This window comes from Pedobacter sp. 22163 (assembly GCF_052045595.1).
GTDB lineage: Bacteria > Bacteroidota > Bacteroidia > Sphingobacteriales > Sphingobacteriaceae > Pedobacter.
The window spans coordinates 517,876-575,546 of record NZ_JBQEPM010000003.1; the positions used below are offsets into that span (position 1 = coordinate 517,876).

General features: G+C 39.3%; 45 protein-coding genes, 1 tRNA gene and 1 riboswitch (1 of these 47 running past the window's edge). Of the genes, 27 read left to right on the forward strand and 19 right to left on the reverse strand.

What is annotated here, in order from left to right:
• Positions 1–109: 109 nt before the first annotated feature.
• Complete coding sequence (locus ACTJKN_RS10515; protein WP_440824756.1) at positions 110–1,009, reverse strand: AraC family transcriptional regulator; 900 nt, start codon at positions 1,007–1,009, stop codon at positions 110–112.
• Between the two features lie 453 nt (positions 1,010–1,462).
• Here ACTJKN_RS10515 and ACTJKN_RS10520 point away from each other — a divergent pair, with 453 nt between their 5' ends.
• The 10 genes from ACTJKN_RS10520 to ACTJKN_RS10565 all read left to right on the forward strand — a co-directional run bounded on the left by ACTJKN_RS10520 (position 1,463) and on the right by ACTJKN_RS10565 (position 21,806).
• Positions 1,463–4,699, forward strand: coding sequence for a SusC/RagA family TonB-linked outer membrane protein (locus tag ACTJKN_RS10520; RefSeq protein WP_440824758.1), 3,237 nt, complete (start codon positions 1,463–1,465; stop codon positions 4,697–4,699).
• The gene (locus ACTJKN_RS10525) at positions 4,699–6,654 is read left to right on the forward strand and encodes a RagB/SusD family nutrient uptake outer membrane protein (RefSeq protein ID WP_440824761.1); all 1,956 of its coding nucleotides are present in this window, start codon (positions 4,699–4,701) and stop codon (positions 6,652–6,654) included. The genes ACTJKN_RS10520 and ACTJKN_RS10525 overlap by 1 nt, the downstream gene beginning before the upstream one ends.
• Positions 6,655–6,693: 39 nt before the next feature.
• On the forward strand, positions 6,694–7,920 hold the full coding sequence (locus ACTJKN_RS10530) for a DUF4959 domain-containing protein (RefSeq protein ID WP_440824763.1): 1,227 nt from the start codon (positions 6,694–6,696) through the stop codon (positions 7,918–7,920).
• A 28-nt stretch (positions 7,921–7,948) separates the two neighbouring features.
• A complete protein-coding gene (locus tag ACTJKN_RS10535; protein WP_440824765.1) occupies positions 7,949–9,160 on the forward strand; it encodes a DUF4998 domain-containing protein in 1,212 nt (403 codons plus the stop codon).
• An 81-nt stretch (positions 9,161–9,241) separates the two neighbouring features.
• Entirely contained in the window at positions 9,242–11,572 is a 2,331-nt protein-coding gene (locus ACTJKN_RS10540) for a glycoside hydrolase family 95 protein (RefSeq protein WP_440824768.1), read from the forward strand.
• A gap of 39 nt (positions 11,573–11,611) precedes the next feature.
• Complete coding sequence (locus ACTJKN_RS10545) at positions 11,612–12,631, forward strand: aldose epimerase family protein (protein ID WP_440824770.1); 1,020 nt, start codon at positions 11,612–11,614, stop codon at positions 12,629–12,631.
• Positions 12,628–14,553, forward strand: coding sequence for a glycoside hydrolase family 97 protein (locus ACTJKN_RS10550; protein ID WP_440824772.1), 1,926 nt, complete (start codon positions 12,628–12,630; stop codon positions 14,551–14,553). Before ACTJKN_RS10545 ends, ACTJKN_RS10550 begins: the two co-directional genes overlap by 4 nt.
• Positions 14,554–14,585: 32 nt before the next feature.
• Positions 14,586–16,763, forward strand: coding sequence for an alpha-galactosidase (locus tag ACTJKN_RS10555; protein ID WP_440824774.1), 2,178 nt, complete (start codon positions 14,586–14,588; stop codon positions 16,761–16,763).
• A 321-nt stretch (positions 16,764–17,084) separates the two neighbouring features.
• A complete protein-coding gene (locus ACTJKN_RS10560) occupies positions 17,085–18,434 on the forward strand; it encodes a sugar porter family MFS transporter (protein WP_440824776.1) in 1,350 nt (449 codons plus the stop codon).
• A 72-nt stretch (positions 18,435–18,506) separates the two neighbouring features.
• The gene (locus tag ACTJKN_RS10565) at positions 18,507–21,806 is read left to right on the forward strand and encodes a DUF5107 domain-containing protein (protein ID WP_440824778.1); all 3,300 of its coding nucleotides are present in this window, start codon (positions 18,507–18,509) and stop codon (positions 21,804–21,806) included.
• 441 nt (positions 21,807–22,247) lie between these two features.
• Here ACTJKN_RS10565 and ACTJKN_RS10570 read toward each other — a convergent pair whose 3' ends face one another.
• Positions 22,248–22,583 (reverse strand): winged helix-turn-helix transcriptional regulator, encoded by a 336-nt coding sequence (locus ACTJKN_RS10570; RefSeq protein ID WP_440824780.1) that lies wholly within the window; start codon positions 22,581–22,583, stop codon positions 22,248–22,250.
• 179 nt (positions 22,584–22,762) lie between these two features.
• On the opposite strand from ACTJKN_RS10570, the gene ACTJKN_RS10575 reads away from it, so the two are divergent.
• Positions 22,763–23,719, forward strand: coding sequence for an alpha/beta hydrolase (locus ACTJKN_RS10575; RefSeq protein WP_440824781.1), 957 nt, complete (start codon positions 22,763–22,765; stop codon positions 23,717–23,719).
• Positions 23,720–24,162: 443 nt separating this feature from the next.
• Here ACTJKN_RS10575 and ACTJKN_RS10580 read toward each other — a convergent pair.
• The 5 genes from ACTJKN_RS10580 to ACTJKN_RS10600 all read right to left on the reverse strand — a co-directional run bounded on the left by ACTJKN_RS10580 (position 24,163) and on the right by ACTJKN_RS10600 (position 27,596).
• A tRNA-Ser gene (locus ACTJKN_RS10580) sits at positions 24,163–24,250 on the reverse strand.
• Positions 24,251–24,345: 95 nt separating this feature from the next.
• Entirely contained in the window at positions 24,346–25,335 is a 990-nt protein-coding gene (locus ACTJKN_RS10585) for a YihY/virulence factor BrkB family protein (RefSeq protein ID WP_029280505.1), read from the reverse strand.
• 8 nt (positions 25,336–25,343) lie between these two features.
• Complete coding sequence (locus ACTJKN_RS10590; protein WP_316847357.1) at positions 25,344–25,751, reverse strand: acyl-CoA thioesterase; 408 nt, start codon at positions 25,749–25,751, stop codon at positions 25,344–25,346.
• A complete protein-coding gene (mltG, locus tag ACTJKN_RS10595) occupies positions 25,751–26,806 on the reverse strand; it encodes an endolytic transglycosylase MltG (protein ID WP_440824784.1) in 1,056 nt (351 codons plus the stop codon). Before mltG ends, ACTJKN_RS10590 begins: the two co-directional genes overlap by 1 nt.
• Before the next feature lie 19 nt (positions 26,807–26,825).
• Complete coding sequence (locus ACTJKN_RS10600; protein WP_440824786.1) at positions 26,826–27,596, reverse strand: PASTA domain-containing protein; 771 nt, start codon at positions 27,594–27,596, stop codon at positions 26,826–26,828.
• Positions 27,597–27,783: 187 nt separating this feature from the next.
• Here ACTJKN_RS10600 and ACTJKN_RS10605 point away from each other — a divergent pair, with 187 nt between their 5' ends.
• The 3 genes from ACTJKN_RS10605 (at position 27,784) to ACTJKN_RS10615 (ending at position 30,116) form a co-directional block, all read left to right on the forward strand.
• Complete coding sequence (locus ACTJKN_RS10605) at positions 27,784–28,770, forward strand: D-alanine--D-alanine ligase (RefSeq protein ID WP_440824788.1); 987 nt, start codon at positions 27,784–27,786, stop codon at positions 28,768–28,770.
• A 214-nt stretch (positions 28,771–28,984) separates the two neighbouring features.
• A complete protein-coding gene (locus ACTJKN_RS10610) occupies positions 28,985–29,569 on the forward strand; it encodes a Crp/Fnr family transcriptional regulator (RefSeq protein ID WP_440824790.1) in 585 nt (194 codons plus the stop codon).
• Positions 29,570–29,723: 154 nt separating this feature from the next.
• On the forward strand, positions 29,724–30,116 hold the full coding sequence (locus ACTJKN_RS10615) for a DUF983 domain-containing protein (RefSeq protein ID WP_440824792.1): 393 nt from the start codon (positions 29,724–29,726) through the stop codon (positions 30,114–30,116).
• A gap of 574 nt (positions 30,117–30,690) precedes the next feature.
• Here ACTJKN_RS10615 and ACTJKN_RS10620 read toward each other — a convergent pair.
• The 6 genes from ACTJKN_RS10620 to ACTJKN_RS10645 form a co-directional block, all read right to left on the reverse strand.
• On the reverse strand, positions 30,691–31,218 hold the full coding sequence (locus ACTJKN_RS10620) for a hypothetical protein (RefSeq protein WP_440824794.1): 528 nt from the start codon (positions 31,216–31,218) through the stop codon (positions 30,691–30,693).
• 853 nt (positions 31,219–32,071) lie between these two features.
• Complete coding sequence (locus ACTJKN_RS10625; RefSeq protein WP_440824796.1) at positions 32,072–32,830, reverse strand: copper homeostasis protein CutC; 759 nt, start codon at positions 32,828–32,830, stop codon at positions 32,072–32,074.
• A 24-nt stretch (positions 32,831–32,854) separates the two neighbouring features.
• The gene (locus ACTJKN_RS10630; RefSeq protein WP_440824797.1) at positions 32,855–33,733 is read right to left on the reverse strand and encodes a YegJ family protein; all 879 of its coding nucleotides are present in this window, start codon (positions 33,731–33,733) and stop codon (positions 32,855–32,857) included.
• Between the two features lie 43 nt (positions 33,734–33,776).
• Entirely contained in the window at positions 33,777–34,811 is a 1,035-nt protein-coding gene (locus tag ACTJKN_RS10635) for a N(4)-(beta-N-acetylglucosaminyl)-L-asparaginase (RefSeq protein ID WP_440824799.1), read from the reverse strand.
• 132 nt (positions 34,812–34,943) lie between these two features.
• Positions 34,944–35,747, reverse strand: a complete 804-nt coding sequence (locus ACTJKN_RS10640; RefSeq protein WP_215127354.1) for an amidohydrolase — start codon at positions 35,745–35,747, stop codon at positions 34,944–34,946.
• A gap of 20 nt (positions 35,748–35,767) precedes the next feature.
• Positions 35,768–36,913 (reverse strand): methionine aminotransferase, encoded by a 1,146-nt coding sequence (locus ACTJKN_RS10645; protein ID WP_440824801.1) that lies wholly within the window; start codon positions 36,911–36,913, stop codon positions 35,768–35,770.
• A 282-nt stretch (positions 36,914–37,195) separates the two neighbouring features.
• Between ACTJKN_RS10645 and ACTJKN_RS10650 the strand changes: the two genes are divergently transcribed.
• Together ACTJKN_RS10650 and ACTJKN_RS10655 are read left to right on the forward strand one after the other, a co-directional pair.
• Positions 37,196–38,728 (forward strand): DUF2271 domain-containing protein, encoded by a 1,533-nt coding sequence (locus tag ACTJKN_RS10650; RefSeq protein WP_440824803.1) that lies wholly within the window; start codon positions 37,196–37,198, stop codon positions 38,726–38,728.
• Positions 38,694–39,383 (forward strand): PepSY-associated TM helix domain-containing protein, encoded by a 690-nt coding sequence (locus tag ACTJKN_RS10655; RefSeq protein ID WP_440824805.1) that lies wholly within the window; start codon positions 38,694–38,696, stop codon positions 39,381–39,383. Before ACTJKN_RS10650 ends, ACTJKN_RS10655 begins: the two co-directional genes overlap by 35 nt.
• Positions 39,384–39,453: 70 nt before the next feature.
• Here the strand turns inward: ACTJKN_RS10655 and ACTJKN_RS10660 are convergent, their stop codons facing one another.
• Positions 39,454–40,680: a multidrug effflux MFS transporter gene (locus tag ACTJKN_RS10660; RefSeq protein ID WP_440824808.1), complete on the reverse strand. Its 1,227-nt coding sequence runs from the start codon at positions 40,678–40,680 to the stop codon at positions 39,454–39,456.
• Between the two features lie 201 nt (positions 40,681–40,881).
• On the opposite strand from ACTJKN_RS10660, the gene ACTJKN_RS10665 reads away from it, so the two are divergent.
• The 4 genes from ACTJKN_RS10665 to ACTJKN_RS10680 all read left to right on the forward strand — a co-directional run bounded on the left by ACTJKN_RS10665 (position 40,882) and on the right by ACTJKN_RS10680 (position 43,402).
• Positions 40,882–41,652: a queuosine precursor transporter gene (locus ACTJKN_RS10665; protein ID WP_440824810.1), complete on the forward strand. Its 771-nt coding sequence runs from the start codon at positions 40,882–40,884 to the stop codon at positions 41,650–41,652.
• Between the two features lie 39 nt (positions 41,653–41,691).
• Entirely contained in the window at positions 41,692–42,141 is a 450-nt protein-coding gene (locus tag ACTJKN_RS10670) for a hypothetical protein (RefSeq protein ID WP_440824812.1), read from the forward strand.
• 113 nt (positions 42,142–42,254) lie between these two features.
• Positions 42,255–43,055: a type II toxin-antitoxin system antitoxin SocA domain-containing protein gene (locus ACTJKN_RS10675; RefSeq protein WP_440824814.1), complete on the forward strand. Its 801-nt coding sequence runs from the start codon at positions 42,255–42,257 to the stop codon at positions 43,053–43,055.
• Between the two features lie 2 nt (positions 43,056–43,057).
• Positions 43,058–43,402 carry a hypothetical protein gene (locus ACTJKN_RS10680; protein WP_440824816.1) on the forward strand — a complete coding sequence of 115 codons (345 nt, stop codon included), beginning with the start codon at positions 43,058–43,060 and terminating at the stop codon, positions 43,400–43,402.
• Positions 43,403–43,477: 75 nt separating this feature from the next.
• Here the strand turns inward: ACTJKN_RS10680 and ACTJKN_RS10685 are convergent, their stop codons facing one another.
• The 3 genes from ACTJKN_RS10685 to ACTJKN_RS10695 all read right to left on the reverse strand — a co-directional run bounded on the left by ACTJKN_RS10685 (position 43,478) and on the right by ACTJKN_RS10695 (position 47,334).
• Positions 43,478–44,722 carry a homoserine dehydrogenase gene (locus ACTJKN_RS10685; RefSeq protein WP_440824818.1) on the reverse strand — a complete coding sequence of 415 codons (1,245 nt, stop codon included), beginning with the start codon at positions 44,720–44,722 and terminating at the stop codon, positions 43,478–43,480.
• Positions 44,723–44,861: 139 nt separating this feature from the next.
• Positions 44,862–45,959 carry a homoserine O-acetyltransferase family protein gene (locus ACTJKN_RS10690; RefSeq protein ID WP_440824820.1) on the reverse strand — a complete coding sequence of 366 codons (1,098 nt, stop codon included), beginning with the start codon at positions 45,957–45,959 and terminating at the stop codon, positions 44,862–44,864.
• A gap of 43 nt (positions 45,960–46,002) precedes the next feature.
• The gene (locus ACTJKN_RS10695) at positions 46,003–47,334 is read right to left on the reverse strand and encodes an O-acetylhomoserine aminocarboxypropyltransferase/cysteine synthase family protein (RefSeq protein ID WP_440824822.1); all 1,332 of its coding nucleotides are present in this window, start codon (positions 47,332–47,334) and stop codon (positions 46,003–46,005) included.
• Between the two features lie 262 nt (positions 47,335–47,596).
• A riboswitch (SAM riboswitch) is annotated at positions 47,597–47,707 on the reverse strand.
• Positions 47,708–47,918: 211 nt separating this feature from the next.
• On the opposite strand from ACTJKN_RS10695, the gene ACTJKN_RS10700 reads away from it, so the two are divergent.
• Positions 47,919–48,932, forward strand: coding sequence for a hypothetical protein (locus ACTJKN_RS10700; RefSeq protein WP_440824824.1), 1,014 nt, complete (start codon positions 47,919–47,921; stop codon positions 48,930–48,932).
• A gap of 125 nt (positions 48,933–49,057) precedes the next feature.
• Here the strand turns inward: ACTJKN_RS10700 and ACTJKN_RS10705 are convergent, their stop codons facing one another.
• Complete coding sequence (locus tag ACTJKN_RS10705) at positions 49,058–50,173, reverse strand: trans-sulfuration enzyme family protein (protein WP_440824826.1); 1,116 nt, start codon at positions 50,171–50,173, stop codon at positions 49,058–49,060.
• Positions 50,174–50,295: 122 nt separating this feature from the next.
• Between ACTJKN_RS10705 and ACTJKN_RS10710 the strand changes: the two genes are divergently transcribed.
• From ACTJKN_RS10710 to ACTJKN_RS10725, 4 genes are all read left to right on the forward strand, one after another.
• Positions 50,296–50,790 carry a hypothetical protein gene (locus ACTJKN_RS10710; protein WP_055907819.1) on the forward strand — a complete coding sequence of 165 codons (495 nt, stop codon included), beginning with the start codon at positions 50,296–50,298 and terminating at the stop codon, positions 50,788–50,790.
• Between the two features lie 425 nt (positions 50,791–51,215).
• Entirely contained in the window at positions 51,216–52,409 is a 1,194-nt protein-coding gene (mqnE, locus tag ACTJKN_RS10715; protein WP_440824828.1) for an aminofutalosine synthase MqnE, read from the forward strand.
• 98 nt (positions 52,410–52,507) lie between these two features.
• Entirely contained in the window at positions 52,508–53,131 is a 624-nt protein-coding gene (locus tag ACTJKN_RS10720; RefSeq protein ID WP_440824830.1) for a histidine phosphatase family protein, read from the forward strand.
• Between the two features lie 45 nt (positions 53,132–53,176).
• Positions 53,177–53,917: a menaquinone biosynthetic enzyme MqnA/MqnD family protein gene (locus ACTJKN_RS10725; protein ID WP_440824831.1), complete on the forward strand. Its 741-nt coding sequence runs from the start codon at positions 53,177–53,179 to the stop codon at positions 53,915–53,917.
• A 226-nt stretch (positions 53,918–54,143) separates the two neighbouring features.
• On the opposite strand, the gene ACTJKN_RS10730 is transcribed toward ACTJKN_RS10725, so the two are convergent.
• The gene (locus ACTJKN_RS10730; RefSeq protein ID WP_057935301.1) at positions 54,144–54,458 is read right to left on the reverse strand and encodes an HPF/RaiA family ribosome-associated protein; all 315 of its coding nucleotides are present in this window, start codon (positions 54,456–54,458) and stop codon (positions 54,144–54,146) included.
• A 454-nt stretch (positions 54,459–54,912) separates the two neighbouring features.
• On the opposite strand from ACTJKN_RS10730, the gene mutS reads away from it, so the two are divergent.
• Both mutS and ACTJKN_RS10740 read left to right on the forward strand, forming a co-directional pair.
• Complete coding sequence (mutS, locus tag ACTJKN_RS10735; RefSeq protein ID WP_440824833.1) at positions 54,913–57,492, forward strand: DNA mismatch repair protein MutS; 2,580 nt, start codon at positions 54,913–54,915, stop codon at positions 57,490–57,492.
• Positions 57,493–57,543: 51 nt separating this feature from the next.
• On the forward strand, positions 57,544–57,671 hold the start of the coding sequence (locus tag ACTJKN_RS10740; RefSeq protein ID WP_440824835.1) for a C40 family peptidase. Its footprint extends 421 nt past the window's final position; the window shows 128 of its 549 coding nt (coding positions 1–128); its start codon is at positions 57,544–57,546; its stop codon lies off the right edge, out of view.

Below are 57,671 nucleotides of genomic sequence, written 5' to 3' on the forward strand. Positions count from 1 at the left end.
ATTGGTCAGAACGACTTGTTCTAAAAATTTTTTTGATGTTGACTAAATAAGAGCGCAGTTTTGAAATTCTTTATCAGGTGCAATTTGCTAGGGTTTCGCTATCTTTTGATTACCTTTTGTGTAACTTTTTATACTGGGATGGTGAAGTACCAGTAATCTGCTTGAACAGACGTGAGAAGTAATACTGATCTGAAAACCCCAGTTCTGCACAGATTTCCTTAATATTCATATCGCTAAAATACAGGTATTGACAGGATTCCTGTATTTTAAGCTGATTGAAATAATTGATGGGGGAGCTACCTGTTTTTTGCCTGAAAGAGCGCAGGTAGTGAGATGCTGATAAGTTTTGCTGAAGGGCCAGATCTTCAACAGAAAACTTTTTCCTCAGGTTTTTCTTCATGTACATTATAGATTTACTGATAGAATCTATGTTGTATACATCTGGGTCAAGGTCTTTGTAATAAATAAAAGAAGAAATAAAATTCAATAGTTTAATGTTGATGATCTCCATGTCTTTATCATCAACACTACGCTCCAAAAGGGCATAAATCAAGTTAAACTGTTTAATCCTGGTTTCTACAAATGGGATCTCCTGAATCTGTGTAAGGTTGCCGTTTGCAAAGCGGTCAAAGATATTTTCAGCAATCTCACCGCTAAAATGAGCCCAAAAGATACTCCATGGATTACTTTCGTGACTTTGATACTGGTGGCTGATATTTCTGGGGATTATATAATAGGAATTTGGACTCAGCAATAGTTTCTTGCCCAGAATATTGATGTAGCCAAAGCCTTCGGTGCAATATAGAAAGATATAGTCTTTGCTACCTGATTTGCGCTCGATATGGTGGTTGGTTGCACGGGGATAATGGCCGATCGCTGTCAGATAAAAGGTTTTCGCAACTTTGTTGTTGAGGATTTTCTTCCTGATGTTCGGGGGGATGACTATACGTTTTTGTCCGATGAATCCCTCTTTGATTTTTTTCCTGGGCTCAATGATTTTTTGCTCCATAATGATGGTTGAGAAATTATAAAGTAATGAATACAGTTCCTTTCAACCATGGCCCCGCATATATTACTTTAATAGTGCAAAATAAGAGTTTTCAGTTCAATAATTAGAATAGAAGCAATAAAAAAAGATAAATATTTATCGGCTTTGCAGATTCTTTCCAGATGATCGTATAATCCATCATTTATTTGTATTTATCCATTTGTAATAGGATTTTCCTACCCTAAGTTTACAGTTGCAAATATAAATTAGATTATGACCGTTCTATTTAAGATCCTTATTCCGTTGCGATCCGTTTTGTGGTAAGCTTCTTTGAAATATCAAGCAGATCAGACAGATGGATACAACTGAAAATAAAAACCAAACAATTTTTAACTACTAACCAAATAATTTATGAAGTCATTTTTTACTAATTCAGACATTAGGTGGCTCTGCCGAAAACATGTTTTTTTAAATATGTTAAAGTGCATCCCGTTTTTGTTCTTTGTTTTTATTGGTATCCAGGTAACTGCGCAAACCAAAACAACTGTTACCGGAACTGTTAGAGATACCACAGGTGTAGCCTTGCCAGGTGTAACCATAACAGTTGAAAATACGAAAACAGGTACCCAGACCGATAACAACGGTAAATTTGTGATCGATGTGGCCAAAGGAGGCGCACTTCGTGTAGCCCTGGTAGGTTATACCGCAAAACGGATTGTGGTAACCGAAAGCACCGTTTATAATGTAGTGTTAAAAGAGTCGGTGGTCATGATGGCCGATGAGGTGGTGATTACCGCAATGGGCCAAAAGCAACGTAAAGAAGCTGTTGTAGGTTCGGTAACCACCATAAAACCTGCTGATTTAAAAATACCTGCCAGTAACCTTACCGCGGCACTTGCCGGGCAGGCAGCTGGTATTATTGCCTATCAACGCAGTGGGCAACCCGGGCAGGATAACGCCTCTTTCTTTATCCGTGGGGTAACTACATTCGGTTATAAACAGGATCCTTTAATCCTGATCGATAACGTTGAGCTAACACCTAATGATCTTGCGCGTTTACAGACTGATGATATTGCCAGTTTTTCGATCTTAAAAGATGCGAGTGCTACAGCACTTTATGGAGCGCGGGGCGCCAACGGGGTAATTTTGGTCAGTACAAAAGAAGGTCGGGAAGGTAAGGCCAAAATTAATTTCCGTACAGAGTATTCCTTATCGCAATCTACCCAGACCTTAAATCTGGTTGATCCGATCCAGTATATGGAACTTTTTAACGAAGCGTCCTTAACACGTAATCCATCTTTGCCGCTGCCTTTTAACCAGACTAAGATAAACAATACCCGTGCTACAATAAACGGTAGCCCTGGTAGTAATCCTTATGTATATCCCGCGGTGAACTGGATTGATATGTTATTTAAGGACAGGGCCAGCACCCAGCGTAACAATTTAAGTATCAGCGGCGGTGGCGGTGTAGCCAAATATTACATTTCGGGTTCATATAATATTGATAACGGGATATTAAAAACGGATATCCGCAACAACAATGAGAACAATGTCAATTTTAAGAACTATCAGTTGCGTTCCAATATCAATATCAACCTGAGTAAAACAACCGAACTGATTGTAAGGCTTTCGGGTACTTTTAGCGATTATAACGGTCCGATTACTTTAGACGGTTCATTTGCTTCAGATTTATATGCCATCGCTTCTCATGCCAGCCCGGTGTTGTTTCCTGCATATTATCCGGCCGATGCAGCAAATGCAGGTGCAAACCATATTTTATTTGGAAACGTAGGTGGTCCTGACGGAACAAAAAACAACAGTATCCTTTATCCCAACGGAAACCCTTACGCACAGCTTTTAAAAGGGCATAAAAGCTCTTCAGAATCGCGTATGTCGGCACAGCTGGAACTTAACCAGGATTTTAAATTCATTACCGAAGGACTTAAGTTAAGGACGGTATTCAATACCAACAGGTATTCTTATTTCGATTCGCAGTTAGCCTACTCGCCTTATTTTTATAGCGCCGATAGTTATGATAAAGTAGCCAATACTTATGCGCTGACCTGGCTCAATCCAAAAAACAATGTAGCCAATAATGTTCCAACAGAATATCTGGTATATAACAGGAGCGAGCCTAACGCCAACTCTTTTTTCTATTTTCAGGGTGCTATAGATTATAACCGGAAATTCGGAAACCATACCGTAAGCTCAACCATCATTGGTACCGCACAGCAGACCCTGTATTCGAGTGCGAAAGACCCACGGACCAATACCACCACATTGCCCTATTCGCTGCCTTTCCGCAACATGGGGGTGGCAGGCAGGGCAACCTATTCGTTTAAAGACCGGTATTTTGTGGAATTCAACTTCGGCTTTAACGGATCGGAACGTTTTTCTGCAGAACACCGCTATGGCTTTTTCCCAACCATTGGCGGTGCATGGGTGCCCTCAAACGAAGCTTTCTGGCCTAAGAACGATATTGTTAACCGCTTAAAAATACGCTTCAGTCACGGTTTGGTCGGTAATGATGCCATCGGCTCGCAACGCTTTTTCTACCTTTCGGACGTAAACCTGAATGGAGGAAATTTTGCACAGTTCGGTATCAACAACGGAAACCAGCTTAACGGGGTTTTCATCAGGAGTTATGCGAATTCCAATATTACCTGGGAAACATCAAGGCAGACCAACCTGGCAGGTGAAATTACTTTGTTGAAAAACTTCAATATCGTGGCTGAGTTTTATAAAAACCACCGTTACGATATTTTGCGCAAACGTAATATCCCGGCTACCGAAGGTTTCGAAACCGATGTGCTTACCAATCTTGGTGAGGTAGATTCCAAGGGGATAGACTTATCGCTCGATTACAAGAAGACATTTGACAATGGCCTCTGGAGTTCAATCCGCGGGAACTTTACTTATTCAACCAACAAATACGGTTATATAGAAGAACCCAACTATCCTGAAACCTGGAGGCATTTTATCGGTCAACCGATAAGCAGGGGTTATGGCTACATTGCCGAACGGTTATTTGTTGATGATGCAGAGGTAAAAAATTCGCCTACCCAACAGTTCAATACGAGTGATGCTTATGGTAACGTGATTACCGGTGCTATACCGAGGGGAGGCGATATCAAATACCGCGATTTAAACAGCGATGGCAGGATAGATGATCTCGATATGGCCTTTATGGGCTATCCGAGCACGCCGGAAATTGTATATGGCTTTGGTTTCTCAACAGGTTATAAGGGATTTGACCTGTCCGCATTCTTCCAGGGGCAGGACAGGGTCTCGTTCTTTATCGATCCCAGAAAAACAAGTCCTTTTCTTGAACGCAATGTAGCTTATGTAGAAGGTAGGGCCCAGGTGTTACAGGCTTTTGCAGATAGCCACTGGTCAGAAGAAAATCAGGATCTGTTTGCTGCCTATCCGCGTTTGGGCACCAGCTCGGCAGTTGTCGCAAACAACCTGCAGGCAAGCTCATGGTGGTTGAGGGATGGAAGTTTTATCAGGTTAAAATCGGTAGAAATCGGTTATACCCTTCCGAAAAGTATCTTGAAAACCCTGAGGCTTTCCAATTGCCGCCTTTACCTGAACGGTCTCAACCTGGTTACCTGGAGTAAATTTAAAATGTGGGATCCTGAACTGGGTGGCAATGGATTCGCTTATCCGATCCAGAAAGTATTCAATTTCGGTATAAACGTGAATTTGTAATGAAAACAGAAAAAATAAAAGATATGAAATTCTATTATAAACTAATCTGTCTGCTTGTGCTTTGTATCGCAGGCACATCATGTAAAAAATACCTGGATGTTGTTCCCAATAATGTGGGCACGCTTGATTATGCTTTTTCGAACAGGAATGAAGCTGAAAATTATCTTTTCGGTTGCTACAATACCTTTCAGAACTTAAACCGGGAGGTGGTCAACAATGTAGGGTTTGTTACTTCTTCCGAAATTATATACCCGAATCTTGATGATAACCCTTTCAATAAAATTACGGGTCCAGGTTTTAAACTGATTAGAGGTGGCGTACAGAATGTATCAAATCCGGCAATCGATTATTGGACGGGTGGTAACGGTGGACAGCCCATTTACATTGCACTAAGAAGGTGTAACATTATGCTCGAGAACATTAACAAGCCTTTCGACCTGAAAGATGATGAAAAGAAAAGATGGATTGCAGAAATTAAATTCTTAAAGGCTTATTACCATTATTACCTCATCAGGCTATATGGGCCGATTGTATTGATCAAAGAAAACCGTCCTATTGATGGATCCATCGAAGATACAAAAGTCAAACGCTCAACCGTTGATGAATCTTTTGCTTATGTAGATCAATTGCTCAACGAGGCCATTCCTGATCTGCCATCTGTTGTTGTAAATCCACTTTTAGAGTACGGTCGTACTACTAAATCGATGGGAATGGCTTTAAAAGCAGAGGCACTAACCACTGCTGCAAGCCCCTTGTTTAACGGTAACCCCGATTTTGCAAGCTTTAAGAATAAAGATGGTAAAAATCTTTTTTCTACTGCCGTTGATCCCCAAAAATGGAGCATTGCCGCAAAAGCTTGCAAAGCGGCCATCGATGAGTTTGAATCCCAGGGAGGTATTCTGTATAGTAAGATACCAACCGAGAAAGTCGAAAATGTCTCTGATCAGTTAAAACGTGTATTGACACTTCAATCGGTTATTACCGAAAAGCGCGACCAAAATCCGGAGTTGATCTGGGGTTCGCAATATAGTTTTGATTATCAGGGTTATGTATTTCCGAAGCTTACCTCGGATGCGGTTTCGTTTGGTAACGAGCAGCCTTCTAACTGGTCGGTGCCGCTTTCTACCACCGAACTGTTTTACACCAAAAATGGAGTACCAATCAATGAGGATAATACTGGCGTTTTCGATTATGCCAACCGCAATACACCGCAGTTTGGTGATGATGCCAACAAATCGTACATCAAACAAGGTTATGAAACCGCAAAAGCGAATTTTAACCGTGAGCCGAGGTTTTATGCCGATTTAGGTTTTGATGGAGGGATCTGGTTCGGAAACGATAAACGCAATGAAGGTGATGCATTTTATGTGCAGGCAAGAGGCCCATTTGCCATCGCCGGACCAAAAAGCCAGTTTGCAACCAACATTACTGGATACTGGCCTAAAAAATTGGCTAATTATCTGTCTATCATGAATAATGGTGTCGAGTTTGAAACTTTTTATCTGCCGGTGGTGCGTCTTGGTGGCCTGTACCTGCTTTATGCAGAGGCATTAAATGAAGAAGGAACTGCATCTAAAACCGATATCCTATCATGGGTAGATAAAGTACGCAGCAGGGCTGGTTTACAGGGTGTTGCCACCTCTTGGCAAACCTATTCGAAAAATCCAACCAAGCCAGATACCAAAGAAGGCCGACGTGAGATTATTCACCAGGAGAGGCGCATAGAATTGTGTTTTGAAGGACAGAGTGGTTGGGATTTACGCCGTTGGAAAGAGTTGCAGGGTGTATTGAGCAGACCGCTGCAGGGCTGGAACGTAAACGAAGGCAGTGCGGTAAATTATTATCGCCCGAGGACTGTTGCCGTACCTTTTTTTGGGTTAAAGGACTATTTCTGGCCGATCAGAAATTCGGAAGTAGTGATCAACGAAAATTTGGTACAGAACCCGTTCTGGTAGATAAAATCAATTTTGCAGATGAATATTCAATTATAGATTATGAAAAAAATTAATTACAGAAAAAGTCTCGTGTTTTTGATGTTGGCAATCGCCTTGGTTACTATGTTTTTTGCTTCTTGTAAAACAGCAGAAAATAGTTTTGAAGCCATTTCTGACGATATGACAAAACCAGGCCCGGTAAGCAATGCCAAAGTAGAGAACATTGACGGTGCAGCCAGGATTACCTATACTTTACCCAATTCGAAAAACCTTTTATATGTATTGGCACGTTATTCCATTAACGATAACCGGGTAAGAGAAACCAAATCAAGCTATTATACTGATACGGTTATGGTAGATGGGTTTGCAAAGGAACAAGATTACGAAGTTACTTTATATGCGGTAAGCCGCGCCAATGTAATGTCTGATCCTGTCGTGGTAAAAGTGCACCCTAAAACCCCTAATTATATTGCCGTGAATGCAGGCTTAAACATCACAGCCGACTTTGGCGGAGCCAATTTCTTCGGACTGAATAAAAACAGGGCATCGCTTTCCGTTCATCTTTTAGTCTTTAACGATAAAACAAAAACATTTGATGAGCAGGAGCCCGAATATGTAAGCTCGGATACGATTGATGTATCCATCAGAAACCTTAATCCTGTGCCTTACAAAGTTGGCGTATACACTAAAGATCGCTTTGGCAATACTTCCGATACGGTGATTAAAACTGTTACACCATTATTCGAAACCCTGTTGGATAAGAGCAAATTTGCTACCTATCGTTTACCAAGTGATGCCACAATCGGGTATGGTTGGGAATTCCGCTATTTCTTTGATGGTAACCTTGGCGATCCGGGATGGCATACTTTAAGTTCGCCTAAAAGCATAGGTACTTTCGGTCTTGGTGTATCAGCAAAAATAAGCCGTTTTGTGATCTGGCAGAGGCCGTCTGATTTTTATGGCTACCAGAATACCCGCAAGTTTACCCTTTGGGGCTCAAATAAAACCAATCCTGTTGATGTAGCCTTGCCTGGCAATTCGGCTGAGGGAACTGTAGCGGGCGATTGGATTAACCTGGGCAATTTTGTTTTCCCGAATCCACCTTCGGGTTTAGCGCCCAACCAGGCCAATGCTGCCGATAAGGATTTTGTAGCCAAGGGCGTTAATTTCAGAATGCCACGGGCAGCACAGCAAGTGCGTTACATCAGATATGAGTGTACCCAAACCTGGGGTGGGTTGGATTATGTAAATGCTATGGAAATCAGTTTGTATGGCAGCCCATTGTAATAACCAGTATTTAATTAAGAAATAGAACATGAAAACTATATTTAATATTACTTTCATCTGCTTGCTGTCCATTCTTTTCTTTGGCTGTAAAAAATATGCCGATGATTATAAGGCTTTTCTGGATAATAAAGAGATCAAATATTCGGGTAAAATTTCAAAGCCCGGCTACAATACAGGTAACCTGCGTGCACAACTGGTATGGAACCCCAGCCCCGATCCGGGTATTACCAAATACATCATTACCTGGAACAACGGTGCCAATACACTCGAGGTGCCGGCTACTTTGCATAATTCCAGCGATCTGGTAAAAGTGATCATACCCAACCTCGATGAGTATGTGTACACTTTTTCGGTGGTGTCGTACGATAGCGACGGCAATAAATCCATTGCAACCGAAATCAACAATGTAAGGGTATATGGTGCAGCTTACATTGCCACATTGTTAAACAGGGGCGTAAATGCTACCGAACCCTACGTGTTCCAGCCTGATGGTTCCCTGAAGCTGAACTTTAATAAAAGGGATACCATGAATGTGGCTACTACCATCCGCTACACCAATATTCTGGGTACGGTAGAGGAACGGCAGCTGCTACCGGATGACAATTCTATTGTGATCCCTAATTATAAAACCGGTACTACCATTCAGTACAGGTCTTCTTATTATCCCGAAGCAGGTTCCATTGATGCTTTTAATGCAGCCCAGTTTTCTGATTTTCCAACCATTATCAAAGTGACCGAGTGCGATAAATCGCTGTTTAAAGAGTTAAACCTCCCAACCGATGTTCAGTCAGAATATGGCTGGGTATTGCCACGCGTTTGGGATAATATTAAAGGGCAGGATCAGGGTTTCCATACCGGGGGATCGGGCATGCCGCAATGGTTTAGCTTGGATATAGGTGAACAGATACAGCTGGATAACTTTAGGCTTTGGCAGCGCGAAAACGCTTTGTATAACGTTGGCAATATCAAGGTGTTCGAAGTTTGGGCCAGCAATAGCCCTAACGCGAACGGTAGCTGGGAGAGTTGGACGAAACTCCAGACCTTTACCTCATTTAAACCATCAGGACTGCCCAAAGGCCAGAATACTGATCAGGATAAAGCATTTGCCCAGGCAGGTGAGAAATTTGTTTTCCCTACGGCGATTCCTAAATACAGGTACATCCGAATTAAGGTGCTAGAAACCTGGGGAGGTGAGGGCTACCTGCATTTTAGTGAACTCAGCTTTTATAAACGTAACTAATTCATTTTGCTACGCCACCTTTAACGATGGATAAGGTGGCGTAACTTAAAAATCCGATCCACATTTTCCTATTTGCTTCAGATGAAAAGATTGATCTACACCACGCTTATTTTACTTTTTGGCCTGTCCCAAAGTTTTGCTCAAATAAGACCTTTTAAACTCTGGTACGATAAACCTGCAGGCCGGTGGGAAGAAACGCTGCCCCTGGGCAATGGCCGTTTGGGCATGATGCCCGATGGTGGAATAAACAATGAGCAGATTGTGCTGAACGATATTACCCTTTGGTCTGGCGCTCCACAAGATGCAAACAATTATGAGGCTAATAAAAGCCTGCCTGAAATCAGAAGACTGATCCTGGAAGGTAAAAACGATGAGGCTCAAAATCTGGTCAATCAAAACTTTGTATGTACCGGAAAAGGATCTGGTGGTACCAACTGGGGCTGCTTTCAGATGTTGGGGAACCTGAGTATCCAATACCAGCATGAGGGAAAGGAAAAAATGCCGACTACATATAAAAGGGAGCTTATGCTTAATAATGCCACTGCTACAACTGATTATACGCTGAATAATGTGCATTTCAAAAGAGAATATTTTACCAGTTTCAGTGGTGATGTGGCTATCATCAGGATCACTGCCGATCGGCCTGGGCAGATTAACTGTAAATTATCGCTGAGCCGGCCTGAACGTGGTGAGAGTGAAGTTAAAGCAAATCGCATTGAACTTTCCGGACAACTGGATAACGGTATAGATGGTAAAGGTATGCAATACCTCAGCTTATTGGAGCCTGTAATTTCCGGAGGACAAATCACTAAAGATGGCAATTCACTTGTAGTTACAAAAGCCAATATGCTTACCATTTATCTTTCCAGCAAAACCAGTTATAAAGATGATGAATTCAGGCAGAATGCGACACTGCTCCTTGATAAAGCGATCAAACAAGATTATACCGCAGGAAAGTTAAAACACCGTCAGGCTTTTCAAAAATTATTCAACAGGTTGGATATTGACCTTGGAGCTGGCAAGAACAGTCAGCTCAGCACTGATAAACGTATAGCGCTGTATTACAAAAACCCTGAATCCGATTTACAGTTGCCAGCTTTGTTTTTTCAATATGGCAGGTACCTTAGCATTTCGAGTACACGGGTTGGGCTTTTGCCTCCAAATCTGCAGGGACTTTGGGCCAACCAGATCCACACCCCATGGAACGGTGATTATCATTTGGATGTGAATGTGCAGATGAACCACTGGCCGCTGGAAGTGGTAAATCTCTCCGAACTTAATCTTCCGTTAGCCGATCTGGTAGCCAATATGGTGCCCAGTGGACAAAAAACTGCAAAGGCCTATTATAATGCAGATGGTTGGATTGCCCACGTGATTACCAATATCTGGGGATTTACAGAACCTGGCGAAAGCGCTTCATGGGGTGTTGCCAATGCAGGCTCAGGCTGGCTTTGCAACAATCTTTGGGACCATTATGCCTTTAGCAAAGATGTAAATTACCTCAAAAAAATATACCCCGTTATTAAAGGTTCGGCTCAGTTTTACAGCAGTGTGCTGATTGCTGATCCAAAAACAGGCTGGATGGTGACTGCCCCTTCGGTTTCGCCGGAAAATAGCTTTTACATGCCAAATGGAAAAACTGCCAATGTAACCATGGGCCCAACCATCGATAACCAGATCGTGCGTGAGCTTTTTACTAATGTAATCCATGCCGCCAAAAAGTTGGATAGGGATGAAGAGCTGCAAAAATCACTTCAGGATAAATTAAGTCTGTTGCCGCCTGCGGGCAGAATTTCCAAAGACGGACGGATTATGGAGTGGATCGAGGATTATAAAGAAACCGATCCTCAGCATCGCCATATTTCGCATTTGTATGGGGTTTACCCGGCTTCATTGATTACCGTTGATGCTACGCCCGATTTAGCTGAAGCATCAAAAAAGACTTTGAACGTACGGGGAGACGACGGACCAAGCTGGTCAATTGCTTATAAACTGTTGTTCTGGGCACGCTTGAGGGATGGAAACAGGGCTTTTAAACTTTTTAGGGAACTGTTGAAACCTACCCAGCGTACCGATATCAATTATGGAGCAGGTGGTGGTGTGTACGATAATCTGCTCTCAGCCGGTCCTCCTTTCCAGATCGACGGAAATTTTGGGGCTACTGCGGGTATTGCTGAAATGCTGATCCAGAGCCACGAAGGCTACATCAGTTTATTGCCTGCTATACCCGATGCCTGGAAAAAATATGGAAGCGTGAAGGGTTTAAAAGCCCGGGGGAATTATACGGTGAACCTTAGCTGGAAGAACGGTGTAATTACCGCTTACCAGATTTTTTCACCTACTGCAAACCATATAAAAGTTAAAGTGAATGGGAAACTGATCACTACAGTTTCTTTAAGAAAGGCAGGCTAACGCGCTGATCTTATTGCTTATATCTGCCAAAAATATATAATGAACAATACCAATACAAAAGACGATAGCTTAAGCAGTCCGGTAGATGAAGTTAAGCTCATTAAAATAATCAACAGGCATGGTGCATCTATTTCGTTAAGTACCTATGGCGCCACATTGGTGTCGGTGGTGATGCCCGATAAAAATGGTCTGCTTTCAGATATAGTACTGGGTTTTGCCCGGTTGGAAGATTATTTTGATGATCGGAATTACCTGGGGGCAACCATTGGCCGCTTTGCAAACCGCATTGCAAATGGAAAATTTATGCTTGATGGCAAAACCTTTCATTTGCACACCAACGATGGACTGCACACCAACCACAGTGGCGCTTTTGGTTTTAGCAATAAGGTATTTAATTACCATACTGAAGACAATAAGGTGGTTTTTGCCCTGTACAGCTACGAAGGTGAAGGCGGTTTTCCAGGTGATATGCATTGCTCGGTAACGTACGAACTGACCGATGATAATGAAGTTTTGATCAGCTATCAGGCCCGTTCTAACCAAAAAACGATCGTCAGTTTTACCAATCATGCGTATTTCAATTTGAGCGGCAAACATACTGGTATTTTTGACCATTGTTTAAGCATCCCATCAGAAGAAATGTTGGAAATGGACAAGGATTATCTTCCTACCGGAAAAATTATACCAACCTTAACCAACACATTTAATGGGCAGCAGCTGGCAGATGTGATTGGTCAAAACAAAGGGTTAAACAACTATTATCTGTTGAAGAAAAAGGCATCAGCGGAGCTTGTTTTGGCTGCTGAGCTTTTACACCCCACCTCGGGCAGGCGCTTACAGGTATTTACAGATAGCCCCGGAGTATTGCTTTATACGGGCGATTTTTTGAATACCACTGCTCTAGGCCATCATGGCAGGCCCTATGCCGCATTTAATGGCGTATGCTTGGAATGTCAACATTATCCTGATGCTCCAAATCAGGAAATTGCACCAGAAGTGGCATTAAAGAAAGGTGATGTTTACCAACAGAAAATTATTTACCAATTCGATACAATATGATGATGAAACATTTTTTGCCTACTTTTTCAGCGTTTTTTTTGATTGCTCAGTTAACTTTTGCACAAAAAAATTATAACCTGGCTTCACCAGATGGGAATATTAATGTAATCATAGCCACAGGCAAAACTTTGGGCTATTCGGTTATGCTAAAGCAGCAAAAGGAAATTATTACATTTTCGCCGATGGGCATGGAAATGGATAACGAGAACCTCGGCGGCGGTGATGTTCCGGATAAAACCTCGAGCCAGAAAACAGCGCGCTACAATGCTTTGACTTTAAGTTTTGGTAAACGTTACGATGTGGTTTTCAGGTTATATAATGAGGGCTTTGCTTATCGTTTTATCACCCATTTAAAAGATTCCGTGAAGGTTATTAACGAAACGGCCACCTTTAATGTTAAACCAAGTGCGGCAGCCATATTGCAAGAAACCGATAATTATACCACCTGGGAAGGGGTTTATACTAAATCGAACGCTGTTGAAACTATTCCAGCAGGGAAAAGGGCTACCACGCCTGCATTTTTTGCTGATAAAGATGGAACAAAAGTAATTGTTGCCGAATCTGATCTTTTCGATTATCCAGGTATGTACGTTAAAAAGGAAAATGCGGGTTTTGTTGGCGAATGGGCACAATTACCATCACTTGCTGTGCCCGGAAGCTGGGGCAATTTTGTCTCAGTAGTGAAACAAAGGTTTCCTTTTATCGCAAAAACAACAGGAGCGAGAAGTTATCCATGGCGCGTAGCCATCATTGCTACAGATGATAAACAATTGTTGACCAATCACCTGGTTACAGAATTGGCAACACCATCAAAAATTAAAGATAAAAACTGGATCAAACCCGGAAAAGCAGCCTGGGAATGGTGGCATGATGCTTTATTGCCGGGAGCTGCTATCCCATCAGGAATGGATAACCGCAATACCGCGTTGTATAATTATTACGTTGATTTTGCCGCCAGGTATAAACTCGAATATCTAATGGTAGATGCAGGTTGGTCTGACAATTATGATCTCACCAAAATCAACCCGAAGAACGACATCAAGGCCGTGATCGCCAATGCGAAGTCGAAAAATGTGGGGGTGTTTTTATGGTGTGTAGCCACTACCTTGCTTAAAGATCTTGATAAGAACCTCGATTTTATTCAATCCTTAGGTGCAGTCGGATTAAAAGTAGACTTTATCGACCGCGATGACCAGGAGGCCATAAAATGGTTTGAACTGATTGCAAAAGCAGCGGCAAAAAGGAAACTGATGATCAATTTTCATGGTTGCAGTAAACCAACGGGACTGGAAAAAACCTACCCCAATATTGTGAATTACGAAGCCGTAAGAGGTGCAGAATCTGATAAATGGGATTATACGATCAATCCGGACCTGCACCTGCTCACACCTTTTATCAGGATGCTTGCCGGGCCGTTTGATTATACCCCTGGCGCAATGCGCAATAAAACCAAATCAACTTTTAAACCGATTGATCCCGGATTGCCTTCAGCTCAGGGAACCAGGTGCCACGAATTGGCCATGTATGTCATCTACCACCAGCCACTGGCCATGTTATCCGATTCGCCAAGCGCTTATATGAAAGAAGATACAATTATGCGGTTTTTATCGGCAGTGCCAACCGTTTACGATGAAGAAAAAGCCCTGTCGGCCAAAGTTGGTGAGCAGGTGGTGATGGCCAAAAGAAAAGGCAACACCTGGTTCGTTGGCGGTATGGGTAATTGGGATGAACACAAAGTTAACGTAGACTTTTCTTTTCTCCAGCCATCAAAGCAATACCAGGCCGAAATTTATGCAGATGGACCCAGCGCCAATACCGATGCAACAGCCTATTCTTACAAAACTATCACAGTAAACCAAAAAACCATTTTGCCTGTCAGTATGGCGAAAGGAGGAGGTTTTGCTATTATCATCCACCAATAATTACAGATCGTTTATCAGAGAACCAATATTATATGAAACTATCAGTCACTTTATTTTCGGGCCTAATCTTATGTTTACTTGAGGTAAAATCACAAACGGTTATCCCTATCGAAACCAAAGAAAATGCCATTGTGCTTCAGGCAGATCCCAAAACTAACGTTAAAATGGTGTATTACGGCCCAAAGCTGGCTAAGCAAAGCGATTATGCCAACATCACAAACGCATATAAGCAGGGAAGCGATTATACGGAGGTTAATGATGCCGCCTACAGCACTTCAGGAACAAGAAATTTATTCGAGCCAGCCATTACCGTTACCCATAGCGACGGGAACAACTCGCTCGATCTGCATTATATTAGCCACAGCATAAAAAAAGAATCCGCTAATGTTTCCATCACCAGTATTGTATTAAAAGACCCTGCGTATAACCTTGAAGCTATCTTATACTTTAAGGTTTATTATAACGAGAACGTAGTAGAACAATGGAGCGAGATCAAAAATAAGGAGAAAGGCAATGTAATCCTGCACAAATTCGCCTCTGCAAATCTTTATTTAAGGGGAGGCTCATTTTTCCTTACCCAATACCATGGCGACTGGGCAAAAGAAATGCAGCCCGAAGAAACCAGGATCACACACGGGATAAAAACACTCGATTCAAAACTAGGTACCCGTGCCAACCTGTTCCAACCCTCTGTTTTTATGGTGTCGATGGACAATCCTGCTACAGAAAATGAAGGCACTGTACTTTATGGTACCCTGGCTTATAGTGGTAACTTCCGCACCGATCTGGAACTCGATCACCTCGATAATTTGAGAATCATTTCAGGGATCAACAATTACGCATCGGCATATACCCTAAAACCGAATGAGGTTTTTACCACACCTGCCTTTCTTACGACCTTATCGAACACAGGTAAGGGTACTGCAAGTAGGAATCTGCAGTCGTGGGCCCGCAACTATCGCCTGCTTGACGGGAAAGGTACACGCCTGACTTTGCTAAATAACTGGGAAGCCACTTATTTCGATTTCGACGAGAATAAATTATTCGGATTGATAAAAGATACCAAGAAACTAGGTGTCGATATGTTTTTACTGGATGATGGCTGGTTTGCGAACAAATATCCACGGAACGGCGATGTGGCCGGTTTGGGCGATTGGGACGAGAATAAAAAGAAACTGCCTAACGGAATCGCTTCACTGGTTAAAGAAGCTAAAAACAATGATGTAAAATTCGGGATCTGGATTGAACCCGAAATGGTGAATCCTAAAAGCGAGCTTTACGAAAAACATCCTGATTGGGTGGTTAAAGAAGCCAAGCGTGAAGAGTTTTATTTTAGAAACCAATTGGTGCTCGATTTAACCAATCCGAATGTACAGGATTTTGTTTTCGGCGTGGTAGATGATCTTTTTACCAAAAACCCAGAACTGGCCTATATTAAGTGGGACTGTAATGCTGTAATCTATAATGCGCATTCGGCCACGCTTAAAAACCAGTCACATTTTTATATCGAATATGTGCGCGGATTGTACAAAGTGCTTGAGCGTATCAGAAAAAAATATCCAACCGTACCGATGATGTTATGTTCAGGCGGCGGTGGTAGGGTAGATTATGGTGCTTTACAGTACTTCACTGAGTTTTGGCCAAGCGATAATACCGATCCTTTAGAAAGGATTTTTATGCAATGGGAATATTCGTATTTCTATCCGGCAATTTCGAGTTCCAACCATGTTACCGATTGGGGCAAGCAGCCCATTAAATTTCGCACTGATGTAGCCATGATGGGTAAAATGGGGTTTGATATTGTAGTGAGTCATTTATCACCCAACGATTTAAAATTTTGTCAGGATGCCATTAAAACCTATAATAATGTCAAACCGGTGATCTGGCAAGGCGATCAGTACAGACTTTCGAATCCAAGGGAAAGCAGTGTGGCCTCGATGTTGTACCTCAGCGAAGATAAAAAAACAGGTATCGTATTCAACTATCTTGTAAACAGCCGCTATGGGGAGGGGAGTAAACTGCCGATAAGATTTAATGGTTTGGATGCTGCTAAAAACTATAAAATCTCCGAGATCAACGTTTATCCCGGAACCAAATCATCAATAGATGATACCAAAACCTATACAGGAGATTTCCTGATGAAAATAGGTTTTAACCCTGATGTAAACCAAAGTAGGACCAGTGTAGTTTTAAAGATAGAAGTCCTTTAGATAACAAAAAATACGCTCAGCCTTATAAAATGGGTTGTATTTACGCTCATCGCCGCAGACCTGCCAGGTTCTGCGGCTTTTTTTATTGGAATCGGTTCAAGCAGCGGAGTTATGTGGTCATGGAAATCAGATCCACTTCGAAGGAACTATTTTTTATTTTTAAGCCCGAAGATTGCGATTATTTAACTAGATAGTATTGTCCATGTGATTGCGTTGATTATCCATTAAATTGCCTTGATAGGCTATTTGATTGTTAATATTGGATAACTAGTTTTGAATGTCAGATTATATTGTTGATCTGCTAACCAAATACAAGTCATAATGGACAATCAAACTGTTTCTTACAATAACACTTACATTTTAGGCATATCTTTTATATCGGCCCTTGGGGGATACCTTTTCGGTTTCGATTTTGCCGTAATATCAGGTGCTTTACCTTTTTTGCGTACCGAATTTGCGCTTAATGCCTATTGGGAGGGTTTTCTTACAGGTTCTTTGGCGTTAGGCTGTATTTTAGGCTGTGTAATGGCTGGAAATATTGCCGATAATAAAGGCCGCAAGCCAGGTTTGATGCTGGCTGCATTAATATTTGCCGTATCCTCAATCGGGATGGCCCTCTCTCATAACCTTACTGTTTTTATCCTCATGCGCTTCGCTGCCGGTGTCGGCGTAGGTATGGCCTCGATGTTAAGTCCTATGTATATTGCAGAGGTTTCCCCGCCTGAAAAGCGTGGTAGAAATGTAGCGATTAACCAGCTTACCGTAGTAATCGGGATTTTAGTTACCAATCTGATTAATTATAAACTGGCCGATTATGGCGTTAATGCCTGGCGGTGGATGTTCGGCTTAGGTACAATTCCTGCCGCCCTGTTTTTCTTAGGTGTATTATGGTTACCTGAAAGTCCGCGTTGGTTAATTAAAGTGGGGAAGATAGATCAGGCCAAAAAAGTACTGAATAAAATTGGCAATTCTTCTTTTGTAGAACAGACTTTTGCCAAAATCACCACTTCAATGGATGGCGGGGGAGAAAAACAGACTTACCGCGCTGTGTTTGCAAAGGCCATCCGTCCGGCAGTAGTGGTGGGTATCACCTTAGCTGTTTTTCAGCAATTATGTGGTATTAATGTGGTATTTAATTATACCTCTACCATATTCGAAGCAGTAGGTGCCAATTTAGACAGACAGCTTTTTGAAACCGTTGCTATCGGCATCGTGAACCTCGTGTTTACCATCGTTGCGATGTGGCAGGTAGATAAACTGGGCCGCAGGCCGTTGATGCTCATCGGTTCTTTGGGGCTTTCTATATTGTATATCATCCTGGCTTTCCTTTTGCAGAGCAACGCACAGGCTAACCTGGTTTCGGTTTTCGTACTCTTGGCTATTGCCACTTATGCTACCTCGTTGGCCCCGGTTACATGGGTGCTGATCTCAGAGATCTTTCCAAACAGTATCAGGGGCAAAGCTTCGTCAGTAGCAATTGTTGCTTTATGGAGTGCCTATTTTGTGCTGGTTTTTACCTTCCCGATTCTGGCCAAATGGCTCGGTGCTTTTGGTCCGTTTTACCTCTATGCGGTAATCTGTTTGGCAGGTTTCTTCTTCGTGAAAAGTAAAGTAAAAGAAACAAAGGGACAAACGTTAGAAGAACTCGAAACCACCTTAATCGGGCATTGATTTTAAACACTTTCCAGATATCAAGAACCTCATAAAAATCCCAATCAAAAATATAAAATGCTCATTCGAAATATGAAAGTTAAAGTTTGGACAGAACCTGTTATTATCCCAACCTATGAAGTTGGCCTGCCGGAAAAGAATCCGGTATTTATTGAAAAAAGAGTGTATCAGGGGAGTAGTGGTGCTGTTTATCCATACCCTGTGATCGAGAAAATTGCTGATGAAAAAATAGATAAAACTTACCATGCAGTTTATCTTGAGAATGATTTTGTAAAGATCATGATCCTGCCAGAACTGGGCGGAAGGGTGCAGATGGCTTTTGATAAGACCAAAAACCGTCATTTTATCTATTACAACCAGGTGATCAAACCGGCTTTAGTTGGTTTAACCGGTCCATGGATTTCCGGGGGTATCGAATTTAACTGGCCACAGCACCACCGGCCATCAACTTTTGATCCGGTTGACTTTTTATTTGAAGAAAACCAAGATGGCAGTGCAACGGTTTGGTGCAGTGAGGTGGAAAGGATGTTCCGTACTAAAGGAACTATTGGTTTTACCCTTTATCCCGATAAAAATTACCTCGAGATTAAAGGTCAGTTATATAACAGAACACCTTTTGCACAAACATTTTTGTGGTGGGCAAATCCTGCGGTAAAAGTTAATGACGATTATCAGTCTGTTTTCCCACCCGATGTAAATGCAGTTTTCGATCATGGAAAACGCGATGTTTCGTCTTTCCCGATTGCAAAGGGAACTTACTATAAAGTTGATTATTCTCCGGGTACCGATATCTCGCGTTATAAAAACATCCCTGTACCAACCTCTTATATGGCGGTTTCGTCTAAATATAATTTTGTCGGCGGATATGAAAATGATAGCAAAGGCGGTCTGCTGCATGTGGCCAATCACCATATTTCTCCCGGTAAAAAACAATGGACATGGGGCAACGGAGATTTCGGGAAAGCCTGGGACCGAAACCTTACCGATGAGGACGGGCCATATATCGAACTGATGTGCGGTGTTTATACAGATAATCAGCCCGATTTTTCGTGGATTATGCCGGGTGAATATAAAGATTTTGTACAGTATTATATGCCATATCGCGATTTGGGAGTGGTAAAAAATGCTACTAAAAATGCAATGCTCAATATCGAACACGCAGCAGGAAAACTGACCGTTAAGGTATATACCACGGGGCTTTATCCCCATACTAAAATTGTATTGAAAGATGGTAACCGCGAGTTGTTGAACGATCAATATGATGCAGCGCCAACAGTATCTTATCAAAAAGAGATCGATTTTGAAGGAAATCCAGAAAAATTAGAAATCAGTGTTACCGATGAAAAAGGGTGCGTTTTAGTAGATTGGAAATGGGAAGATGTGAATGAAACCGATATTCCCGAAGCGGCAAAACCTGCAAAGGCCCCGGCAGATATCGACAACAACGAGCAACTTTTCTTAACTGGGCTACATCTTGAACAATACCGTCATGCCATTTACAATCCCTTAGATTATTACAACGAAGCTTTGATAAGGGATGATGGCGACATCAGGTGCAACAATGCTGTAGGGCTTTTAAAGTTACGCAGGGGAAAGTTCTCGGAGTCTGAAGCTTATTTTAGAAAGGCCATTAAAACCCTTACCGCACGTAATCCGAACCCTTACGATGGCGAACCTTATTTTAATCTGGGGTTATCTTTAAAGTTTCAGGATAAATTTGAAGAAGCTTACGATGCTTTTTATAAATCGATCTGGAATGCCGCCTGGCAGAACCAGGGTTATTTTAATATCGCACAGCTTGATGTGATTAAAGGTGATCTGGAAAGTGCTTTAATGCATGTCGAAAAAGCAATTTCGAAAAACACCCACGATGAAAAAGCACTGCACCTACACGTAACGATTTTACGCAAACTGGGCAGAACTGAAAAAGCTATCGCAACTTCAGAAGCTTATCTGAATAACGACCATTTTAATTTTGGTATCCGTTTTGAAAAATATCTCTTATCAGAAAAGCCAGGCGATTTAACTGAAATACATGCATTGATCCGAAAAAATATTCACAATTATATTGAATATGCGCTTGACTATGCAGGTGCAGGTTTATATAACGAAGCCATTTTACTTTTAAACTCAGGTATCGAACTGCAGCAAGATGTTTATCCATTGGCTTACTATTATCTGGCCTTGTTTTACAGTAAAAACGGCAACGAAAAGCTGGCAAAAAGCACATCTTATAAAGCCGCTGGCGCCAATCCGCAGTATTGTTTTCCAAATCAGATCGAAGCAGTTCTGGCTTTGAACCATGCAATAACGGAAAACCCGAACGATGCCAAAGCACCTTATTATCTAGGTAATTTCTGGTATGCCTTTAAAAATTATGATGAAGCAATAGCTTGTTGGGAAAAATCAATTGCCATAGATCCGAAGTTCCCAACTGTTTACCGCAACCTGGCTTTGGCCTATTACAATAAAACCGATAAACAGGAGCAGGCGGTTGCCTTATTGGAAAAGGCATTTTCGCTTGATAACAATGACGCCCGTATCTTAATGGAGCTGGATCAATTGTATAAACGGGTAAATAAAAATCTTAATTTCAGGTTCGATTTCCTTGAAAAGAACAAGGACCTTGTAAACCAGCGGGATGATGTTTACCTCGAATTCATCACCCTGTTAAACCTTATGGGCGAACATCAGCAGGCCCTTGATTTATTAGAGAACAGGATTTTCCACCCATGGGAAGGGGGCGAGGGTAAAGTGGCTATTCAGTATGTAACTGCTTTGGTAGAAATGGCAAAACAGGCCATTGCTGACGGGGACAATGCTAGAGCTATCCAAAACCTTAACGACGCACAGCATTATCCACATAACCTGGCCGAGGGCAAGTTAACCGGAGCACAGGAAAATGATATTTTTTATTGGTTGGGCGTCGCTTTCGAAAAATTGGATGATTTAAGTGCTGCCAGCGCTAATTGGGAAAAAGCGGCTACCGGATTAAGCGAACCAGCTGCAGCTATTTTCTATAATGACCAGCAACCTGATAAGATTTTTTACCAGGGTTTGGCATTACTTAAACTAAACAGGAAGCCTGAAGCAGATTTGCGCTTCGAAAAATTGGTCAATTATGCGAGGGAACATTTAAATGATAAAGTAACCATCGATTATTTTGCCGTATCGCTGCCTGATTTAACCATTTGGGAAGATGATCTGGATCACCGTAATAAAATACATTGCTTGTATATGCAGGGTTTGGGCTATTTGGGTTTAAAACAGCTGGAATTGGCAGCTGAGTCTTTTGATGAAGTTTTAGTTCTTGAAAAAAGCCACCTTGGCGTAACCCTTCATATAAAAAACTTTACAGAAAGTCTGGCATAACAATAATATTCGATGCCGTAATGATGGTAGGACAGATTATTTGATCTGTCCTTAACCGTAACAATCTTTTTTTTTCTTGTTACGCTAATTCTTTGGTTAACATTACCTTGCGAAAAGGCGTATTGCGGGTTCAATTAGCGAAGATATTAACGCTAGTTGCTATATTGGCATCGGTATCTTTAAATAGTTTAATAGAATCAAATATTAACCAGATTCATGACTTTTACAGCTGTAAAGATAATTGGCTGGTTACCAAAACAAGCCAAACTTAAAGAAGTTAATTCCGCTTTATTTATTTGTATTCTCTTTTTATGCGGCTCAATGATTGGTTCTTTATTCCAGGAAAAGAAGCAATGTGGCAACCCGTGGTAGGATATTTGGGTGCTCTTGCCGTAAGTTAAGATAACGCTGTTGGGTATTTCAAAATTTCGTTGATTGGGATTACTTTTTCTTAATTTTTTCCCTGTGCTGTTTTCCCCATTTCTCCATTGCGTGCAATACTTCTGTAATGCTATGACAATAATCCGTAAGGTTATATTCGATTTTTATCGGGTAATCGCCATAAAGTTTTCGGGAAATTAGTTCATTTTCTTCAAGATGTTTTAATTCTTTCGACAGTACCCGGTTGGTAATCGGTGGAATTGATGACAGAATTTCGTTAAACCGTTTGTTTCCATGATAAATAGAAATGATAATGGGCAGTTTCCACTTACCGCCAAGTACAAATTGGGTATCCTGTACAAATCTGATTTTATCCTTAAAATTCCGCTCCTCCATTCTATTTAAGTATCCTTTTGTATACAAGTATCAAATATATACTGTTTTTCATATAATTTTGACTATTGTAAATATATTTTGATTCTTCATCAGATGAGGTAAAGAGATCGCTTTGCAATTATCATATGTATTCAAAGCTGGATTTAAAACCCAAGTAAATAATGCTTAAAAGTAATAAAATGAAAAAATATCAAACTGTTGATGCAGTTAACTATAGTCAGCTAAAAGAAGGGAAAAACAGGCTTTACTTTATGAGTTTAGACTGCAAACTTGCCGGAGACCTATATCTGCCAAAGGGATTTGACAATGAAAAAACCTATCCAACGGTTATATACACACGTGTTGGCACCCAGGTAAAAGAGCAGACAGGTGCAATTTATGGAAATAAACTTTCTTCAAAGGGATACGCTTTCTTTGTTTTTGACCCAAAAAATTTCGGCGATAGTGAAGGTGAGGTAAGAAATTATGAATCGATTCATAATATGGTTCCTAATACCACTGATGCTATCAGTTTTTTGCGGACGCTAAAATTTGTGGATCGAGCTAGATTTTATGGTCTGGGTGCCTGTGCCGGCGCCCCTTATATCTGCAACGTAGCTATCGGAGATGCCCGCATAAAGGCAGTGGCCACCCTGGTCGGCAACTTTGATGCGGCTGCAAGTTTGTTTGGTGCTTACCCGAAAGATATTCTTGATAAGATGTTAGAAACCGCTGCTGAAGCAAAACAAAAATATTATGAAACCGGAGAGTATGAAATGGCACCGATTTTCGGCGGGATGCCCTTACCGCCTCCAGATTCCGCTTCACAGGCAATGAAAGATGGATATCAATATTATTTTGTACGGGCCGGACAGGATAAATTTCCTAACTATACTCCAAACTACCCTACAATCGGCCTTCCTGTTGATCCCTCAAGAGTTTTTATGAACCAGGCAAAATATTTTACTACACCTTTTCTCGTTATAGCAGGCAGTGAAGCATTTACGCATGACATGGACAGAGAAGTATATGATATGGCTGCTGGGGAAAAAGAATGGATGGATATTCAAGGTGCCACTCATATGGACTTATATGATAATGATGAATTTCTTGAACCAGCAATCGACAAAGTTGATGAGTTTTTCAAAAAGTATTGAATAAGATTAATCAGCAGTTATCCATAAAACTTATTACATTTTAGCTTGTTTTCAGAAGGTTCAACCCGTAACTGTTTTCTAGCATAGTTCAACAATTTTAAATGTTAGTAAAGTTGAATTAATGCCGTTCTGGATTGGATCAAGGTAAATTCTGTGCTATTTTTAGCCTCAAAAGGAATAGCTACAGATTAGCCATAAAGATTATGGCATACCGGCTGGCAAAGGAAAAGCCTGCAATTACTTAAAATTGTTGGCATTATTAGCTTTTTCGCACTAAGAAGAGATCTTCTTTTGTATTTCTGCAGAGAGGAAGGGAGTTGAACCCATTCTTTTCTAGCACTATAAAACCTGCTTTTCTACCTTTCGAAATTAAAATAGCCACGAATTAGCCATTTTTTTTAGACGTAAAAAAAATGGGCCTTAATAAGACCCATTTTTCTATTTGGCGGAAAGCGAGGGATTCGAACCCCCGGACCTGTTACAGTCAACAGTTTTCAAGACTGCCGCATTCGACCACTCTGCCAGCTTTCCGGAGGCAAAAGTACGAACTCCGGTTAAAACTGCAAACTATGAATGCTTTTTTTTTATATAAACTTGATAATTACTTAACACAGAGGGAGAAAAAATTATTTCTTCTGTATATTTTCTTCAATTGGCTCAGATTTTTTGAACAAATTAAAGGTAGGGCGGATAATCTTCACACTTCTTTTGCTCACATCAACGCTGGCATTTAGTTCGAAACCGATCAATAAAATCAAAGAATTAAGGTAAAGCCAGATCATGACTACGATTAATGTTCCGATAGAACCATATACTTTGTTGTATGAAGCAAAATGGTTAATGTAAAAAGAAAAGCCCCAAATAGTAAGGAAAGCTAAAATGGTAGCCAGCCAGGAACCTGCACTAAAGAAACGCCACTTTTTTGAATGTGCCGGCCCGTATCGATATAAGATAGATACCGTTAAAAAATATAAAATAGCCAGTAGTGCCCACTGGGTAAACTCTACGGCAAAGGCCAGGAAACTACCTTTAATGTGGAGTTCGTTTGTGATCTTATTCAGTAAAACTTCTCCCAGCGTCATGGCGCTGATACAGATGATAATGGAAAAACAAATAATCGTAGTTAATACCAGTGCAATTAAGCGTTGTTTTAACCAACCCCTGGTTTCGATAATCAATGATGATTTATTAAAAGCCTTCATTAAGTTTTTAACCCCATTGGTGGCAAAAAATATGGCTGATAAAAAACCGAACGATAATAAGCCCCTGTTCTGGTTTTTAATAATGTCTTTTAATGTGGTTTCAAAGGCATCAAAAGCATTGTGCGGGAGTACAAGCTGTATTAAGTTTAATAGTTGATCCTGGAAGCCTTTAATTGGAATAAAAGGAATTAACGTAAATAAGAAGATAATGCCAGGAAAGATGGCCAGCATGAAACTATAAGCTAATGATGATGACTTGTTTACCAAAGCATCTTTACCAATTTCACGAAAGAAAAATGTGGCTACAGTATACAATGGAAGTGGGCTAAAACCAGGCAAAACACATCCCTTCGTCCATTCGATAAATCTAGAATAGAGTTTAAGATGTAATAATTGCCTGTGTAACCATTCCATTGTATTTGTTAATTAAAAAACACCGATAGTTTTTGCATAAAATTTTCTGGTGGATTTGTAGGTTTATTTTTCTTCATATCAACAAAAACCAACGTAGTGGCCCCAATGTTTATGAGCTCTTCTTTTTCGTTATACAACTCGTATTCAAAAAAGATCCTGATGCCCGGTAAGGTTTTGACGATTGTTTTTACCGTAATTTCCTGGTCGTAAAGTGCAGGTTTAATGTATTTGCACTTTAATTCCAAAACAGGCATCATAATTCCATCAGCCTCCATCGAGCTGTAACTCATACCCAAACTGCGTAACATTTCTACCCGGCCTACTTCGTAATACTGTGCATAATTGCCGTAATACATATAACCCATTTGATCGGTTTCGCCATATCGAACCCTGATTTTTGTACTGTGGCTATACATTATTTAAAAATGTTTCTTTTGTTTAAAGCTTCACGATATTTCTTTGCATTGATTTCGTGCTGCGCTTTATTTTCAGCAAAGTTATGGTAGCCGGAAAAATCTTCTTTGGCACACATATAAATATAATTGTTGTTGTCGCGGTTTAGTACGGCATCAATTGCATTAATACTTGGCATCATAATCGGTCCTGGAGGCAAACCAGCATATTTATAGGTGTTGTAAAGTGACTGCACCTGTAGTAATCTTCCGGTTACCCTTTTTACCGTAAAATCGTTGTTTGCAAAAATCACCGTTGGATCAGCCTGTAACAATATGCCTTTATTTAAACGATTTAAATACAACCCTGCTATAATAGGCATTTCTTTGTCGTAAAGGGCCTCTGCATCAACAATAGAGGCCAGGGTATATACCTGTACAGGAGTCAGGTTTAAACTTGCTGCTTTTTGCTTGCGGTCGGCTGTCCAGAATTTATCATATTCCTTGTGCATGCGCTCAAAAAAATCAACCGGCGAAATATTCCAGTACATTTCGTAAGTATTCGGGATAAACATGGCATACACATTATCCTGGTTAAAACCATATTTGCTAATCAGCGCTGTAGAATCTAAAACATTGATAAAGCTTAACGAATCGGCTTCCAGATTGCTGGCAAGATATGCAGCAAAGTTTTCTTTTTTGCGGATGTTATGGAATTTCAATTTAACCGGATCCTGATTTCCAGCTTTAATTAAGTTAATTAAACTGCGGTTGGTCATTCCTTTGGTTAAACGGTAACGGCCGGGTTTAACACTTGTGGCTAAATTCATTTTTCCGGCAGCTGCAGTAAAAGAAGAGATGCTTTTTACGATACCATGCTTTTTCAGCGTTGCGGTCAGGTCGTCATAACTACTTCCGGTTTTAATGTATAAATATTTTTGATTTTCGGTAACGTTAGGGGCAAAGTAAAGCCTGTAAATATTTAATGCAAAGTAACCGGCAATTAAAATAACAACAAGTGCAATCACTATTGCCACTTTTTTGCCTGTACTCATGTTCTTTTTTTCTACTTCAGTCATCTGTAAATATGATACGTTTTTATTGTTGTTTGTTAGATAGGGTAATGTTAATCTTTGTGCCTATAGCCACTTTGGTTAACGAATCAACCAACATAGGATCTTGTTTAGTAATAATAGCAGCAGCACTATCGGTAATCGGACCATCGTAAATAATGGTACCTAAACTCAGGTTCGAACCTCTTAGGCTAAATTTGGCTTCATCCATCGTTAATCCCATGAGTTGTGGAATATCCACTTCTTCGTTCCCACGTCCATCGCCCAATACCAGGTTAATTCTCGAGCCAACAGGCACAATCTGTCCGACTGTTATTGGCTGACCGCCAAAAGAAGCTTCTAAAACCACATCTCGGCTTACATCTGGCTTATAGGTGGTATCTCCGAGTTTTAATCTCGAACTTTCTATAATGGCCTGTGCTTCTCTTAAGGTCTTAAACGCTATATCAGGGAATTTTGTATTTGGTGTTTTACCGGCGTTAATAGTTAAATAAATGGTACGGTTATCTTTAACAAAAGTATTTGGATCAGGATCCTGATCAATTACAATTCCGGCAGGTTGATCCATAATAAAAACAGAATCTACTTCATATTTTAGTCCGGCATCTTCGAGTTTCTTAACTGCCTGCTCAAAAGATAAGCCTTTTACCATAGGCACATTTAGGCCCTGTCCGTGTTTGGTGTAATACCTTAAACTAAAAAAAGCGACCAGTAGGAGCACAATAACGGTTACTATTGCAGCTAAAATATTGTTTCTAAACGATTTGGTTTTTAAATAATCTATAAATTTAGACATGAATCTTAATTTGGGTTATGCGTACAAGCTCAAATGTAACTATTTTAATGATTGATTGAATTATAGAATCCATTTCCTCATTCAATCATTCAATAATTCTCTTCTCCAATATTACTAAAGCACAAAGATATTTATATTTTTGAGGATATATTTATATTCAATTTCTATTTATAAAAGGATTTTTAACATGAAGAAAACTATAGCATTGTTAACAGGCGGTACCACAGGCGAATGGGTTGTTTCGGTGAAAAGCGCAGCCACTATTGCTCAAAATATCGACCCTGATTTATATGATGTGTATAAGATTATGCTGAACGAAAAAGGCTGGTTTTATGAGCCTGCTGATTCTGTTAAAATTGAAATTGATAAAAATGATTTTTCGTTAACACTTGAAGGAAGAAAAATTAAGTTCGACGGCGTTTTTATTGCTATTCATGGTTCGCCTGGTGAGGATGGAAAATTACAGGGCTATTTTGATATGTTAGGTATCCGGTACACTGCCTGCGATGCACTAACTTCATCAATTACAATGAATAAAGGTTATACCAAAGCGGTTGTAGCAGGCATTGATAACCTGTACACCGCAAAATCTGTTCAGATATTTAAAGGTGGCAACTATAGTTTAAATCAAATTAAGCAAGATCTAAGATTGCCTTATTTTGTTAAACCAAATAGCGGGGGTAGTAGCATTGGCATGAGTAAGGTAAAACATACTGATGATCTCGAAGAAGCCATTGAAAAGGCATTTAAGGAAGATACCCAGATTTTAATCGAGGAGTTTGTGAGCGGCAGGGAGTTTTCGATCGGCGTTTTTGGCGCTGAGGGAAAGATTATTGTTTTGCCAACTACAGAAGTTATCCCGGCAAATGAATTTTTTGATTTCGAAGCCAAATATACTCCAGGCGCAACTGAAGAAATTACACCAGGCAGAATGAATGAAGAAGAGGTGAGCCGCGTACAACAGGTGGTAAAGGATATATATAAGAAACTAAATTGTAGGGGAGTGGTACGTGTCGATTATTTCCTGGAAGAAGGAACCGGTAAGTTTTATTTTATCGAAATCAATACCATTCCCGGGCAAACAGCAACCAGCTTTATCCCACAACAGGTAGCGGCAATGGGTATTACGTTGAAAGCGTTTTATACCCGTTTAATGAAAGAAACATTAGGATAGTTTTCGTGAACTTTGTCATTCTGAATGCAATGAAGAATCTTTAAGATATTAGCATGCTTTTATGATCTATTGGATTTGTTAGCGAGGTAGTTTTAGGTTAGGTGTTTCATTGCTAGGGATTCTTCACTTCGTTCAGAATGACAAATGACAATTATATCGAAAATGATCTTTAAGATCTTTTATAGACCTACTCCAGTACTTATTGGCCTAAATTATGATGAACTTCCAGAAACTGATTGATAAAGGTTTAAAACTTAAAAGCTATCCAAAAGATTCGGTTGTTTATGAGCCCGGTATGCATCCGCGCTATGTTTATTTTATCAAATCAGGGGAGGTAAGAATGGTTACGGTTAGCGATGATGGAAAGGAATTTATTCAAGGGGTTTTTAAAACGGGACAGCATTTTGGCGAGCCTGCATTATTAATCGACCGGCCTTATTTAGCTTATACGATCACCAATAAAGATTCGCAGATTATTGCTGTAAACAAAGAAGATTTCTTTGGTTTGATTAAAAACGAACCTGATTTTAGTATGGATCTGATCCGCACGCTAAGTAGCCGCCTTTTTTATAAATCAATGATGCTGGAAGAACTGGCAAGCGAAAAAGCAGAGCATCGATTGTTAACGATTATCAATTACCTCCTTAACGATATTGCTGTAGGTGAACATTTAAAGGTAACGCGGCAAGAATTAGCAGATATGACTGGTTTAAGGGTAGAAACAGTTATTCGGGGAACTAAAATACTGGCCGAAAAAGGCCTGATTAAAACCATTAAAGGGAAAATAGTAAAGTTTTAGCCTTTTTATTGGGAATCAATAAATAAATGTGCAATGACCAGTGACCAATGAACAAATGACTAATGAACCAATATCCTAAACCCTCAAACATGATGTAGATCATAAATTAGTATTTAATTTTGGACTTATCTTTGTGGTATTAAATTATAAGATTATGGCTGAGTTATCCAAATTTCAAGCTTTTGTACAGTGTAAATGCCCGCGTTGCCGCAAAGGAGATATCTTTACGGTGAGCGCTTATTCTTTCAGATTACAAAAAACGAATATTAACTGTCCGCATTGCAACTTAAAGTTTGAGCGCGAACCGGGATTTTTCTATGTAGCGATGTTTGTAAGTTATGCCATGAACGTTGCAGAAATCATTACCATTGGTGTAGCATCGTATGTTTTAGGTTTGCCTTTAATTTATGAAAACCTGTGGTATTATGTAGGTTTAATTTTAACGGGTGTTTTATTGTTATCTCCAATTAATTACCGCTATTCGAGGGTTATTTTGCTTCATTACCTTACGCCAGGTTTGCATTATGTTCCTGGAAGTGGAGATTAATAAGCTATAGAGAAAAAGCGGTGGTATCATAAAAGTAATTTTTCTTCAGGTTGTCTTATGTTGAGCTTCCCGATGAATTGGGCAAGTAGTCGAAACACGCTGCCAAGGCTATTTAATCTAGTCTTTCGACTGGCTACCATTGACAGATTCCAAAAAGGCCGTCATTGCGAGGAGGAACGACGAAGCAATCTTTCATGCTAGTGATCCTGCCATAAAGATTGCTTCGTCGGCTGAAAGAGCCTTCTCGCAATGACGATGCCCCGAGGTATTCATTCTCTTAAAACCATGTCAATTATATTGATTCTTATGCAATAAATTATCCTACCATTAACAGGTCCAAAAGAATGGTCGTCATCTCGACTGTAGCGCAGTCCCGAAATTTCGGGAGAGAGATCTTTGTACCAAGTTATTGAAATCAAATTTAAAAGATTTCTCCTCCGAAGGGGTTCCTTTGGAACACTGCGGTCGAAATGACGATATTATTTCTCTTAATTCATGCCATTTATATTGATTTTTATAGAATAAATTATCCCTCGGGATGACAATCTATATTTATGATACACCTTCTTTTAAACTATTTCTTCATTCGATGCTGAACATATTCAGACAGTCTCACCACCTTTCCGTTTTTCAATTTAATATCATTAAATAAAGCCACTGTATCGGTTTTACCTTCTTTTGTTGTAGATACCTGGTTGTACCACAGGCTCACCCATTCTTCACTTTTATCTTTGTTCACAACCGATTCCATGTCTTGCATGTCTATTTTAAAAGCCTTCATTTTGTCGAATTCGCCCTGTAATTCTTTCAGGAGCTCGGTTTTTGTCCCTTTAAATTTGTAACCATCCAGGTCTAAGGCCACACGGTCAGCAAGCACCTTGCTCATACTGGCTGTATCTAGATTTTCGAATGTTTTAATAAGTGTCATTGCAGTTACCGCATTTTTGGAATCGGGGTTCATTTCCCAGTTTTGTACTTGTTTAATGGTATACGGATACTTTGTACTATCTGCAACTGCTGCCATATCCGTAGTTTTAGCTTCCTTATTTTGACATGCTGCAAAAATTAAGGAAGCCATGATCAAGGATGATAATTTCTTCATGATAATTAGTTTATTGGTTTGATTAAATATAACTAATTACTTGAATATTAATTGAATGTATACAGTTTTTGTTCCTGGGTTTACATACTGAAATAGACTGGTTAAATAAATTAACTTACAGCACGTTTTCGTTTTATTAAGCCTATTACAAGATTTACAATCGGTAATAGTTGAACAAGCAGAAATCCCAATAGCAATGCAGCGGTGCTGTTCTTGAATCCTTGTGAGTAATCTGTCGAGTCTGCGCTGGTAAGCTCGACTAGGGTAAGTGACCTTTTGAAACTATAGGTGGAATAACAAGCAAGGAAAAAGAATAAAATAGATGACAATATGTGAACCCAACTCAAAGTATTGGATGCTAAAAATGATTTTAACAATTTGTAGAATAACGCAAAAACGAATAAAAATATAGCAAACCACCTGATGAGTGGAATATTACCGACCATAAAATAAGTGTCGTGTATATTGAAATCCAGACTATATGCCGGCGCCAATAACGAAGTTGCCAAAAGAAGTGTAGCAATTAGAACGAGGAAGTTATAGGGTTTGAAAATTATTTTCATTTTGTTAGCGCATTAATTTAAAGTTGTGTTTATCGTCCTCGTTTGCAACGAGGATGATTTTAAGGTAATTAAATCATTTAATTGATAAATATAAGCCTTAATTTTGACCAGCTAATACACTTTAGTGCGTCTTAACTTATGTTTTCTTAAATTTCTTATATGTTGAAAACTACATTATGCTGATTGTCGACACTTTAACTAAGATGCTAACTATTTACCAGATAAGAAATATAAGAGCATTCAAGCTCATTTTGATTAAGAGTTTGCCGGTAATATAAATTTCGGCAAACTTAAATAACAGCCTTATTTATACCATCAACCAAAGCCTTCACTTTTATTTCTGAGGTGAGTTCGTATCGATATTCGTCCTCAATACTGCCCATCTTGGTTTCCGTATTTCTGAATTCCATTTTACTTGGCACAAATTCCTTTGCTGAAGCATGAAATTGCCTGGCACCTGTTTGATCAATAAGATTTTTGATGTTGTTTTCATTTATACCGGCGCCAGGCATGATGGTAATCCTGCCATTGGCCTTTTTTACAAGCTGTGCCAGTTTTTCGGCTCCCTGAATTGCAGAAGAAGCACCTCCGGAGGTAAGCACCCTTTTTATGTTGAGCGCAATTAAATCTTCCAATGCCTGATCCATATCGTTGCTCATATCAAATGCCCTGTGGAAAGCTACCTCGATAGGTTTTGCCAGTTCAATCAGTTCAGCGCACCTTTCTTTATCGATAGTTCCATCTGCCTTAAGTATTCCGGTAACTATACCATCACAATTTAATGATCTGCAGATTTTTATATCTTCTTTCATTAACTCAAACTCGATTTCGGAATACAAAAAATCACCTCCGCGCGGGCGGATAATTGGCCAAACTTCGATGGATAGGTTTTTCTTAGCCAAGGCAATTTGAGCATAACTTGGTGTAGTACCACCTTCGGCCAGGTTATCGCAAAGCTCCACTCTTTTCGCTCCGCCATTTTGCGCAGCCAATGCCGATTGATAAGAATTAGCACATACTTCCAAGCAACCAATTGCCACTTCACTCATTATATTAGATTAAATTAATTTATATTATTCCTGTGGTCCTGCCGGTCCTAAAACCACCCATCCCTTTGGCGATTTGTAGGTATTAAGTAATTGCACTGATTTTCCACCATCTGGATACCAGCATACCTCTGTAATTACCCAGTGGGTTTCGTCAACTTTTTTACGTTCCGGAAAAGCATTCTGGATAGTGGAAAAATCAGGAAAACCATGTTCTTCTATATTATTGATGAAAGATAGCTTAAGCACTTCGGCTGTTTCGTTGATAATATCCTGATCAATTTCCATTTTCATCACAGAGAGTAAGGATTTAGCTTCTTCAAAAAAATCTTTACAGGCTATGGCGGCATCAATATCTTTATTGTTGTAGGCTTTTTCTATCGCCAGAATCGCACCTTCTGGTGTTTCGAGATTGGCTTTAAAATGATCAACGCCCTCATCAATATATAAACCTATGCTGTTATCAAATGCTGCTTTCTCTTTTTCTGCAACGCCATCCCTAATGGCGCGTATGGTATAACCGCCAATTAACCGGCCGTTTTCAATAATCATCCAATCCGAGATTAAATCGCGCTTTATGCCGATTTTTTGATTAAATTTTACGGAACGAATATTTACCGGTTCGTTTCCGACGGTACCAAATAAATTCCCTTCATCATCAAAATGTGGATCTGTTAACCAAATATGTTCGCCTTCATCACCATCGGTAATGAGTACTTTAATCGAAAAATAGTTCTGATAAGGTTGCTGGTTTTTTAAACTTTCTTCGAAATACCAAAGGGTTAAATTGGCTTTTTCGATCGCCCAGTTCATGCGTTCATCTTCGCTCGGCACATAAACCATGTCTGGCTCACCTTCGCGCTCGGCAACATTTTTCTTTCCGAAAATCTTAGATAATAATCCCATTTACCGTTTCATTTTTGTTAATCGTTTGGGAAAATTCAACATATTAATAATAACTTTTTCCTTTGATTAAAAGGTCTTGTTTTTCTGCATTGCAAACGGCATAACTAAAACCCTTCTGAATGGCATAAGCACCATACTCGCCTTTTTTGTTGATGGCTAAAAAACCTACCTGTATGTTCTTAGCAGTTTCGGGCTTCTTTTTAATGATCCGCATTACCGCTTCTTTACAGGCGGCTTCGGGGCTATAACCCTGACGCATTAATTCTACTACCAAAAAAGATCCAACGTTTCTGACTACCTCTTCACCTACACCTGTTGAAGTTGCACCACCAACTTCATTGTCTACATAAAGGCCAGCGCCAATAATCGGGCTATCACCAATCCTTCCATGTAATTTATAGGCCATGCCACTGGTTGTACATGCACCAGATATGTTTCCTTTAGCATCAATAGCGAGCATACCAATCGTATCGTGGTTATATTGGTTTCCAGGAAGTTTTTGTGGCGCAGCTTTCTGGTAAAGCTTATTTTCGACGTTCATAACAGGAGCATATTTCGCCGTTTTTAACCATTCTTTCCAGGCTTTTTCGCTTGCGGGCGTAAGTAAATTTTCTTTTTTGAACCCCTGCTCCAAAGCAAACTGCAAGGCCCCATCACCGGCCAACATCACATGCGGTGTTTTTTCCATTACTTTACGTGCAACCGAAATAGGGTGTTTAATATGTTCGAGCGCTAAAACGGCACCACAGTTACCAAGTTCGTCCATAATACAGGCATCGAGGGTAACATGTCCATCGCGATCTGGCAAACCACCATATCCAACAGATTGGTTATTCTCATCAGCTTCCGGCACCCAAACGCCTTGTTCTACAGCATCTAAGGCACGCCCACCGGTTGATAAAACCTTCCATGCATCAGCATTTGCCGCAATTCCAAAGTCCCAGGTGGAAATTACAATCGGGAAATTTTCTGCTTTTGTTTCCTCATGTGGAATTACATGAGCAATACTACTTTTATCAATGGCCAGCAATCCAGCCGATAGGGCAGATGCTTTTATAAATTTGCGGCGGTTAAACATGTGTGTGGTTAGTGTTTGTGATAGTTAATTGATGGATCGACCACTATTTTCAATTGTTACATTGTTCTGATTGGTAAATTGTTGAACCGATCGCTCAAGTTTGATTGTTGTAATTTGATTATTGGTTATAATTTAACTAATAGTAAACCGATCTGCATCCTTTAAAAATGGAAATTGTCTTCTGATTTTAACCAGTTCTTCGTAATTGATACTAAATGTATATAAATCTTCGTCTTCAGGTTTATAATAAACGGTATTACCGTAAGGGTCTAAGCACATGGATAATCCGCTGTGGTAAATCTGATTCCCATCATGTCCAACGCGGTTTACGGCAATAACATAACTCTGGTTTTCTATTGCCCTGGCCGGAATTAATGCTTTCCAATGTGCCGATCGTTTATCTGGCCAATTGGCAACTAAAAGTAAGATATCGTATTCCTGGTCTACATTGCGCAACCAAACCGGAAAACGCAAATCGTAACAAATGGCCAATCTGATTTTCCAGCCTTTAAGTTCGACAATAAGTTTTTCTTTACCTGGACTAAAGTGGTGATCTTCATCACCCATGCCAAACAAATGGCGTTTATCGTAATGCTGGTTTTTGCCATCTGGCTCCATCCAGATTAAACGGTTAAAATATTGATTGTTTTCTTTTATAATGATGCTCCCTGTAACAACGCAGTTGTACTGGTGTGCCATTTTTTGCATCCACTGCATCGTTTTTCCACCCATTTCTTCGGCTAAGGCTTCAGAGTTCATGCTAAAACCTGTGTTAAACATTTCGGGTAAAATAATAATATCGGTTTTCTCCCTTACACCCATCGATAATCTAAGTGCCAGATTCAAAAGGTTTTTCTCAATGTTTTCCCAAAAAAGATAGGCCTGAAAGACAGTTACTTTCAGATTTTCTATTTGAGTGTAAACAGGTGCTTCCATTTTATATAGGTTTAGTCTGGTTAAACGTTTTTTAATTTCTCAGCCGCTAAGGCAAGTGTAGCGTTTTCTTTAGCAAAGCAGAACCTGATAATTTTATGATCGGTAGCTTTTTGGTAAAATGCAGAAACCGGAATGGTTGCCACGCCAAATTCCCTGATCAGCCTCATGCTAAAATCGGTGTCTTTTTCATCGCTGATACTGCTGTAGCTTGCGCATTGGAAATATGAGCCGTTGCAAGGTAAAAGCTTAAAACGGCTTTCGGCCAAAAGGTCTCTAAAATAATCTCTTTTCTGTTGAAAGAATGTGCCTATTTCAGTATAATTTTTAGGTTCTTTGATATAATCGGCAATGGCTTGCTGCATGGGACTATTAACGCTAAAAACATTAAATTGGTGTACCTTCCTAAATTCTTTGGTTAGTTTCTCCGGTGCCAAACAGTAACCCAGTTTCCAGCCAGTAGCATGTAAGAGCTTACCAAAAGAGGCTACAATAAAACTTCTTTGCTTTAATTCAGGATAAAGCATTACACTTTGATGTTTTTGTTCATCGTAAATTAAATGTTCATAAACCTCGTCGCTCAAGATTAAAATGTCGGTACCCGTGATCAATTTTATAAGCGATTTCATATCATCTGAGGATAAAATACTACCCGTTGGGTTTTGTGGTGTATTTAAGATGATCATTCTGGTTTTGGCCGTAAACAATTTTTTGACCATATCCCAGTCAATGGCATAACTCGGCGGAGCAAGCTCGTAGGTTTTAACCAGGCCTCCCAAAAGTTTAATGGTAGGTGCGTAACTATCGTAAGCTGGTTCAAAAATGATAACTTCATCACCAGCATTGATAATGGCGGCTAATGCAGTAAAAATAGCTTGTGTTCCACCTGCTGTAACCGTAATTTCTGTTTCAGGATTATATTTTATGTTATATAGTTTTTCTACTTTTTCTGCTATGGTTTCTTTTAAAAAAGTAGAACCAGGCATTGGTGCATATTGATTAAAACCATCTTGCATGGCTTTATTTACCAATTCAACTAGTTTGGGATCGCAGGCATAGTCAGGAAATCCCTGAGAAAGATTAATGGCATTATGTTCAGCGGCAAGTTTACTCATCACCGAAAAAATGGTGGTACTTACACCAGGAAGTTTAGATTGTATATTAAGCATCTTATAAGCGAAAATAGGGAAAAAAAAGCTTAAAGCGTAAAAACCCTTGCCAAGAGCCCAGCTACTGGGTTGTGCAATTACAATTGTGCATAAAGAAAAACTTTTTAAGAATCATTAAAACCTCACCTTAAATTAAAATCAATAAACAGCGCATTAAACAGGTGGCTATGAGTGAATTTTAGATCGACAAATTTGTATTATTTCAAATATATTTCCCCTTATTTAAAATTATTCCAGATAAAGCCCTTTCTTTGCAATTAAAATCTCAATTATCGATTAAATATGAAGTTTAAACACTTAACCGTTGCCTTTTTACTGGTAATGAGTGCATCTGCATTTGTTAGCCCAAAAAAAGCTTTAAGAACATTTGTTTCCAACTACGAAAATGTATTGGGCACATCCTTAGAATTAAAATTTAAAACAACCAGTCAGGCCGACGCAGATTTAGCTGAAACGCGCGCATTAAATGAAATAGATAGGCTTGATAATATTTTAAGTGCTTATAAAGCCAATAGCGAGTTTAGTAAATGGATGAGCAATGGTAAACAAACCACCAAAGTTTCAGCAGATTTGTTTGAAGTCTTAAAGCAATTTGAGAATTATAAAGTATTAACAAATGGCGCGCTTGATGCATCAGCTAAAGTAATAGGTGATGTTTGGAAAAAAGCAGCTGCCGAAGATCGTTTACCATCTGCTGAAGCGTTAGCGAATGCAGTTACTTTGGTTAAACAAAAACACTACATGTTAAACGAACGGGATAAAACGGTTACCCGTTTAGATGATGCACCATTGGCATTAAATTCTTTTGCAAAAAGTTATATCATTAATAAAGCTGCTGAGAAAGCGCTTCAAAGCCCGGGAATTGAAAACGTGGTGGTGAATATTGGTGGCGATATGGTAATTAAAGGAAACCAGCCAGAAAGTATCGAAATTGCAAATCCTAAAGCTGACGCCGAGAACAATGCCGCTATAACAACAATCAAAGTGTCGAATATGGCTGTGGCAACCAGTGGTAATTACCGCAGGGGTTTTAATGTAAATGGAAAATGGTATTCGCATATTGTTGATCCACGTACTGGAAAGCCTGCTTCAGAGATAATCAGTGCAACGGTTATTGGTCCCGATGCGAGTGAAGCAGGTGCCTTAGCTACTTCTTTTAATGTACTTTCTATTACTGAGATTGAGGCATTAACTGCGACTAGAAATGACATTGCCTACTTGTTAATCACTAAAGATGGCAAAGAAATTAGAAGCAAAGAATGGGCTAATCACGAGCTTGCTTTAAATAAGCCAGCTACTGTTTTGGAAAAAGCAAGCAAAGCGGATAAACTTTGGAATACTAAATATGAATTAGTGGTAAACTTAGAAATTGCCAATATAGAATCTACAGATGGTAAACGTGTCCGTCGTCCGTTTGTGGCAATATGGATTGAAGATGCCGCTAAAACACCTGTACGCAACCTGGCTATTTGGTATAACAAACCACGTTGGTTGCCAGATTTAAAATCGTGGAGCCGTGCCAATGGTGATGAGTTTAAAAAAGGAGCAGAGGGAAAACTGAGTTCAACAAGCTCTGCAACACGTGGCCCAGGTAAATACAGCTTATCATGGGATGGAAAAGACGATAGTGGTAAATTGGTTAAAGCAGGTAATTACACCGTTTTTATTGAAGTAGCCCGCGAGCATGGAACTTATCAGGTAATTGCTAAGGAAATGAAATTTACCGGCTCTGCAAAAAAGATAGAATTAACGCCAAATACAGAACTAACATCAGCATCTCTTGACTACAGAAAAATCGGAACCGCAAAAAAATAAGATAACGGCTGCACCTAGCGGCATAGGAAAAAAGCAGGTTAAAAAAGATAACGGAAAAGGTAAGGGTAAAAAGCGTTTAGCCGGTTTATCACGTTGGCTGCATATTTATTTATCAATGGTAAGTTTTACGATTCTGCTGTTCTTTGCAGTATCGGGTTTAACTTTAAATCATGCCGATTGGTTTACTTCCGGTAAGGAAGTGGTTGCTAAAGATTCTGGGTCAGTAGACTTAAAATGGGTAAACCAACCGGATACGAATAAGATCAATAAGTTACAAATTGTTGAGTTTTTTAGGGGTAAACATGAGGTTAAAGGCGCATTGAGCGATTTTAGGATGGATGACAGGGAGCTGAGTTTAACCTTTAATGGCCCCGGCTATCTTGCCGATTCTTTTATAGACCGCGAAACTGGTAAATATGAATTAACCATAACCAGATTTGGCGCTGTGGCTGTGATTAACGATTTGCACAAAGGAAGAGATTCTGGTAAGGCCTGGTCGTGGATTATCGATATCTCTGCCGTGCTGATGACGTTGGTGTCTATGTCAGGAATTATCTTAATCTGTTTTATCAAAAAGAAGCGACTAAGCGGCTTTATCATCGCAACAGTGGGTACAATTGTTTGCTATTTGATTTACAAGTTATTTGTACCATAAGTTACCCACAAAGACACTGAGGGCATTGAGATTTATCTCTTTGTGTTCTTAGTGTCTTTGTGGTAAAATATTAATGCGCTGCAACAGCAGCATCAGACGATGCCTCCACTTCGGTGGTGATAAACCTCCTGCCGATTAGTAAACAGCCTAAAGCAATAAACGCAGCTGCTGTCATTACCAAAGGCATAGGCACAACCGAGTGTTCGCTAAATAAACTTACCATTACCGAGGCCAGTGCACCTAACCCCATTTGCAAAGCACCCATTAAGGCCGATGCACTACCCGCATTTTTGGTAAACGGAGCGAGCGACAAGGCAGCCGCATTTGGATTAATTAAACCCAAGCAGGCCAAAAATAAGGCGATAAAGCCTATGGTAGAATATAAATTTAACCAGTTATTTAAGGCGAAAACTAAAAAGATTAGACTAAAAATACATTGGGCAATAAGTGCATAGGTTACAATATTTTTGCTGGTAAACCATTTTAATATCAGGCTATTTACCTGGCTTGAGCCAATAAAAGATACCGATAGGAGTGCGAAGATCCAGCCGTAGCCTGTTTTACTTACCTCATAAATCTTCATAAATACCTGAGGCGACGAAGATACATAAGCGAATAATCCTGAAAAGGTAATTGAACTAATCAATGCATAAGTATAAAATTGAGGTTCTTTTAAAACGGTTAAGAAATTGGTTAAAATCGGCTTTGGTTTTAAAGAGTAATTTGGATCTGGTTTATAACTTTCCGGTAGCTTGAAAATTGAAGCCAGGAGCATTAAAACGGCCATCAATCCTAAAAACACAAACACATATTTCCAGCCCAGGGCCGAAATTAAATAGCCACCTGCAGTTGGGGCAAGCATAGGTGAAACCGCTATTACCAGCATTAAGGAAGCAAATACTTTCGGGCTTTCTTCTACCGAAAACAGATCCCGAACCATGGCAACTGAGGCAACCGCAGTGGCGCAGCTTCCAATGGCCTGCACAAAACGTAAAACAATTAGTTGGTTAACATCAGTTACAGCCAAACAAAGAAAAGAGGCCAGGATATAAAGTGCTAAACCAAAATATAACGGTTTCTTTCTCCCAAATTTATCCAGGAGTGGACCATACAATAACTGGCCGGCCGAAATCCCAATAAAAAAGCTTGATAATGATAGGGCTACCGTTGATTCGTTACTTCTCAAATCCTTTGCAATATCAACAAAACCAGGCAGGTACATGTCGATAGAGAAGGGGCCGAGTGCCGCCAATGAACCTAAAATGAGTATGAGATAAAAGTGTTGTTTTTTAGCCATGAAGATTACCAGGTTTTGATTCCGCAAAGATTGGGAGATTTAATTTGTTAACCTATTTTTACCGTCGAACGATTGTAAAAATCATATTTTTAGTGAAAACCAATTATACAATAGGGTGGATGCGTAATCTTTGTGTTATCTCTGTTAAAAATACGATGATTGCTATGCTAAATCTGCTATTTATTTCTAGATTTATAGTCTATGACTTTTAAGACAAAAGAAAGCCGTTTACTACTCATTCTGGGTAGCTTTTTTGTAGCAAACGCTATATTATCAGAGTTTATTGGAGTTAAATTGTTCAGTGTTGAAGAAACGCTGGGTTTTAAAAAGTTCGATATAAACTTACTGGGTGTTCCGCATTTATCTTTTGTAATGTCGGCGGGAGTATTAACCTGGCCCATTATTTTTATCATGACGGATATTATCAATGAATATTTTGGTGTTAAACAGGTTCGGTTTTTGTCTATTCTTACCTCCATATTAATTGCATTTGCCTTTCTTGTGGTTTGGGGATCGATGCATTTAACTGCTGCTGATTTCTGGGTGCATCAAAATATAAACGGGGAAGACCTCAATATGAATAATGCATTTGCAGGGATATTCGGGCAAGGGATGTGGATTATTGTAGGATCGATTACGGCCTTTATTATCGGGCAAATGGTTGATGTATTGATATTCCATAAAATAAAAAGAATAACAGGGGAGCGGGCACTTTGGTTACGCGCTACTGGTTCTACACTGGTTTCTCAGTTTATTGATAGTTTTGTGGTCATTTTTATCGCATTTTATATAAATCCTCAATACCATTACAGCTGGCAACAGGTTTTTGCTATTGGTTTAGTAGGATATACCTATAAATTCGTTGTGGCCATTTTAATGACCCCGATTTTATATATCGTACACGCCATAATTGATGGTTACTTAGGAAAAGACCTCGCACATAAGCTGATCAAAATGGCAGGAAGGGGATAAATACTTAAGAACTTAATAACCAAATTAATACATACCATTATGAGAAACATTTTAATGCTATTGGCAGTACTTTCATTATTTTCTTGTGTTAACAAAGATGCAAGCAAAAAAGGTTCAGACCTTGATATTCAGGGTACCTGGCAGTTATTATCAGCTACAACAATCGAAAATGGAACAAGCCAAACAACGGATTATTCTGGCGAGCTGAAAATGATCAAGATATTTAATAACACTCATTTTGCATTTTTAAAACATAGCCTTAATCCTAAAGATACCAGTAGTTTTGATGCTGGCGGAGGAAGCTTTGTATTAGATAAAGATGATTATACCGAGCATTTAGAATACTATAAAAACAAAGATTGGGAAGGGAAGACTTTTAAGTTTAAACTCGCTATCCATAAAGATACTTTGATTCAGAAAGGTATTGAGAAGGTAGAAAAAGCAGGGGTAGACCGGGTGATCATCGAAAAATACATTAAGGTAAAGTAGTTAAGCTTATATAAATTTAAGACTCAACAACTGTCATGTATGTTTATTAAAGGGTTTGTTCTTAAATAGATCATGTTATTGTTTTGTTTTAAAACAAAACGTATCTTTGCTTTATGAGGTACGAACTATCTAAAAAGGAAATCGGTGAAAGAATAGCTAAACTACGTTTAAAAAAAAGTTTCTCTCAAGAAGATCTGGCAAAAAGCATTGCGATTTCAAGGCCTTCCCTGGCACAAATAGAGTTGGGAAACAGGAGTGTTAGCTTAAGCGAAATGCAAAAGCTATCTATAGCTCTGGGTTTTTCTCTGGATGATTTCATGACTAAAGATTTCCTGGCCAATCAAAGTTTAAAACTACCTGATGAAATAAACGATGAGGTTGTAGAGGAACGAATTTCTGTTCCAACCTTAAATATAAATAAGTTTAAAAACGTTTTGCTTTATATTTTAGAACGTTGTGCAGGTAAGCCTAATGTTGGCGAAACTGTACTGTATAAACTCCTTTATTTTTCTGATTTTAATTATTACGAATTATATGAAGAGCATTTAACAGGTGCGAAGTATAAAAAGTTGCCTTATGGCCCTGTCCCTCAAAAATTAGATGCTATTATCAATCAAATGATAGATGCAAATCAGCTTCAACGAATAAAAACAGAATTTAAAGGTTACCCACAAAAGCGCTATCTGCCACTTGAAAAAGCTAATTTAACCTTACTCAAGGCAAGTGAAAAAGATGTTATAGATAAAGTTATCGAACAAATGAGCGATTGGTCGGCTACGGCTATAAGCGATTATTCGCATAAGGATTTGCCTTGGGAAGTTACTGAAGAAGGCAAGGATATTAGTTATAATTTAGCTTTTTATCGGGAACTACCATATTCTGTTCGGGTTTATGATGAAGATGATAACGATTAGTTATGGTTTTTGAATCACTAAACGATTTTGAAAAGGATCTAAAAAAGCTTTTGAAAAGATATCGAAGTCTGCAATCTGATTTGGAAGATGTAAAGATAATTTTAAGGGTAAAACCTGATGAGCGCAATCCTTTTAGTTTTCGAATTAATAATTTAGGCATTACGACATGTGTAATTAAGATTAAAAAAATTACCTGCGATAGTTTAAAAGGTCGAGGGGTAAACTCTGGTTTGAGATTAATTTATGCTTACTTTGAAAAAGAAGAAAAGATAGTTTTTATCGAACTTTATCATAAAAATGATAAAGAAAATGAAGATAAACAAAGGATCTTAGAAAATTTTAAATAAACGCAAAAGGTCGGACTCGCTCCGACCTTTGTGCTTAACAACAAAACAAATAAAAAAATTAACCTTAAAAATAAATTATAGGCTTGCCAATTCCTGGGCAAAAACATTTTCACTCAATTGCTCTTGTTTGTAGATCTGTCTGCCTGTGTAAGCCACAAAAACAGATTCATCCAAAAGCAAGTCGCGGTTTTTAATTAAACTCTCCAGCTTAACTGTTCCAACCACATATTTATAGCTGCTTGCAGCATAACGTTCGCTGATGTTGTCAAATTCTAATAGTGTAATCAGATCTTCATCCGCATAACGCAGGTAAATCTCCAATAAAATTTCTTCGGTATGTTTTACACCATTTTCTGAGTGGTATTTTTTGTACTCGTAACGGTAATCGTAACGCAAAGCGGCAATATCAGAAAGTACAGCAGCACCAGTAGGGTGGCCTCCAGCACCTTTACCGTAGAAAAATTGTTTATCAGCAAAAGCCGCCTGAACTGCAACTGCATTATACTCGTTTTCTACGTTGTAAAGGAAATCATCTTTAGCTACCAGCTTCGGTAGTACATAAGTTACGATATCTTTTGTATTCACTTTACGTGCCGTAGGAACCAATTTAATTTTAAAGTTTTTCTCACGTGCATATTTAATGTCGTGGTTAGAAAGGTTCTGTATGCCAATATTTAAAATGGCATCAGGGTTTACAAATAAACCATATGCATGTGCTGTGGCAATAGCCAGTTTATATTTTGGATCGTAGCCTCCCACATCCAAAATCGGGTCGGTTTCTGCGAAACCTAAATCTTGTGCTTCTTTTAAAGCCGAGTCGTAACTTTGGTTCTCATTAAATATTTTCGACAAAATGTAATTAGATGAGCCATTAAAAATTCCACTCAAAGCATGGAATAATTCATTGTCGTAATACTCTTCCAGGTTACGGATAATTGGAATACTGCCGCAAACGGCACCTTCATACAATAGAGAAGTACCATACTCTTGTTGTAGATCTACCAGTTCTTTTAAATGTGTGGCGATCATTTTTTTATTGGCAGATACTACATTTTTACCGTTTTTTAATGCAGTGGTTACAATTTCGTAAGCAGCATCTGCATCATTAATTAATTCTACAATCGTATTAATCTCTGTATTGTTCAGTATTTCGTTGCGATCAGTGGTAAACAGATCCTTATTAAGGGTACGCTTCTTTCTTGGGTCTTTTATTGCAATTTTAATGATCTCCAGGTTCAGGCTCTGGCTTTGGATAATATCCAATAACCCTTGTCCTACAACACCGAAACCAAATAAACCGATTTTTAAATTCTTACTCATTTTTTTAAGTGATTACACAGATAAACAGATTACACTGATTTACTGTATTTATTTTATATTATTTTTTTGTTGAATTTGATGGTACAGATATTAGTTGTTCTCTTTATTTTAACCCTAAAACCCTAAACCTTATGCCTTTCTAAGCGGTATGCTGTAGTTTGATTATTTTTTTATTCCGGCTTTCCTTGATGAAGTTTCCAATTACCTTAGTCAAGGCATCTGTTTCGATTAAAAATCCGTCGTGACCATAATCTGAGTGCAAGGCACTAAATTCTGCTCCTGGGATATGATCAGCCAGGTATTTTTGCTCCGATAAAGGAAACAAGACGTCATTTTCTATCCCGATTACCAAAGTATTTGCCGTAATTAATTTTAGTGCATCGGCAATACTTTTGCGGTTACGGCCCACATTGTGGCTGTCCATTGCTTTGGTTAAATAATAATAACTGTAAGCGTTAAAACGGTTGATCAGTTTTTCTCCCTGATAGTTCTGATAAGAAGACGACCTGAAATTGTCGGTTTTATCGTTTACGCTTTCTACCTGTGTACTGCCGTAAGCGCTGTAGGTTCTATAACTTAAAAGTGCAATGCTACGGGCAGTTTTTAAACCTTTGCTACCACCGTTTGGTTGGTTGGCATAAAAAGTTCTATCGGTAGTAATGGCCAAACGCTGACTTTCGTTAAATGCAATTCCCCATGGAGAATGTGCTGCATTAGTGGCAATCAAGATCAGGTTTTCGATTTTATTCGGCTCAGAAATGCTCCATTCAACAGCTTGTTGCCCGCCTAAAGAACCTCCGATTAATAATTTAATATAATCAATACCTAAATGCGAAGCCAATAACTGGTGTGCCGACACTAAATCGCGGATGGTAAACTGTGGAAACGAAAGATAATAAGGTAAGCCGGTTACGGGATTGGTACTTAATGGGTTTGTACTGCCGTAATGTGAACCTAAAACATTAGCACAAACAATATAATGTTCTTCCGGATTGAACAAAGCATTTTCACCGAACAAACCTTCCCACCATTCAAAAACATCAGCATTGGCAGTAAGTGCATGGCAAACCCAAATCACATTATCTTTATTTGCATTTAATTTGCCATAAGTTTGATAAGCAACTTGCAGGTTACGGATCTTTTTTCCGCTCTCTAATTTGAACTGTTTATTATAACTATATGTTGACGCAAAATTCCCCGAATTGGATTTTACATTGTCGTTTTTACTATTATGCATTTTGTAATGTTGTTGTTGTTAAAAGCCCCTAAGGGGTTTGGGTTTAGGCTTGTAAATTCTCTGCCGGAACTGTGGCATTAATGGTTGCAAATGCCTGTTCGAAATCGGCTTTAATATCATCAATATGCTCAATGCCTACAGAAACCCTCAGCGCATTCGGTTTAACACCGGCAGCTAATTGTTCTGTTTCGCTCAATTGCTGGTGTGTTGTGGCAGAAGGCTGAATGATCAGCGTTTTTGCATCACCCACATTGGCCAGGTGCGATACCAGTTTTAAGTTATCAATTACCTGTGTTGCATTTTCTTTGCTTCCAGCCAATTCGAAAGATAAAACTGCGCCAAAACCATTGCTTAAATACTTTTTAGCCAGGTTGTTATATTTACTGCTGGCTAAGCCAGGGTACTGAACTTCTTTAACTAATGGATGGTTTTCTAACCAGGTGGCTAATGCTAATGCATTATCTACATGGCGTTGAACCCGGAGTGATAAAGTTTCTAATCCTTGTAATAAAAGAAAAGAATTGAAAGGCGATAGGGCAGGTCCCAAATCTCTTAATCCTTCTACTCGGGCACGGATGATAAACTGGATGTTCCCAAATGGTCCGCCGATACCAAAAACATCGCTGAAAACCAAACCATGATAACCTTCTGAAGGCTCAGAGAATTGAGGGAATTTCCCATTGCCCCAGTTGTAATTTCCACCGTCAACGATAACACCGCCAATACTTGTTCCATGACCACCGATCCATTTCGTTGCAGATTCTACAACAATGTTGGCTCCGTGTTCCAATGGTTTAAACAAATACCCGCCTGCGCCAAAAGTATTGTCGACCACTAAAGGCAGATCGTATTTTTTTGCAATTGCGGCAATTTTTTCGAAATCAGGCACACTAAATGCTGGGTTGCCAATGGTTTCTAAAAAGATTGCTTTTGTTTTATCAGTTATTTTGCTTTCAAATTCTTCAGGTACATCTGGATTTGCAAAATCGACATGAATACCTAAGCGTTTAAAAGCTACTTTGAATTGATTATAGGTTCCTCCGTAAATGTGAGATGAAGAAACAATGCTATCACCAGCCTCCAATATGTTATTTAACGCTATAAATTGAGCGGCTTGCCCCGATGCGACTGCCAAAGCAGCTACGCCACCTTCTAAAGCGGCAATACGTTTTTCGAAAACATCGTTGGTTGGATTCATGATCCTGGTGTAGATATTGCCAAACTCTTTTAATGCAAATAAATTAGCCCCATGTTCGGCATTTTTAAATCCATAAGATGTGGTTTGGTAAATAGGAACAGCTCTTGATCCTGTTGTTGGATCTATTTCCTGACCAGCGTGTAGTTGTAAAGTTTCGAATTTATATGATGTTGACATAATTTCTATTTTTTTAGTTGATGTGATTAGATAACAGAATTAGGATAATCCTAAAACCTAGCAGGGCGTATCCCGGTTTTCCGGGACCTTCCAATTTGAAAGAAACAAAAAAGGAAGATTTTTAAATTACTGTATGCAACAGAACATACAAGTAATCGCATGCATATCGCAACAAATAAAAGAAATAGAAGCTTGTTCTACCTTTTTAAGGTCTGCACTGGGTTCGCTAAGCGATTGAAGATTTAATGTTTTCATCAGTTCTAATTTATATCTCCAAATAACACCATGTTATCCGGTCAGGAATTGGCACCTTCTCTTTCTGAGGGTTGCCAGTGGGTCATCGAGCCAGTCTCTCGCCACTTCTTTATAAATCAACCCGTGAAGATTGACTTTTATTTAGCTATTTGCCAAATAATATTCCAAATGTCTGAATTTAATTTTAATCCACAAAATAAAATTTTGAAATTACATTAACTCATTGAAAATGAATTATGTATTTTTATGATGCGATGACAATCTGAAATTTTAATACTGAATTAACGCTTAAAATTCTAAGTTTGTGGTACCTATCTAAATTAATTATGATGAAAAATACAAAATCCCTATGTTTAGGCCTGTTGTTTACTATCGCTTGTTTAAATAATGTAAACGCTCAGTTCGGAGGCTTAAAAGATAAATTATTAAAAGTGGGCACTGCCCAGGGCGCCAAAGCTTTAGGGGTAGACAAGTTTTTAAAACAACCTGCTGCCATTACCACCAATTTTGAAGACGTAAATAGAGAAGGCGAAAAGCTGCCTGATTTTATTAACTCATTAAATTTAAAAGCCCAGCCCTTGTACTTACTGCCTAAAAATCCAGATGGTGGTTTTGTGCTTTGCGAGGGACTTTACGAAATGACCAATAAAAGTTATTGCCTAAAAGCTGGAACTTTCGCCCCTTCAAAGGGTGATGGTTACATGTTTGCACCCGTTTTAGGCCCTAAAGAAGAAATTGTGGTTTCTATACTCAAAAGCGCTGAGAAACATCCTGATGTAGACCAACATGATATTCAGGCTTTACTCTGGACAATCATTGCAAGAACAAAATTTGCCGATTTTAATGGCCAGGTTAAAGTAACTGCCATTAAATTGTTAACACCGAAACAACTTACGCAATTGGAAGGTGGTGCTTTAGGTGTTTTGCCTTTCGATGTAATGGAGAAGGCTAAAGACCAGTTACCATCAGGGGTGAGGGCTGTTTTTGAAGCAGAAAATAATATCCGTCAATTGGTGTCGTCTGGAAATTATACTTATGCCGACATGGAAAAATATGCGATTATAGCGGGTATGGCGCCACCAAGAAGCGATGTGCCAAGCGGCATCTGGACCAAACACCCTGACGGTTATTATGTGCGTTATTTTCCTTCTGGTTATTCGATTACCAAGGTACAGGTTTATGTACCTAAAGAATTATTAGCTGGTGGTACAAAATTAATATATGATGCTGCTGGTGACATTGCCTGCCCGGCTAATACAGGTTCGCAACGTTTAGCACAGACCAATGAGCCATTAGAAGCAAATTATTCGTTGAAGTTGACTACGATTTGCAATCCTAAATAGATTTCAAAACAAATATTCGTCATTGCGAAGAGGAACGACGAAGCAATCTTGAAGCGCACGCTAGTAGCGACCGTTGTAAGATTGCTTCGTCGGCTGAAAAAGCCTTCTCGCAATGACGATTTTTTTTAACCTAAAGCCTGCGCTAGATCAGCGATAATATCATCCACATGTTCTAAGCCTACAGATATACGGAGTAAATTTTTTGGCGTTTTACTATCAGGGCCTTCAACCGAATAACGGTGCTCAATTAAACTCTCTACACCTCCTAAACTGGTCGCTTGTGCAAATAACTGAACCTTATTTGCCACTTTGTGGGCCGCTTCAACATCCCCTTTAACCAAAAACGACATCATTCCACCAAAATCTTTCATTTGTTTCTTTGCAATTTCGTGCTGTGGGTGACTTTCCAAACCTGGATAAAAAACAGTCTCAACATTTGGATGTCCGTTTAAATAGTTAGCTATGATTTTTCCATTTTCGCAGTGGCCTTTCATGCGATAGGCTAAGGTTTTAATGCTTCTGGTTAACAGAAAACAATCGAAGGGAGAAGGAACCGCACCACCCGTTTGCTGTATGTTTTTGATTTTCTCCCATAACGCGTCTTTTTTTGCTGTTACTAAAATCCCGCCAAGTACATCGCTATGCCCCCCCAGGTATTTGGTACTGCTATGCATTACAATATCAGCACCCAGTAAAATCGGGTTTTGTAAAATAGGCGAAGCAAAGGTGCTGTCGCAGGCCATTGTAATGTTTTTAGCTTTAGCTATTTTGGCAATTCCTTCTATATCGGTAATCTTTAATAATGGGTTAGATGGGGTTTCGATCCAGATCAATTTGGTGTTAGGTTTGATGCTCGATTGGATCAGGTCTAGATCAGTCTGATCAATAAAATCAAATTCCAAACTATCGTTAAAGATAGTCAATAATTGTTTTTTAATACCCCAATACATATCATCAGGAGCGATAATATGGCTACCGGGTTTTAAGGCCTGGAACAAAACCATACCACAGGTATTGCCCGAAGAGAAAGCAGCAGCATCTTCGCCATATTCTAATTTGGCTACAGTGTTTTCTAAAGCAGACCGGTTTGGATTGCTTACCCTGCTATACATATGGCCTCCTGGATAACCTCCATCTTCGTCGCGAAAAAAAGTTGTCGATAGATTAATAGGAAGGGTAACATCGCCGGTAATGCTTTTTACAAGATTAGAAGCGTGAATAGCAAGGGTTTCGGGTTTCATAATATTTGATTTTGATCGAAGTGATATGGTGATGCAATTTAATAATTTGGCGCTAATTTAAGGTTCGTAATGGTTTTGGCAAGATTTATGTAACAAGTTTGACGAAATTAAATTAAACAAAAATGAAAAGATTATTTATAGCTATCGCAATAGCATGTTCTACTTTAGTAATGTTACAAAGTTGTAATACTGCAAAAAGAGTAACTGCAGGTGTAACAGGTAGCAGAGGTACAGTTGTTCGCGAATGGGTAGTGAGTAATGTAGCTTTAGAAGGATTGCCTGATGGCGCTGTTCAAGGTTTATTTGGAGAGAAATCTTACAAATGTTTCCAGGGAAGTACATGGAACTTAACCAATAGCGGTAATGGTTCTTACACTTTGCCAGCATCAAGTGCTTGTGGTTCGGTAATGCAGACTATTTTCTGGTCGGCAGCACCTAAAGATCAAACCTTCCAGTTTAAGAAAATATTTGAAGGGGATAAAGCTAAAAACGTAACAGAAGGTTACCGTTTAGTATTAACTGATCTTTCCAGCACACAAATGATCTTGAAATCGCCGATTGAATTTGGTGGCAAAACTGCAAACATCGTTTTAACTTTTGTACCTGCAGCAAGATAGTTAGCTAAAAATATCTTCCTGTGAAAAACATATAAAGCACTTCTGAAAAGAGGTGCTTTTTTTGTTACCGTCTTTTAGGATTGCCACGGAAACACGGATTTACACGGAGTTTCTTAGACTCTTTTATAGGAGGTTTTTAACCACAGATAACACAGATATAAATTAGAATCAGGTTTTGTTACATACCTGGCCGTCAAGCGGGGTAACATCAGTTTATACGGAAGTTTGATAGTTATTTTTCCGTGACTTCCGTGTTTCCGTGGCTAATATTAACGCCTACAGCTAAGCTCACCTAAAAAAGCAATCATTATCTGTGTTAATCTGTGGTTAATTATCAAGGACAACATTCAAAAATCGCGGTTTGTTACAAGAAAATGATTTTCAAATCGGCTCATTATTGTATTTTTGTTCAAAATAAATCAGGAATGAATACAACTGAGCAAGTTGAAAAAATATTAGCTGATACCAATTTATCAACTGAATTACAAAACATAGCACACAAAGTCCTTCATGGAGAACGTATTACCTTTGATGAAGGCGTTTATTTGTACGAACATGCAGAACTGGGTTACCTCGGTGTTCTGGCAAATTTTATCCGCGAACAAAAACACGGTGATAAAACTTATTTCAACCGAAACTTCCATTTAGAACCTACCAATCTTTGCGTTTACGACTGCAAATTTTGCTCCTACTCGCGTTTAATCAAACAAAAAGAAGAAGGCTGGGCCTTAACGATGGAGCAGATGCTCGATATCGTTAAAAAATATGATGGCGAACCTGTAACCGAAGTGCATATTGTTGGTGGGGTACTTCCACAATACGATGTGGCCTTTTATTCTGCTTTATTTACCGCTATTAAACAGCACCGCCCTGATTTGCACGTGAAGGCATTAACGCCTGTGGAGTACCATTATATCTTTAAGAAAGCCAAAATCGATTATGCAACAGGTATGCGTTTGATGAAAGAGGCCGGACTAGAATCAATACCAGGTGGAGGAGCAGAGATTTTTCACCCTGAAATCAGAGAACAGATTGCTAAAGATAAATGTACTGGTCAGCAATGGTTAGATATACATGAAGAATGGCACAAACTCGGTATGCGCAGTAATGCCACCATGCTTTATGGTCATATTGAAAAATATTGGCACCGGGTAGATCATATGGAGAAATTACGAGAATTGCAGGATCGCACAGGTGGTTTTCAGACTTTTATTCCGCTAAAATTCAGAAATCAACATAACCAGATGAGCAATGTACCTGAATCTTCAGTGATTGAAGACTTAAGGAATTACGCCATTGCCCGTATTTACATGGATAACTTCGATCATATTAAAGCTTATTGGGCAATGATCAGCCGCGAAACAGCTCAGTTATCCTTAAATTATGGTGTTGATGATATTGACGGTACTTTAGATGATACCACCAAAATATATTCAATGGCCGGTGCAGAAGAGCAAACGCCTGGAATGAGCACCAAAGAACTGGTGAATCTGATTAAACAAGTGGGGAGAAAAGCAATAGAGCGCGATACTTTATATAATGTGGTTACTGATTTCGAACATGTAGTTTTCGAAGAAGAAAAGAAACCTCAATATTACAAGCTACCCGTTGTGAATTAATGATTGAATGACTTAATGATAGAATGAGTGAATGAGGATATTGAGCGTTAAATTTGACATTCAATCGCTCAAAAATCTCTCATTCAATAATTAATTAGATGAAAGAAATATACATCATACGCCACGGCGAAACGGAACTTAACAGACAAGGCATAGTACAGGGCAGAGGTATAAATTCTGACTTAAATGATTTAGGTAGGGCACAAGCAGAAGCGTTTTACCAAACCTATAAAAATATCCCTTTTGATAAGATTTACACTTCGGATTTAAAACGTACCTGGCAAACCGTCCAGAAGTTTATTGATTCGGGATTACCCTGGGAAAAACTTTCGGGTTTAGACGAATTGGCCTGGGGCGTTTGGGAAGGGAAACCAAATACAGAAGATGCACGTGATGCTTTTCGTGATATGCTGCAAAGCTGGCAGGATGGTGATTATACAGCACATTTCGAGGGTGGCGAGAGCGTTCAGGATGTTTACGAACGTTTAAAACAACCGATGGAAGTTTTGATGAGCAGACCAGAAGAAAAAACAGTTTTACTTTGCATGCATGGTAGAGCAATGCGCGTTTTCTTGTGTTTATTGTTAGGCAAACCGCTGAGCGAAATGACTGAGTTTCCACATCAGAATACAGTGCTTTATAAAATGGGGTTCAAAGATGGAAAATTTACTGTTCTTGAATTTAATAGTGCCGTTCATTTAGACGGTTTAGTAATTGAATAATCCGCTTAACGCCAAGCGCGCAACGCAAAATATTAACATAACACCTTGAATAAGATTAAAATATCGGCTGTTGCCTATACCAATACCAAAGCTTTTATATACGGATTAGAACATTCGGACATTATAAATAAAATTGATTTAAGTTTAGATATCCCTTCAGATTGCGCAGCTAAAGTAATTAACGGTCAGGTTGATATCGGTTTAATGCCTGTAGCCGCTATTCCCTTGGTTCCAAATGCCAATATTGTAGCCGATTATTGTATTGGAAGTGATGGAGGCGTAAATTCCGTATTCATTTTCAGTGAAGTTCCTGCTCAGGAAATTAAAACTGTAAAATTGGATACCCACTCGCGTACATCGAACAATTTAGCCAAAGTATTGCTTAAGTTCCATTGGAAAAAAGAAGTGGAGTTTACTACTGATCCTGCTGCAAAAACCGATGCTTTTGTTTTAATCGGCGATAGAACCTTTGGTAAAAAAGAAGACTTCGCTTATGCTTATGACATGGGAGAGGAGTGGAAAAACTTTACCGGGTTACCCTTTATGTATGCAGCCTGGGTGGCTAACAAAGAAATCTCACAAGAATTTAAGGCTGAATTTAATGCCGCTTTAAAATTTGGCTTAGCGCATAGAAAAGAAGTTTTGCAGGAATTACCTAAAGTGCCTAATTTCGACCTGGAAGATTACCTGTACCATAAACTTCAATTTGATGTTACCGATGATAGAAAGAAAGCTTTAAATCTGTTTTTGGGATATATTGAAGAATTGGAAAAAGTAAGTATATAAATAAAATCGTCATCTCGACTGTAGCGCAGCGAAATGGAGAGATCTATAATCAAATTTATCGACTGCGTTGCACTCCGCTCGAAATGACGATTAACTATATTGAGCAGTTATAAATTAGGGGTTTTTATAAGGCGTCATTCCCAACTTGATTGGGAATCTTAATGCATTTGCTATTTGTGCTTTAAGATTCCCGCCTGCGAGGGAATGACGTCCACGCTAAAGAAATCTAATGCGCTTTCATTTTACCAGCCACTTTTTCGAGTGTACTTTTTAATTTTGTTAAAGCGCCTGTAATAGCCAAATCGTAGGTATTGCCCATATTGGTTACAGCTATAGGGTCTTTTCCGGTTATTCTGGCCTCCAACAAACATCTTTTATCATCCAAGCCATCTTTACTGCCGTTCTCATCTGATAAATGAACTTCTAAGCGCGTAATTAGATCGCTGTATCTGCTCAAGCCTTCATTTAACTGTGTCTGGATTTTTTCGTCGTATTCCTGGTGTATGGTTAAGTTTTTGTCGGTATTCAATTGGATCGTCATAATTAAGGTATTAAGTTAAATTTATATAAATGTAACACACAACTGAGAGAAACGTTTTTGAATAATGGTTAATTGTTTGAAACTGTTTAAATCGGTTAGCTGTTGAAGAAAGAAAACTATTATGCAGCGGGTTAAAACAGACCCTTGTTCATAAACCTGATTGAAGCGGTAGCTCCCGATTGAAAAGAGGGACTACAAGCAAAAAGCAGGGCCACAGCCCCCTAAATGTACAGAACCATTAATTTTCAAGAAATGTTTAATTGTTTAAACTGTAGAAATCGGTTCACCGTAATATACCTCAGTTAGCCTACTTGTGCGGTAAACCGGTTAAACAAACTAACAATCTTTTAACTTTTCAACAAAACAGCTGTAAAATGCTTATTCGTGTTATCTTTATGGCTTTTGTAAATTAATTTCAGTTTTGGCTAAAGACACGAATAAAGAAACCCCGTTAATGCAGCAATACAACGCAATTAAAGCGAAGTATCCGGGCGCACTTTTACTATTTAGGGTTGGCGATTTTTATGAAACCTTTGGCGAAGATGCCATTAAAACGGCACAGATATTAGGCATCGTATTAACCAGAAGAGGTACCGGACCTAATGGCGGTGCTTTAGAACTTGCTGGTTTTCCGCATCACTCGTTAGATAATTATTTATCCAAACTGGTTCGGGCGGGGCAACGGGTAGCCATTTGCGATCAGCTGGAAGACCCTAAAACCACAAAAACCATTGTTAAACGTGGTGTAACAGAATTGGTTACGCCTGGAGTAGCTTACGGTGATAATATTGTAAACCAAAAATCGAACAATTTCCTGGCCTGTGTTTTCTTTGATAAAACACAACTCGGCGTTTCATTTTTAGATATATCGACAGGTGAATTTCTAATTGCACAGGGCAATAGTGATTATATTGATAAACTTTTGCAGGGCTTTAAGCCAACAGAAGTTATTTTTCAGAAATCGAAACGACAGGCATTTACAGAGCACTTCGGCGACCGTTTTTACACTTTTGGTTTAGACGAATGGCCTTTTACCACTGATTTTGGGACCGAAACCCTGATGAAACACTTTGAGGTTTCTTCGTTAAAAGGTTTTGGTGTAGAGCGTTTACAGAGTGGAATTGTAGCTGCTGGTGTTATTCTACACTATTTGGGCGAAACGGAGCACCGTAATCTACAACACATCAGTTCTATCGGCCGTATTGAGGAAGACCGTTATATGTGGTTAGACCGTTTCACCATCCGCAACCTGGAATTGGTGAATTCGCCTAACGACAATGCCGTAACCTTGTTCGATATTTTGGACCATACCTGTACCCCGATGGGTGCACGTTTGTTGCAAAAGTGGATCATTATGCCATTAAAAGAATTGAAGCCTATCCAGGAGCGACTTGGAATGGTGGAGTACTTTGTAAAACATGAAGAATTACAAGGCGAATTTTTAAATAATATTAAACAGATTGGCGATTTAGAACGGCTCATTTCTAAAGTAGGCCTTCAACGTGTTGGTCCGAGAGAATTGGTTGCTTTAAAACGTGCACTTTACCATATAGAAGCCGTTAAAAAACTGGCTGCCGATTCTAAAAACCCTTTCCTGATTAAAATAGCAGATCAGTTAAATCCATGTTTAGCGATTAGGGAGAGAATTGAAAGGGAATTACAGCCCGAACCACCAGCTTTGCTGATTAAAGGAAATGTAATTGCAGATGGAATTGATGAAGATTTAGACCGCTTGCGTAAAATAGCTTTTGGTGGTAAAGATTATCTGGTGCAGATACAAAAACGCGAAGCAGAGGCAACGGGAATACCATCGTTAAAAATCGCTTTTAATAACGTTTTTGGTTATTATCTAGAAGTTACGCATACCCATAAAGATAAAGTGCCAACGGGCTGGATCCGTAAACAAACGCTGGTAAATGCCGAGCGTTACATTACACCAGAGCTTAAAGAATACGAAGATCAGATTTTGGGTGCAGAAGAGAAGATACAGGCTATCGAAATCCGTTTATACAACGAACTGATGTACGAAACAGCCAGTTACATCAAACCCATCCAACTTGATTCGTTTTTAATTGCACAACTTGATTGTTTATTGTGTTTCGCACAGTTAGCGGCCAAAAACCATTATAACAAGCCAAAAGTTACCGAAAATAAAGTGCTTGATATTAAAGGGGGGCGCCACCCGGTAATTGAGAAACAATTGCCAGTTGGCCAAGAATACATTACTAACGATGTATATCTGGATACCGAAAGTCAGCAGATTATTATGATTACCGGCCCCAACATGGCGGGTAAGTCGGCCATTTTAAGGCAAACGGCACTGATTGTACTGATGGCGCAAATGGGTTCTTTCGTTCCTGCCAAAGATGCAGAAGTTGGTATAGTCGATAAGATTTTTACCCGGGTAGGGGCATCTGACAATATCTCTTCAGGAGAAAGTACGTTTATGGTCGAAATGAACGAAACGGCCAGTATCCTGAACAACATTTCGGATGACAGTTTAATCTTACTCGATGAGATTGGCCGCGGAACAAGTACCTACGACGGTATTTCGATCGCCTGGGCCATTGCCGAGTTTTTGCATCAGCATCCAACTGCCAGACCAAAAACCTTATTTGCCACGCACTACCATGAGCTAAATGAGTTGGCTAACACCATGCCGCGCATTAAAAACTTTAATGTATCGGTAAAAGAAATGACCAATAAGGTAATCTTTTTACGGAAACTCGTTCCTGGTGGTAGTGAACATAGTTTTGGTATACACGTGGCTAAAATGGCCGGTATGCCATCCAAGTTAATTGGTCGCGCGAATGAGATACTAAAAAAACTGGAAATAGACCGTACAGAAGGACAAAGTATAAAAGACAGCATAAAAAAAGTGCAGAACCAGGCTTATCAGTTACAGATGTTCGCTATTGATGATCCTGTGCTGGTGAAAATCCGTGATACATTGAATAATTTGGATGTAAACGCATTAACACCTGTTGAAGCTTTATTGAAACTGGATGAAATACAACGATTAATCAAGAATTAAGAAAGGCTGTAGGGTGTGGGGTTTAAGGCATAAGGTTTTAAATCTGATCACATGCAACTAATATATTATACGATGGAAAGAACCTTAAACCTAATACCTTTTACCTTCCACTTCAAAAGGAATATATTCTTTTTAATAGCAATTATATTTTTTCTTTCGTCATGCGGTACCCGTAAGTA

Excerpts from the sequence above, each read along its gene's own strand:
- ACTJKN_RS10515 (WP_440824756.1), bottom strand. The coding sequence starts at position 1,009 with ATGGAGCAAAAAATCATTGAGCCCAGGAAAAAAATCAAAGAGGGATTC.
- ACTJKN_RS10520 (WP_440824758.1), top strand. The coding sequence starts at position 1,463 with ATGTTAAAGTGCATCCCGTTTTTGTTCTTTGTTTTTATTGGTATCCAG.
- ACTJKN_RS10525 (WP_440824761.1), top strand. The coding sequence starts at position 4,699 with ATGAAAACAGAAAAAATAAAAGATATGAAATTCTATTATAAACTAATC.
- ACTJKN_RS10530 (WP_440824763.1), top strand. The coding sequence starts at position 6,694 with ATGAAAAAAATTAATTACAGAAAAAGTCTCGTGTTTTTGATGTTGGCA.
- ACTJKN_RS10535 (WP_440824765.1), top strand. The coding sequence starts at position 7,949 with ATGAAAACTATATTTAATATTACTTTCATCTGCTTGCTGTCCATTCTT.
- ACTJKN_RS10540 (WP_440824768.1), top strand. The coding sequence starts at position 9,242 with ATGAAAAGATTGATCTACACCACGCTTATTTTACTTTTTGGCCTGTCC.
- ACTJKN_RS10545 (WP_440824770.1), top strand. The coding sequence starts at position 11,612 with ATGAACAATACCAATACAAAAGACGATAGCTTAAGCAGTCCGGTAGAT.
- ACTJKN_RS10550 (WP_440824772.1), top strand. The coding sequence starts at position 12,628 with ATGATGATGAAACATTTTTTGCCTACTTTTTCAGCGTTTTTTTTGATT.
- ACTJKN_RS10555 (WP_440824774.1), top strand. The coding sequence starts at position 14,586 with ATGAAACTATCAGTCACTTTATTTTCGGGCCTAATCTTATGTTTACTT.
- ACTJKN_RS10560 (WP_440824776.1), top strand. The coding sequence starts at position 17,085 with ATGGACAATCAAACTGTTTCTTACAATAACACTTACATTTTAGGCATA.
- ACTJKN_RS10565 (WP_440824778.1), top strand. The coding sequence starts at position 18,507 with ATGAAAGTTAAAGTTTGGACAGAACCTGTTATTATCCCAACCTATGAA.
- ACTJKN_RS10570 (WP_440824780.1), bottom strand. The coding sequence starts at position 22,583 with ATGGAGGAGCGGAATTTTAAGGATAAAATCAGATTTGTACAGGATACC.
- ACTJKN_RS10575 (WP_440824781.1), top strand. The coding sequence starts at position 22,763 with ATGAAAAAATATCAAACTGTTGATGCAGTTAACTATAGTCAGCTAAAA.
- ACTJKN_RS10585 (WP_029280505.1), bottom strand. The coding sequence starts at position 25,335 with ATGGAATGGTTACACAGGCAATTATTACATCTTAAACTCTATTCTAGA.
- ACTJKN_RS10590 (WP_316847357.1), bottom strand. The coding sequence starts at position 25,751 with ATGTATAGCCACAGTACAAAAATCAGGGTTCGATATGGCGAAACCGAT.
- mltG (WP_440824784.1), bottom strand. The coding sequence starts at position 26,806 with ATGACTGAAGTAGAAAAAAAGAACATGAGTACAGGCAAAAAAGTGGCA.
- ACTJKN_RS10600 (WP_440824786.1), bottom strand. The coding sequence starts at position 27,596 with ATGTCTAAATTTATAGATTATTTAAAAACCAAATCGTTTAGAAACAAT.
- ACTJKN_RS10605 (WP_440824788.1), top strand. The coding sequence starts at position 27,784 with ATGAAGAAAACTATAGCATTGTTAACAGGCGGTACCACAGGCGAATGG.
- ACTJKN_RS10610 (WP_440824790.1), top strand. The coding sequence starts at position 28,985 with ATGATGAACTTCCAGAAACTGATTGATAAAGGTTTAAAACTTAAAAGC.
- ACTJKN_RS10615 (WP_440824792.1), top strand. The coding sequence starts at position 29,724 with ATGGCTGAGTTATCCAAATTTCAAGCTTTTGTACAGTGTAAATGCCCG.
- ACTJKN_RS10620 (WP_440824794.1), bottom strand. The coding sequence starts at position 31,218 with ATGAAGAAATTATCATCCTTGATCATGGCTTCCTTAATTTTTGCAGCA.
- ACTJKN_RS10625 (WP_440824796.1), bottom strand. The coding sequence starts at position 32,830 with ATGAGTGAAGTGGCAATTGGTTGCTTGGAAGTATGTGCTAATTCTTAT.
- ACTJKN_RS10630 (WP_440824797.1), bottom strand. The coding sequence starts at position 33,733 with ATGGGATTATTATCTAAGATTTTCGGAAAGAAAAATGTTGCCGAGCGC.
- ACTJKN_RS10635 (WP_440824799.1), bottom strand. The coding sequence starts at position 34,811 with ATGTTTAACCGCCGCAAATTTATAAAAGCATCTGCCCTATCGGCTGGA.
- ACTJKN_RS10640 (WP_215127354.1), bottom strand. The coding sequence starts at position 35,747 with ATGGAAGCACCTGTTTACACTCAAATAGAAAATCTGAAAGTAACTGTC.
- ACTJKN_RS10645 (WP_440824801.1), bottom strand. The coding sequence starts at position 36,913 with ATGCTTAATATACAATCTAAACTTCCTGGTGTAAGTACCACCATTTTT.
- ACTJKN_RS10650 (WP_440824803.1), top strand. The coding sequence starts at position 37,196 with ATGAAGTTTAAACACTTAACCGTTGCCTTTTTACTGGTAATGAGTGCA.
- ACTJKN_RS10660 (WP_440824808.1), bottom strand. The coding sequence starts at position 40,680 with ATGGCTAAAAAACAACACTTTTATCTCATACTCATTTTAGGTTCATTG.
- ACTJKN_RS10665 (WP_440824810.1), top strand. The coding sequence starts at position 40,882 with ATGACTTTTAAGACAAAAGAAAGCCGTTTACTACTCATTCTGGGTAGC.
- ACTJKN_RS10670 (WP_440824812.1), top strand. The coding sequence starts at position 41,692 with ATGAGAAACATTTTAATGCTATTGGCAGTACTTTCATTATTTTCTTGT.
- ACTJKN_RS10675 (WP_440824814.1), top strand. The coding sequence starts at position 42,255 with ATGAGGTACGAACTATCTAAAAAGGAAATCGGTGAAAGAATAGCTAAA.
- ACTJKN_RS10680 (WP_440824816.1), top strand. The coding sequence starts at position 43,058 with ATGGTTTTTGAATCACTAAACGATTTTGAAAAGGATCTAAAAAAGCTT.
- ACTJKN_RS10685 (WP_440824818.1), bottom strand. The coding sequence starts at position 44,722 with ATGAGTAAGAATTTAAAAATCGGTTTATTTGGTTTCGGTGTTGTAGGA.
- ACTJKN_RS10690 (WP_440824820.1), bottom strand. The coding sequence starts at position 45,959 with ATGCATAATAGTAAAAACGACAATGTAAAATCCAATTCGGGGAATTTT.
- ACTJKN_RS10695 (WP_440824822.1), bottom strand. The coding sequence starts at position 47,334 with ATGTCAACATCATATAAATTCGAAACTTTACAACTACACGCTGGTCAG.
- ACTJKN_RS10700 (WP_440824824.1), top strand. The coding sequence starts at position 47,919 with ATGAAAAATACAAAATCCCTATGTTTAGGCCTGTTGTTTACTATCGCT.
- ACTJKN_RS10705 (WP_440824826.1), bottom strand. The coding sequence starts at position 50,173 with ATGAAACCCGAAACCCTTGCTATTCACGCTTCTAATCTTGTAAAAAGC.
- ACTJKN_RS10710 (WP_055907819.1), top strand. The coding sequence starts at position 50,296 with ATGAAAAGATTATTTATAGCTATCGCAATAGCATGTTCTACTTTAGTA.
- mqnE (WP_440824828.1), top strand. The coding sequence starts at position 51,216 with ATGAATACAACTGAGCAAGTTGAAAAAATATTAGCTGATACCAATTTA.
- ACTJKN_RS10720 (WP_440824830.1), top strand. The coding sequence starts at position 52,508 with ATGAAAGAAATATACATCATACGCCACGGCGAAACGGAACTTAACAGA.
- ACTJKN_RS10730 (WP_057935301.1), bottom strand. The coding sequence starts at position 54,458 with ATGACGATCCAATTGAATACCGACAAAAACTTAACCATACACCAGGAA.
- mutS (WP_440824833.1), top strand. The coding sequence starts at position 54,913 with ATGCAGCAATACAACGCAATTAAAGCGAAGTATCCGGGCGCACTTTTA.